This is a genomic window from Demequina ureilytica (assembly GCF_048553575.1).
Taxonomy (GTDB): Bacteria; Actinomycetota; Actinomycetes; order Actinomycetales; family Demequinaceae; genus Demequina.
In genome coordinates this window covers 1,032,448-1,090,118 of the sequence record NZ_JBLZIE010000001.1, presented here as the reverse complement: position 1 = coordinate 1,090,118, position 57,671 = coordinate 1,032,448, and the positions used below count along the sequence as shown (strand labels likewise).

Annotated in this window: 48 protein-coding genes and 1 tRNA gene (2 of these 49 only partly in view); 23 read left to right on the top strand and 26 right to left on the bottom strand. The window is 70.4% G+C overall.

The genetic code is table 11. The features are described 5' to 3' along the window. The 3 genes from ACNI3K_RS04985 to ACNI3K_RS04975 all read right to left on the bottom strand — a co-directional run. Positions 1–809, bottom strand: partial view of a glycosyltransferase family 2 protein gene (locus tag ACNI3K_RS04985; RefSeq protein WP_419390743.1) — the beginning only. 2,305 nt of this gene lie to the left of the window's left edge; only the first 809 of its 3,114 coding nucleotides appear in the window; it begins with the start codon at positions 807–809; the stop codon falls past the left edge of the window. Between the two features lie 24 nt (positions 810–833). Then, the gene (locus tag ACNI3K_RS04980; protein ID WP_419390742.1) at positions 834–1,154 is read right to left on the bottom strand and encodes a WhiB family transcriptional regulator; all 321 of its coding nucleotides are present in this window, start codon (positions 1,152–1,154) and stop codon (positions 834–836) included. Positions 1,155–1,217: 63 nt separating this feature from the next. Then, positions 1,218–2,231 carry a glycosyltransferase family 2 protein gene (locus ACNI3K_RS04975; protein ID WP_419390741.1) on the bottom strand — a complete coding sequence of 338 codons (1,014 nt, stop codon included), beginning with the start codon at positions 2,229–2,231 and terminating at the stop codon, positions 1,218–1,220. Between the two features lie 151 nt (positions 2,232–2,382). Between ACNI3K_RS04975 and ACNI3K_RS04970 the strand changes: the two genes are divergently transcribed. Next, positions 2,383–3,507, top strand: coding sequence for an LCP family protein (locus ACNI3K_RS04970; RefSeq protein WP_419390740.1), 1,125 nt, complete (start codon positions 2,383–2,385; stop codon positions 3,505–3,507). A gap of 110 nt (positions 3,508–3,617) precedes the next feature. Continuing rightward, positions 3,618–4,865: an LCP family protein gene (locus ACNI3K_RS04965; protein ID WP_419390739.1), complete on the top strand. Its 1,248-nt coding sequence runs from the start codon at positions 3,618–3,620 to the stop codon at positions 4,863–4,865. A 76-nt stretch (positions 4,866–4,941) separates the two neighbouring features. On the opposite strand, the gene purE is transcribed toward ACNI3K_RS04965, so the two are convergent. Together purE and ACNI3K_RS04955 are read right to left on the bottom strand one after the other, a co-directional pair. After that, the gene (gene purE / locus ACNI3K_RS04960) at positions 4,942–5,451 is read right to left on the bottom strand and encodes a 5-(carboxyamino)imidazole ribonucleotide mutase (protein ID WP_419390738.1); all 510 of its coding nucleotides are present in this window, start codon (positions 5,449–5,451) and stop codon (positions 4,942–4,944) included. Beyond that, positions 5,448–6,593, bottom strand: coding sequence for a 5-(carboxyamino)imidazole ribonucleotide synthase (locus ACNI3K_RS04955; RefSeq protein ID WP_419390737.1), 1,146 nt, complete (start codon positions 6,591–6,593; stop codon positions 5,448–5,450). Before ACNI3K_RS04955 ends, purE begins: the two co-directional genes overlap by 4 nt. A gap of 33 nt (positions 6,594–6,626) precedes the next feature. Between ACNI3K_RS04955 and ACNI3K_RS04950 the strand changes: the two genes are divergently transcribed. After that, positions 6,627–7,130, top strand: a complete 504-nt coding sequence (locus tag ACNI3K_RS04950) for a GtrA family protein (protein WP_419390736.1) — start codon at positions 6,627–6,629, stop codon at positions 7,128–7,130. On the opposite strand, the gene ACNI3K_RS04945 is transcribed toward ACNI3K_RS04950, so the two are convergent. Both ACNI3K_RS04945 and ACNI3K_RS04940 read right to left on the bottom strand, forming a co-directional pair. Next, positions 7,108–8,415, bottom strand: a complete 1,308-nt coding sequence (locus ACNI3K_RS04945; protein WP_419390735.1) for a sensor histidine kinase — start codon at positions 8,413–8,415, stop codon at positions 7,108–7,110. The genes ACNI3K_RS04950 and ACNI3K_RS04945 overlap by 23 nt on opposite strands. A 9-nt stretch (positions 8,416–8,424) precedes the next feature. Continuing rightward, positions 8,425–9,102 carry a response regulator transcription factor gene (locus tag ACNI3K_RS04940; protein ID WP_419390734.1) on the bottom strand — a complete coding sequence of 226 codons (678 nt, stop codon included), beginning with the start codon at positions 9,100–9,102 and terminating at the stop codon, positions 8,425–8,427. Between the two features lie 103 nt (positions 9,103–9,205). On the opposite strand from ACNI3K_RS04940, the gene ACNI3K_RS04935 reads away from it, so the two are divergent. Further along, positions 9,206–11,326, top strand: coding sequence for a glycosyltransferase family protein (locus ACNI3K_RS04935; RefSeq protein ID WP_419390733.1), 2,121 nt, complete (start codon positions 9,206–9,208; stop codon positions 11,324–11,326). A gap of 107 nt (positions 11,327–11,433) precedes the next feature. Beyond that, a complete protein-coding gene (locus ACNI3K_RS04930; RefSeq protein ID WP_419390732.1) occupies positions 11,434–14,331 on the top strand; it encodes an FHA domain-containing protein in 2,898 nt (965 codons plus the stop codon). Here ACNI3K_RS04930 and ACNI3K_RS04925 read toward each other — a convergent pair. Further along, positions 14,323–14,748: a hypothetical protein gene (locus ACNI3K_RS04925; RefSeq protein ID WP_419390731.1), complete on the bottom strand. Its 426-nt coding sequence runs from the start codon at positions 14,746–14,748 to the stop codon at positions 14,323–14,325. The two genes, ACNI3K_RS04930 and ACNI3K_RS04925, sit on opposite strands and share 9 nt — an antisense overlap. Before the next feature lie 167 nt (positions 14,749–14,915). Between ACNI3K_RS04925 and ACNI3K_RS04920 the strand changes: the two genes are divergently transcribed. After that, a complete protein-coding gene (locus tag ACNI3K_RS04920) occupies positions 14,916–15,170 on the top strand; it encodes a WhiB family transcriptional regulator (RefSeq protein ID WP_419390730.1) in 255 nt (84 codons plus the stop codon). 78 nt (positions 15,171–15,248) lie between these two features. Here the strand turns inward: ACNI3K_RS04920 and ACNI3K_RS04915 are convergent, their stop codons facing one another. Beyond that, positions 15,249–16,697, bottom strand: a complete 1,449-nt coding sequence (locus tag ACNI3K_RS04915; RefSeq protein WP_419390729.1) for a sensor histidine kinase — start codon at positions 16,695–16,697, stop codon at positions 15,249–15,251. Positions 16,698–16,756: 59 nt separating this feature from the next. Here ACNI3K_RS04915 and ACNI3K_RS04910 point away from each other — a divergent pair, with 59 nt between their 5' ends. The 3 genes from ACNI3K_RS04910 to ACNI3K_RS04900 are packed head-to-tail and all read left to right on the top strand — an operon-like array spanning position 16,757 to position 18,026. Next, on the top strand, positions 16,757–17,251 hold the full coding sequence (locus ACNI3K_RS04910; protein WP_419390728.1) for a DUF2505 domain-containing protein: 495 nt from the start codon (positions 16,757–16,759) through the stop codon (positions 17,249–17,251). Beyond that, a complete protein-coding gene (locus ACNI3K_RS04905; protein WP_419390727.1) occupies positions 17,233–17,652 on the top strand; it encodes a fluoride efflux transporter FluC in 420 nt (139 codons plus the stop codon). Before ACNI3K_RS04910 ends, ACNI3K_RS04905 begins: the two co-directional genes overlap by 19 nt. After that, a complete protein-coding gene (locus ACNI3K_RS04900) occupies positions 17,649–18,026 on the top strand; it encodes a fluoride efflux transporter FluC (RefSeq protein WP_419390726.1) in 378 nt (125 codons plus the stop codon). Before ACNI3K_RS04905 ends, ACNI3K_RS04900 begins: the two co-directional genes overlap by 4 nt. 10 nt (positions 18,027–18,036) lie before the next feature. Here ACNI3K_RS04900 and ACNI3K_RS04895 read toward each other — a convergent pair whose 3' ends face one another. The 4 genes from ACNI3K_RS04895 to ACNI3K_RS04880 all read right to left on the bottom strand — a co-directional run bounded on the left by ACNI3K_RS04895 (position 18,037) and on the right by ACNI3K_RS04880 (position 23,867). Beyond that, complete coding sequence (locus ACNI3K_RS04895) at positions 18,037–19,314, bottom strand: APC family permease (protein ID WP_419391102.1); 1,278 nt, start codon at positions 19,312–19,314, stop codon at positions 18,037–18,039. A gap of 152 nt (positions 19,315–19,466) precedes the next feature. After that, positions 19,467–19,540: transfer RNA gene (locus ACNI3K_RS04890), tRNA-Met, on the bottom strand. Between the two features lie 113 nt (positions 19,541–19,653). Next, the gene (locus tag ACNI3K_RS04885; RefSeq protein WP_419390725.1) at positions 19,654–22,695 is read right to left on the bottom strand and encodes a UPF0182 family membrane protein; all 3,042 of its coding nucleotides are present in this window, start codon (positions 22,693–22,695) and stop codon (positions 19,654–19,656) included. Between the two features lie 47 nt (positions 22,696–22,742). Beyond that, positions 22,743–23,867 (bottom strand): YlbL family protein, encoded by a 1,125-nt coding sequence (locus tag ACNI3K_RS04880; RefSeq protein ID WP_419390724.1) that lies wholly within the window; start codon positions 23,865–23,867, stop codon positions 22,743–22,745. Positions 23,868–23,974: 107 nt separating this feature from the next. Between ACNI3K_RS04880 and ACNI3K_RS04875 the strand changes: the two genes are divergently transcribed. The 3 genes from ACNI3K_RS04875 (at position 23,975) to ACNI3K_RS04865 (ending at position 26,751) form a co-directional block, all read left to right on the top strand. Beyond that, positions 23,975–25,402: a zinc-dependent metalloprotease gene (locus ACNI3K_RS04875; protein ID WP_419390723.1), complete on the top strand. Its 1,428-nt coding sequence runs from the start codon at positions 23,975–23,977 to the stop codon at positions 25,400–25,402. 130 nt (positions 25,403–25,532) lie between these two features. After that, positions 25,533–25,694, top strand: coding sequence for a DUF5679 domain-containing protein (locus ACNI3K_RS04870; protein WP_419390722.1), 162 nt, complete (start codon positions 25,533–25,535; stop codon positions 25,692–25,694). A 166-nt stretch (positions 25,695–25,860) separates the two neighbouring features. After that, positions 25,861–26,751 carry a hypothetical protein gene (locus ACNI3K_RS04865; RefSeq protein WP_419390721.1) on the top strand — a complete coding sequence of 297 codons (891 nt, stop codon included), beginning with the start codon at positions 25,861–25,863 and terminating at the stop codon, positions 26,749–26,751. A gap of 6 nt (positions 26,752–26,757) precedes the next feature. Here the strand turns inward: ACNI3K_RS04865 and ACNI3K_RS04860 are convergent, their stop codons facing one another. Together ACNI3K_RS04860 and nudC are read right to left on the bottom strand one after the other, a co-directional pair. Beyond that, entirely contained in the window at positions 26,758–28,740 is a 1,983-nt protein-coding gene (locus ACNI3K_RS04860) for an ATP-dependent helicase (RefSeq protein WP_419390720.1), read from the bottom strand. Positions 28,741–28,807: 67 nt separating this feature from the next. Then, positions 28,808–29,689 carry an NAD(+) diphosphatase gene (gene nudC, locus ACNI3K_RS04855; protein WP_419390719.1) on the bottom strand — a complete coding sequence of 294 codons (882 nt, stop codon included), beginning with the start codon at positions 29,687–29,689 and terminating at the stop codon, positions 28,808–28,810. A gap of 165 nt (positions 29,690–29,854) precedes the next feature. Here nudC and ACNI3K_RS04850 point away from each other — a divergent pair, with 165 nt between their 5' ends. Continuing rightward, entirely contained in the window at positions 29,855–30,808 is a 954-nt protein-coding gene (locus tag ACNI3K_RS04850) for a macrolide 2'-phosphotransferase (RefSeq protein ID WP_419390718.1), read from the top strand. Positions 30,809–30,853: 45 nt separating this feature from the next. On the opposite strand, the gene ACNI3K_RS04845 is transcribed toward ACNI3K_RS04850, so the two are convergent. From ACNI3K_RS04845 to ACNI3K_RS04830, 4 genes are read right to left on the bottom strand one after another with little or no spacing between them, the layout of a single operon-like run. Continuing rightward, entirely contained in the window at positions 30,854–34,144 is a 3,291-nt protein-coding gene (locus tag ACNI3K_RS04845; RefSeq protein WP_419390717.1) for an ATP-dependent helicase, read from the bottom strand. Next, positions 34,141–37,323 carry a PD-(D/E)XK nuclease family protein gene (locus tag ACNI3K_RS04840; protein ID WP_419390716.1) on the bottom strand — a complete coding sequence of 1,061 codons (3,183 nt, stop codon included), beginning with the start codon at positions 37,321–37,323 and terminating at the stop codon, positions 34,141–34,143. Before ACNI3K_RS04840 ends, ACNI3K_RS04845 begins: the two co-directional genes overlap by 4 nt. A gap of 48 nt (positions 37,324–37,371) precedes the next feature. Further along, positions 37,372–38,346: a DUF368 domain-containing protein gene (locus tag ACNI3K_RS04835; RefSeq protein WP_419390715.1), complete on the bottom strand. Its 975-nt coding sequence runs from the start codon at positions 38,344–38,346 to the stop codon at positions 37,372–37,374. A 43-nt stretch (positions 38,347–38,389) separates the two neighbouring features. Further along, positions 38,390–39,346: a DUF3152 domain-containing protein gene (locus tag ACNI3K_RS04830; protein WP_419390714.1), complete on the bottom strand. Its 957-nt coding sequence runs from the start codon at positions 39,344–39,346 to the stop codon at positions 38,390–38,392. Between the two features lie 50 nt (positions 39,347–39,396). Between ACNI3K_RS04830 and ACNI3K_RS04825 the strand changes: the two genes are divergently transcribed. Beyond that, positions 39,397–39,615 carry a DUF3107 domain-containing protein gene (locus tag ACNI3K_RS04825; RefSeq protein ID WP_419390713.1) on the top strand — a complete coding sequence of 73 codons (219 nt, stop codon included), beginning with the start codon at positions 39,397–39,399 and terminating at the stop codon, positions 39,613–39,615. A gap of 13 nt (positions 39,616–39,628) precedes the next feature. On the opposite strand, the gene ACNI3K_RS04820 is transcribed toward ACNI3K_RS04825, so the two are convergent. After that, complete coding sequence (locus tag ACNI3K_RS04820) at positions 39,629–40,135, bottom strand: gluconokinase (RefSeq protein ID WP_419390712.1); 507 nt, start codon at positions 40,133–40,135, stop codon at positions 39,629–39,631. Between the two features lie 201 nt (positions 40,136–40,336). Between ACNI3K_RS04820 and ACNI3K_RS04815 the strand changes: the two genes are divergently transcribed. Further along, complete coding sequence (locus tag ACNI3K_RS04815; protein ID WP_419390711.1) at positions 40,337–42,010, top strand: DEAD/DEAH box helicase; 1,674 nt, start codon at positions 40,337–40,339, stop codon at positions 42,008–42,010. Between the two features lie 65 nt (positions 42,011–42,075). On the opposite strand, the gene ACNI3K_RS04810 is transcribed toward ACNI3K_RS04815, so the two are convergent. Beyond that, positions 42,076–42,924, bottom strand: a complete 849-nt coding sequence (locus tag ACNI3K_RS04810; protein ID WP_419390710.1) for a PHP domain-containing protein — start codon at positions 42,922–42,924, stop codon at positions 42,076–42,078. 61 nt (positions 42,925–42,985) lie between these two features. Here ACNI3K_RS04810 and ACNI3K_RS04805 point away from each other — a divergent pair, with 61 nt between their 5' ends. From ACNI3K_RS04805 to ACNI3K_RS04795, 3 genes are all read left to right on the top strand, one after another. Beyond that, positions 42,986–44,359, top strand: a complete 1,374-nt coding sequence (locus ACNI3K_RS04805; RefSeq protein WP_419390709.1) for an aminopeptidase P family protein — start codon at positions 42,986–42,988, stop codon at positions 44,357–44,359. A 196-nt stretch (positions 44,360–44,555) separates the two neighbouring features. Beyond that, positions 44,556–46,052 carry a hypothetical protein gene (locus ACNI3K_RS04800; protein ID WP_419390708.1) on the top strand — a complete coding sequence of 499 codons (1,497 nt, stop codon included), beginning with the start codon at positions 44,556–44,558 and terminating at the stop codon, positions 46,050–46,052. Positions 46,053–46,190: 138 nt separating this feature from the next. Next, positions 46,191–47,168, top strand: coding sequence for an LLM class flavin-dependent oxidoreductase (locus ACNI3K_RS04795; RefSeq protein ID WP_419390707.1), 978 nt, complete (start codon positions 46,191–46,193; stop codon positions 47,166–47,168). 31 nt (positions 47,169–47,199) lie between these two features. Here the strand turns inward: ACNI3K_RS04795 and ACNI3K_RS04790 are convergent, their stop codons facing one another. After that, positions 47,200–47,733, bottom strand: a complete 534-nt coding sequence (locus ACNI3K_RS04790) for a hypothetical protein (protein ID WP_419390706.1) — start codon at positions 47,731–47,733, stop codon at positions 47,200–47,202. 67 nt (positions 47,734–47,800) lie between these two features. Then, positions 47,801–49,201: an aminotransferase-like domain-containing protein gene (locus ACNI3K_RS04785; RefSeq protein WP_419390705.1), complete on the bottom strand. Its 1,401-nt coding sequence runs from the start codon at positions 49,199–49,201 to the stop codon at positions 47,801–47,803. 96 nt (positions 49,202–49,297) lie between these two features. Here ACNI3K_RS04785 and ACNI3K_RS04780 point away from each other — a divergent pair, with 96 nt between their 5' ends. The 4 genes from ACNI3K_RS04780 to ACNI3K_RS04765 all read left to right on the top strand — a co-directional run bounded on the left by ACNI3K_RS04780 (position 49,298) and on the right by ACNI3K_RS04765 (position 54,101). Beyond that, the gene (locus tag ACNI3K_RS04780) at positions 49,298–50,716 is read left to right on the top strand and encodes a pyridoxal phosphate-dependent decarboxylase family protein (RefSeq protein ID WP_419390704.1); all 1,419 of its coding nucleotides are present in this window, start codon (positions 49,298–49,300) and stop codon (positions 50,714–50,716) included. Between the two features lie 59 nt (positions 50,717–50,775). Beyond that, positions 50,776–52,062: a magnesium transporter MgtE N-terminal domain-containing protein gene (locus ACNI3K_RS04775; RefSeq protein ID WP_419390703.1), complete on the top strand. Its 1,287-nt coding sequence runs from the start codon at positions 50,776–50,778 to the stop codon at positions 52,060–52,062. After that, complete coding sequence (locus tag ACNI3K_RS04770) at positions 52,063–52,566, top strand: DUF1003 domain-containing protein (RefSeq protein WP_419390702.1); 504 nt, start codon at positions 52,063–52,065, stop codon at positions 52,564–52,566. Positions 52,567–52,976: 410 nt separating this feature from the next. Next, positions 52,977–54,101 carry an Mrp/NBP35 family ATP-binding protein gene (locus ACNI3K_RS04765; RefSeq protein ID WP_419390701.1) on the top strand — a complete coding sequence of 375 codons (1,125 nt, stop codon included), beginning with the start codon at positions 52,977–52,979 and terminating at the stop codon, positions 54,099–54,101. Between the two features lie 76 nt (positions 54,102–54,177). Here the strand turns inward: ACNI3K_RS04765 and ACNI3K_RS04760 are convergent, their stop codons facing one another. After that, the gene (locus ACNI3K_RS04760) at positions 54,178–54,825 is read right to left on the bottom strand and encodes a hypothetical protein (protein ID WP_419390700.1); all 648 of its coding nucleotides are present in this window, start codon (positions 54,823–54,825) and stop codon (positions 54,178–54,180) included. A gap of 78 nt (positions 54,826–54,903) precedes the next feature. Between ACNI3K_RS04760 and ACNI3K_RS04755 the strand changes: the two genes are divergently transcribed. Further along, on the top strand, positions 54,904–56,136 hold the full coding sequence (locus ACNI3K_RS04755; RefSeq protein ID WP_419390699.1) for a galactokinase: 1,233 nt from the start codon (positions 54,904–54,906) through the stop codon (positions 56,134–56,136). 8 nt (positions 56,137–56,144) lie between these two features. Here the strand turns inward: ACNI3K_RS04755 and ACNI3K_RS04750 are convergent, their stop codons facing one another. Both ACNI3K_RS04750 and ACNI3K_RS04745 read right to left on the bottom strand, forming a co-directional pair. After that, positions 56,145–56,945: an exodeoxyribonuclease III gene (locus tag ACNI3K_RS04750; protein WP_419390698.1), complete on the bottom strand. Its 801-nt coding sequence runs from the start codon at positions 56,943–56,945 to the stop codon at positions 56,145–56,147. Further along, a protein-coding gene (locus ACNI3K_RS04745; RefSeq protein ID WP_419391101.1) for a bifunctional methylenetetrahydrofolate dehydrogenase/methenyltetrahydrofolate cyclohydrolase crosses the window boundary here: on the bottom strand, positions 56,945–57,671 show its 3' portion. The gene runs 161 nt beyond the window's last position; the window shows 727 of its 888 coding nt (coding positions 162–888); its start codon lies beyond the right edge, outside the window; its stop codon occupies positions 56,945–56,947. Before ACNI3K_RS04745 ends, ACNI3K_RS04750 begins: the two co-directional genes overlap by 1 nt.

Genomic DNA, 57,671 nt, shown 5'->3' with positions numbered 1-57,671 from the left:
AGCGCGGACAGGACTGTCCACACCAAGAGCAGTGGCACGGCCCACGCAGGGGCGAAGGCGAGCGCGTGATACCACTCCGAGGCACGGCGCAGCGTGTAGGTCGAGCGCCTGCCGCCGCCCGAACCGCCGCGTCTTCCATACAGCCGCTCCTGGCTGTGTCGCACCTTGGCGGCTGGCACGACGACGACGTCCCAGCCGGATCGCCAGGCACGGCGGCAGAGGTCGAGGCTCTCCGACCAGCCGTCGCACCCCGGATCCGTACCGCCGAGCAGATCCCACGCCTCGCGCCTAACGAGCGAGCCTCCCAAAGACACCGCCAGGACGTCGTCGCGGTCGTCGTACTGGCCCTGGTTGACGTCCTCCTCTTCGACGAGCGCGAGTCGGCGCGCACCGACGCGCGAGGTGGTAGTGCCGAGGCCGACCAGCCGTGAAGGATCATCCCAGCGCACCTGGGCCGCGCCGATGACGCCGGCTCGCGTGCGCTTGCGTGCCGTGGACGTCAGCTCGGCAAGAGCGCCGGGCAGCGGCAGCATGTCGTCATGGAGGAGCCACAACAGCTCGTGAGGCGTCGCAGGGACGTCTGCCACGAGCAGCGCGACGGCCTCGCCCCACGACTGCGCAGCGACCCGCCGCACGTCGATGCGCGGGTCCCAGCCCTGAGTGGGTGTGTCGACGTCAGAGGTGAGGAGGAGGTGCACCTGGTCGGGTGCGGGGTCCTGGGCGACGATCGCGTCGAGCGCGGCTGGGAGTTGAGGCGCGCGGCCGTCACTCACCACCACAGCGCGCACCGTCAGGCGCGCGGGACTCATGCGATGCCCACGCAGGCCGACCGGCTAGACAGCGCGACGCTTGAGCTTGCGCCGCTCGCGCTCCGACAGTCCGCCCCAGATGCCGAACCGCTCGTCATTCTCCAGCGCGTAGTCGAGGCACTCGGAACGGACGTCGCACGAGGCGCAGACCTTCTTGGCCTCGCGGGTGGAGCCGCCCTTCTCGGGAAAGAAGGCCTCCGGGTCCGTCTGAGCGCACAGCGCGCGTTCTTGCCAGCCAAGGGGTCCGTCGTCATCTGCCCCGTCGAAGATGTCCACGACCGATGCGAGGGTCGGGGCGGGCACCCCTGCGTCTGAGGGCACTGCGCCTTCGTAGATATTCCACATAGGCCGTCCTCCGATTCGCCGCTGCAGGAGTTCCTGCATGTAGGAATTACACCGTTGTCATCCCTATGCGTCAAGTCGAGAGTAGCGCACACCACACAGATATCCGACGCCCCAGGCAACATGCATGGTAATGAGCACGACGGGCATCACTGCCGTGGCAAGCACGCCCGCCCTCGGAAGCAGCCACACACTGCCCACCAGCGTGCCAAGAATGTACCCGGCCGGTGCCGCGAGCGCCCAGGCCAGCGCCGGCGTTCCCGTCGCGAGCCCCGCCGCCGCCACGGCGATGGCGCACCCGTTCACCGCCACCATGGTCGGCGCCGCCAGATATCTCAACGTGCGACTCTCAGGGTGCGTGCGGGTCACCTCCCGCCGCCACTGGCCAGACGCGAAGAACTGCCGACGAAGCGCGGACCAGCCCGACCGCGGCGTGTACGGCACCGCCATCTCGGGCACGAACCACACCACGTATCCGGCCTCGCGAAGTCGATGGTTCAGCTCCCAGTCCTGGGCGCGCACGAACCGGCTGTCATAGCCGCCGACGTCCGCGAGCGCCTCGCGCCGGAATGCGCCCAAGTACACGGAGGCGACTGCCTGCTCGCGGCCCCCCTGGCGGTGGCTCGCACCACCGAGTCCCCAGCGCGATCCCATCGCCACGGCGACCGCCCTTCCGAAGACGGTGGGCGAGACGGGCACCATCCGACCGCCCACATTGGCGGCGCCGGTGAGACGCAGCGCCTCGACGGCAAGGTCGATGTATCCGACCGGCATGCGCGCGTGCCCGTCCATGCGCACGATGACGTCGTGGTGAGCTGCGGCGATGGCAGCGTTCAGACCGTCGGGCGTCAGCCCGCTCGCATTCTGGACGACGGTGATGTCGCCCGCTCTCTCGAGGGAGGCCGCGATCTCGGCCGTGGCATCATCCGACGGCCCGACGGCGACGATGACCTCGATCGCTCCTTGGTATCCCGCCGCGCGCACCGCCGCCACCGAGGTCGCCAGAGCGGCCTCCTCGTTGCGCACCGACATCACCACCGAGACTCCCGGTAGCGGGGCAAGAGCGGTCAACGCAGGCACGACACGTAGGCTATCTGAGAACCTTTCATGCTGAGGGAGACTGGCTTCACACTCGCCGGTCTCCCGAAACCACGAGGAGGTACGCATGCCGAGGCCACCGCGTTCGATGAAACACGCTCGCCGTGGCCGATCGCACGCCCTTGGCCGCACTGTGGCCGTCGCGTTGGCCGCCGTCGCGGGATTCGGGCTCGTCTGGCTCCAGACGCTCGCCGCTCAGTTCGGCGGTGCCATCGACCCACGGGACCTCACCCAACTCGTGACCGCGACCCCTGATGCGCCCACGGACGTGCGCGAGACGCGCCCGCGCAACATCCTGCTGATCGGCTCGGACTCACGAACGGGCGCCAACAGTGAGATCGGTGGCGCCGGGGCGGAAGGCATGCGCAGCGACGCGACCGTCCTCGCGCACGTCTCGGGCGACCGACAACGCGTCGACCTCATGTCGATCCCCCGCGACCTGCAGGTGGAGATACCCGACTGCACCCTCTTCGACGGCACTGAGGTTCCGGGAGGCCACGGCAAGTTCAACGCGGCCTTCAGCCACGGCGCGCGCCAAGGAGACCCAGCAGAGGCCGCTGCATGCACCATCAACACCGTGCACGACATCACGGGCATCCGCATCGACCACTGGGCCGTCCTCGACTTCGAGGGCTTCACTCGCATGGTCGACGCTCTCGACGGCATACCGATGTGCATCCCCGAGCCGATCGTGTCGGCAAAGGCCGGACTCGACCTCGAGGCGGGACCGCAGGTGCTGTCGGGAGCGGAGGCCCTCGGGTGGGCACGGCTCCGTACCGCAGAGGTGGGCGAAGTCTCCGGCTCCGATCTCCAGCGCATCAATCGCCAGCAGGAGCTGCTCGAGCAGACCTTGCGTACAGCGCGCGCGAAGAGCCTCTTCACAGACGCCGCCGAGCTCACGAGCTTCCTGCGCGCAGGCGCGGAATCTCTCACCACCGACCAGGAGCTCGGGAGCCTGGACTTCATGATCCGGCTCGCGTACAGCCTGCGCGGGCTGTCTGCGGACGACCTCACCGTCACCACCGTGCCGTGGGAGTACACGGACGATCGTCTGAGCGTGGTGCTCGCGGAGAACGCGCCGCAGATGTTCGACGACATCCGCGAGGATCGTCCCCTTTCCGTGACCGACGAGGACGACGCGACGAGCGCGTGGGATGATGGATCGGACGGCGACGACGCCCTGTCGGGCTCGCCTTCGATCACGCCAGGAGCGGGGTCCGATGCCATCGACGACATCCTGGCCGCGTGCGAGCCGTGACCGGTGCACGGGGCAGTGCGCTATCGTGCGGGAACCGACGCACGCACCGGTGCGTTACCTGCCCAGCAGCCGCCTGCTTCTGAGATCTCGCCGCCCTAATGGAGGAGCCCATGCCGGCACCGACCCGGCCCGTGCGCCCACGCCACGCGTCCCGCGCCGTCCACCGGCGCGTGCTCGGCACCCTCGCGGCGGCCTCCGCAGCCATCCTGGGGTTCGCCGCAGTCGGCGGTGCGACGTACATGCAGCTTGCCGTGGGAGCCTTCGAGACTCACGACGTGTCCTCGCTCCTGGTCAGCGAAGCCGACTCGACGAAGGACCCCGAGAGCACCGGGCCCAACGACTTCGCTGCCGGAGAAGCGCTCAACATCGCGCTCATCGGCACCGACGAGCGCGATGGCGAGAATGCGGAGATCGGTGGCCTCGCAGAACTGGAAGGAATGCGCGGCGACACCACCATGGTCCTGCACATCTCCGCGGACCGCTCTCGCGTCGAGGTCGTGTCGATCCCGCGCGACTCGCGAGTCCGCATCTCCGACTGCCAGATGTTCGACGGCACGACCGTCACCGGCTGGACCGGCAAGTTCAACATCGCGCTCGCCAACGGCGGCCAGAACGGCAATCGTGGTGAGGGCGCCGCATGCGTGATGCGCACCATCACCGACCTCACCGGAGTCGACTTCAACGGCCACTTCATGATGGTCGACTTCTCCGGCTTCCAAAAAATGGTCGATTCGCTCGGCGGAATCCCGATGTGCATCCCGCAAGACATGTATGCCCCCAAGGCGAATCTCGACCTCACGGCCGGGCCGCAGGTGCTCGACGGCGAGACCGCGCTCGCGTTCGCCCGCGCACGCACCGGCAGCGGGCTCGGCGACGGCACCGATCTGATGCGCATCGAGCGCCAGCAGGAACTGCTCACCAACACCGTCCGCAAGGTCCTTGGGGCCAACCTCCTCACGGACGTCCCGGAGCTGACTCAGTTCACCCGGTCTGCGGCCGAATCCCTGACGGTGGACACGGAGCTGGCGCGCGTCAACAACATCGTGGGCCTGGCCTATTCGCTACGGAACTTCGACACCCAGAACCTCGTGTTCGCCACGGTCCCGTGGGAGTACGCAGGAGACGGCAGCGGAGACGTGCTGTGGAAAGAGGCGGAGGCCGCCGCGATGTGGGAGAGCATCGCGAACGACACGCCAATCGTGCTCGACGAGCCCGACGCCGGCCCGACCACCGAGCCCTCGACCTCCGCGACACCAAGCCCGACGACCTCGGCGAGCGCGACTCCGGGGCCGAGCACGACACCCGAGCCCAAGCGCGAGACTGAGCAAGAGATCCTCGACAGTTGCGTGATGCCCTAGCCCGGGCAGCCGGGTTGCGGCCGGTCGTGACCGTCGCCGCGACGCTTCGGCGTCACTCGGTCACTCGGTCACTCGGTCACTCGGTCGAGCGGAGCGCCTCGCCCTTGGCGTGCGCAGCCTGCCGGAGTTCTTCTCTGAACTCGGTCATGCGCGAACGGATGCGCGCCGCCTCATCTGACTCCCCGGCCCCCAGGATGCGGGCCGCGAGCAGGCCCGCGTTGCGTGCGCCCCCGATCGACACCGTGGCGACCGGCACTCCTGCCGGCATCTGGACGATCGACAGCAGCGAGTCCATCCCATCGAGCCGCGACAGCGGAACCGGCACACCGATCACGGGGAGATTCGTCACGGCAGCGAGCATGCCGGGCAGATGCGCGGCACCACCGGCACCAGCAATGATCACCCGCAGCCCGCGCTCCTCCGCGTCGCGTCCGTAGGCGATCATCTCGTCGGGCATGCGGTGCGCCGACACCACATCCTTCTCGTAGGGGATGCCGAACTCGCGCAACGCATCGCCTGCGGCCTGCATGACCGGCCAGTCCGAGTCGGAGCCCATCACGAGCCCGACGGTGGGGTTCTCACTCATGCCGCACCTCCGTCCCTCACGATAGCGGCCGCCTCGACGGCCCTGCGGTAGGTGTCGTCGCAGTCGGCGCCGGTCACGGTGACGTGTCCAACCTTGCGCCCCCGCCGGACACCCTTGCCGTACAGATGCACCTTGGCCCCCGGGTCGCCCACCTCGACCAGCGCGTCGCCCAGATCCTGGCGCTCTCCGCCGAGCACGTTCGCCATGACGGTCCACGGCGAATGCGCAGCGGTGTCGCCCAATGGCAGGTCGAGGACCGCCCTGAGGTGCTGCTCGAACTGACTGGTGACGGCACCGTCGATGCTCCAGTGGCCGGAGTTGTGCGGACGCATGGCGAGCTCGTTGATGATCAGGGCGCCCTCGACCTCGAACAACTCGACGGCGAGCACGCCGGTCACGTCGAGCGACTCGGCGATGGTGATCGCCATCGCCCGTGCCTGTTCGGCGAGCTCGGGAGCGAGGTCAGGAGCGGGGGCGGTCACCTCGGAGCAGACCCCGTCGCGCTGGATGGACTCCACTACCGGCCACACCGCGCAGTCGCCGCTGGGCCGACGGGCCACCTGCACTGCAAGCTCGCGTCGGAAGCCGACCTTCGCCTCGATCAGCAGGCGCGGCCCGCCTGCGGCGGCCGACGCGATCCAGTCGTGCGCATCGGCCACCTCACGGATCACCCGCACGCCCTTGCCGTCGTACCCGCCGCGAGCTGTCTTGAGCACGCCCTGGCCCCCATGGGCGTCGAGGAACGCCGCGACGTCGGCATCTGTCTCCACCACCCGCCATGCCGGGTTGGGCAGCCGGAGCTCATCCATGCGCGCGCGCATCTCGATCTTGTCCTGCGCAAAGCGGAGAGCCTGGGCACCCGGCCTGGCGGGCACCCTGGCCGCGGCACACTGGTCGAACACCTCGGCGGGAATGTGCTCGTGCTCCCAGGTGACGACATCTGGGCGGGGCGCCCCGAGCAGGCGGCGCACGGCGTCGGGGTCGGTGGGCAGACCCACCACGGTCTCGTGGGCGGCGCCGGCTGCCGAGGCCTGCTCGGACTCGACGAGGACTCTGAGGGTGATGCCGAGGGCCGTCGCCGCGGGCGCCATCATCCGCGCGAGCTGGCCCCCGCCGACGACGGCGACGATGGGTGAGTTCATGGGCCCAACCTACCGGCGGCTAGGCTCCCCCTCGTGAACGTCACAGCCTGGGTCCGGGAGCGTGGGAGCCAACTCGCGCGCTTCGCCGCCGTGGGTGCGACCGGCGTCGTGGTGAACCTTGGCGTGTTCAATCTGCTGCGGCTCGGACCGCTCTCGCCCAACGCGGAGGTGGCGGGTGACGAGGACAGAGTGGTCACCGCCAAGGTGATCGCGACGGTGGTGTCGATCGCCTTCGCGTGGTGGGCGCACCGGGGCTGGACTTTCCGCGGCGGGCGCCGCCACGGGGCGTCGCGCGAGATCCTCCTATTCGTGGCAGTCAACGGCGTCGCCCTGGTGCTCGAGGCGGCGGTGGTGGCGACGAGCCACCACGGTCTCGGCTACACCTCGTTGCTCGCGGACAATGTCGCGTCGGTGATCGGCATCGGCCTGGCGACCATCGCGAGGTACGCGGGGTACTCGCTCTTCGTGTTCCACGCGGCGACGCCTGCACAGCGCCCCACCGGGGAGCCGCCCGCTAGCGGTGGCGACGCGGCCTGACGGCGAGCCCGTGTGGCACCACGGTGTCCAGGTCGACCATCTGCGGGACTCCCTGCAGGAACACCGCGAAGGCCGCCGGCACGCGCTGCGCGAGCTCCAAGCGGCCGCCGTCGGCGGTCACGAGGTCGCGCGCCAGCGCCAGGCCCAGCCCGGTGCCACGGCCACCCGTCACCTCGCGTTCGAAGATGCGAGGCGCGAGGTCCTCGGGAACGCCCTCGCCCTCGTCCCGCACCTCGATCACGATCGCGTGGCTCGCGCCGGAGGCACGCACGGCGACGGTGGTCGTGCCGCCGCCGTGATGCAGGGAGTTCTCGATGAGAGTCGCAAGCACCTGCGCGAGCCCGCCAGGGGTCGCGAACGCGGTGGCGTCGGAATCGCGGATGTCCAGCCGTCGTCCCGCAGAGCGGAACGGTTGCGACCATTCCTCGCGCTGTTGATCGAGCACGTCTTGGAGCACCACGAGCTCGGTTCCGGACCCGAGCGCGCGGCGGGAACGTCCCAGCAGGTCGTCGACGACTCCCACGAGCCGTTCGACCTGCTCGAGCGACTTCTCGGCCTCCTCGCGCACATCGTCCTGCGAGGTCGTGGCCGCGATCTCCTCCAGGCGCATGGTGAGCGCGGTGAGCGGCGTGCGCAGCTGGTGGGAAGCGTCGGAGGCGAACTGCCGCTCCACGGCAAGCCGCGCCGCCATCCGGTCCGCGCTGCGCGACAGCTCCTCCGCGACCTGATCGATCTCCTCGACGCCGGTGTGCTCGAGACGCGGTCGGACCTGGCCGGAACCGAGCTGCTCGGCGCTCGCTGCCAGGTACAGCAACGGCGCGACCAGCCGGTTCGCCAGCCAGATCGCGATCGCCATGCCAGCGGTGACCGCGATCACCCCCAGCACCAGCACGAGACCGACGTAGCGGGCGGCCTGCCAGAAGACGTCCCACCAGTCGACCGACATCACCACGACGATCCCGGTCTCCGTCACGTAGGACTCGGCGAACGCGGATGACGGCTCGGTGCCGGACGTCAGCTCGTCGCCGTCAGGAAGCTGCACATAGATGTAGGACCCAGCCCCGGGGGCACTCGAGACGTAGGAGGACAGATTGTCCTCGGTGATGGTCTCGCCCGCGCGCAGGCGCACGTCGAGCGCCCTCGCGGCCGTCACGGTCCTGAGCTCCAGGTCGCGCAGCGCATCGTCGCGCACCAACTGCGCGGAGAAGAATCCCAACGGGATTCCCAGCAGGATCACCGCGACGGCGAGAGCCGACAGGGTGGCCTGCAGCACGCGGCGCCGCACGGGGACCGCCTACTCGTCGTTCTCGAACCGGAAGCCCATCCCACGCACGGTGGTGATGTACGAGGGGTCCGAGGCGTCGTCGCCGAGCTTGCGCCGCAGCCACGACACGTGCATGTCGAGCGTCTTGGACGGAGCACCGGGGTCGGCCTCCCATACCTCGCGCATCAGCGTGTCCCGCGATACGACGGAACCGGCGTTCGCGACTAGCAGGTGGAGCAGGTCGAACTCCTTGCCGCTCAACTGCAGCTCGCGGTCGTCGAGGAACGCTCGGTGACCCGCGACATCGACACGCACGCCGCGCACAGCGAGGTCCTGCGCGTCATCGGCGGTGAGGCGACGTCGCAGCAGCGCGCGCACGCGCGCGAGCAGCTCCGCCAGCCGGAACGGCTTGGTCACGTAGTCGTCGGCGCCGGCGTCGAGCCCGACCACCAGGTCCACCTCATCGGCGCGAGCGGTCAGCATGAGGATGGGCACCTGCAGCCCCTTGTCCCGGATTCTGCGGGCCACGTCCACACCGTCGATGTCGGGGAGGCCGAGGTCGAGGATGACCAGATCCGCCTCGTCGGCGGCTCCGACCCCTCCCATTCCATTGCCGTGCCAGGCGACGTCGTAGCCTTCTCTACTCAAAGCACGAGTCAAGGGTTCTGAAATGGTCGGGTCATCTTCGACCAAGACTATTCGCGTCATGGGGCAACACTACCCGCGTGCGGGGCGTTTGCAACGCCCAAGAATTCGCGTCGCCGTGCGGCCCGATCACGCGGGTGACCGCCCGCGACTAGCCTGGTGCCTCGTGACCGCCACCGCCCAGGACGCCACGCCGGCGCCCGTCCAATCCCCCGCGCTGCGCGCGCTCGCGTCCGCGCCTGAGCGACTCGTGCTCATCGGCATCGCGCTCGCGCTCGGAGCGGGTGGCGCAGTCTCTGTGGGCGCGCACCACTGGTGGACCGTGCTGCCCGCCGCGGCGGTCGTCGTGGCGATGGCGTGGCGGCCGCTCAGTCCACGGGGCGTCCCGACAACGGCCGATGCGCGCGCTGGGGCGATCGCCGTGGGCGGAGCGATCGCGTGGTCGGTCGTGAACATCGCGCTCGCGGCGGAGTACGTCATCGTGGTCCGCGACCCCGGGTTCCTCACCCTGTCGGGACTGTGGCTCGTCGACCATCCCCACACCGACATCCCCGCCGCCGGTGCCGTGGAAGCCGCCGCCGCCCACGCATCGGCCGTCCCGGACGCGAACGAGGCCTGGAACCTGGCAGGCGACGTGATCCAGCCGCAGGGCGCCAAGATGCTGCCTGCCACGATCGCCATCGGCGGATGGGTCGCCGGCGACACCGGGGTGCTCGCCGCGAATGTCGTGATCGGCGCGCTCGGCATCCTGGCGGTCTTCGCCGTCGCACGAAGGTTCCTGAGTCCCCTCGCAGCCCTCGCCCCCGCCGGAGCGCTTGCGCTCACGGTCTCTCACATCGGCCTGTCCCGCCCCGCATACACCGAGCCGCTCACGCTGCTGCTCATCATCGGCGGCATCTTGTGGGCGTGGCGCGGCGTCGAGCAGCGCTCGATACCCCTGCTCGCGGCGGGCGCGATCGCCTCCGGTGCCACGACCTTCATCCGCATCGACGGCGCGGCCTCGGCGGTCGGCGCGCTCGCCGGGGTGGGCGTCGCGCTCGCGCTGGCCGATGCGGACCGGCAATGGCGCAGGCGCGCCGCACTTGCGTTCATCGGGCTGCAGGCAACGACGCTCGGACTCGGTTACGCAGCGCTCGATCGGTGGAGCGCGGAGTACCTCGAACGCCTGGCGGACGAGGCGTATGCGCTGCTCGCCGCCTACGGCGTCGTCGCCGTCGCGGGGGCAGTGTGGGCGCTGCTATGGACACGTCGCGCGCGCGCGGACAGGTGGCTGTCCGCGACGGCCGATGCGGTGGGACGCCGGGGCGCGCTCGCCGCGGGTGGTCTCGTCGTCGCGGGCATGGCCATCCTCGCCTCCAGGCCGCTGTGGACGACCGTCCACCGCGGCACCGAGGACGCCAGGGATCAGTTCACGAACGGTGTGGTCGAGGGCTTTCAGTCCTCTCAGGGGCTGCCGATCGAGCCCACGCGCACGTATGCCGAATCGACGGTCACGTGGCTGTCCTACTACCTGACGTGGCCGCTCGTGGTGCTCGCCTTCCTCGGGTTGGGGCTGGCAACGTACCGGATGGTGCGGCGCGACGGAGGCTGGGCGGTCTTCCTCGGCGCCGTGATGGCGCCTACTCTCATCTACCTGTGGCGGCCCTCGATCGTTCCCGACCAGTTGTGGGCGATCCGACGTTTCGAGCCCGCGACCATGCCGGGTTTCGTGCTCGCGGCCGCAGCTGCGGCGTGGGCGCTCACCGGGCTCGCGCGGACGCCCGCCGCCCGTGCGCTGTGGCGTCGTGGCGCCGCGGGGCTCATGGTGGCCCTGCCGCTCACCACGTGGGTGTCGATCGTGCCCGGCGACGAGTACCCCGTGTCCGGTGCGGTGAACGTCACCTCCCGCGAGATGAGCGGCGCGCGTGCGCAACTGGATGAGCTGTGCGGCATCGACCCTGGCAGGCCCATCGTGCTCGTCGGCACGAGCTCCCACTACGGGTCGCTGCGGGTGATGTGCGACGTTCCTGTGGTGCTCGCGCTCTCGCCGCCGGGCACCGACGCGCTTGCCGAGATGGCCGCCGCGTGGGGAACGCCACCACTGGTCCTCACCCGGCAGATGGACGACGTGCCGTGGACCACCGATCCCGACGTCGTGGTGGAGTCCCACGTGACCCATTCGGGGTACTCGCTGCAGCGCATTCCGCGCACCTACATTGATCGCTCTTACCGCTGGTACGCCGGTATCGTCACGGGCACGGGCGAGGTCGAGCCAGTGCCCGCCACCGGCGATAGCGCGACTCGCTAGGCCCCACTGCCCCCCGCCCCCCGACGGCGTACACAGGTGTCACTGCGTGTCCACAGGCAGGGCCGATCTGCCCGCGCAAGCGGGCCGGGACGCGTCACGATGGCGTCATGCTCATCACAGGGCCCGGTGACGTGGACCTCGAGGTCAGGGCGGGCACGCGCGCCGCAGAAGTCATCGCCGCCGCAGGGCTCGACCGCGCCTGGTGCGGACCGGTCGAGCTCGACCCTGATCACCCAGCGGGCGTCACGCCGCTCATCCACGGAGCACGGCTGACGGCGCACCCCGCGCCTGCCTGTGTCGCGGAGCCGGGCCCGCATCTGCGTGTGACGGAAGGGCCCGATGCGGGCCACACGGTCGCCCTAGACCGACCGGTCCTCGTGGGCCGGGGTGGAGTGGCCGACCTGCGTCTCGACGATCCCGCCGTGAGCGCCGCGCACGCTCTCGTCACCGGCGGCCGTTCACCACGCGTGCGCGACGTGGGCTCAGTCAATGGGACGAGCGCTCCGCGGTTGCGACGGCTGCATCCGGGCCAGGGGTTCACTGTCGGGCGATCGCGCATCGTCCTCGTGGACCCCACCACGTCGGCACCCCCTCCGCTCCCTGCCGCTCACGCACCTGCCAGCACCGGTTCGCACCGATGGGCGGCGCTCGTCGGAGGCCTCGCATCGGGCGCGACCCTCGCCGCCCTCACCGGCCGATGGCAGCTCGCTGTGGTGGGCATCCTGCCGGCTGTCGCCCCGTGGTTGGCACCGCTGCTGAAGAGGCGTAGCCGGACCACGGAGGAGCCTCCTGCCCCGGGCGGCGCGATCGCGGTGCGTGGCCAGACGCCCGCCGTGCGCGGCTACGTGCGGGCGGTGCTGCTCGAGCGGGGGAGGCGTCTCGCCGGCGACGAGTGGAACGAGCCATGGATGCGGTGGCTCGCGCCGGAGCGCGGCGTCGAGCCCCTGGTGGCGGTCTCACCCGGTGGCGCATGGCCGTCCTGGTGCTCGGTGCGCGTCGACGTCGGACCTGACCGCCGGATCGAGGACCACGGTTCCGGACCGCGCACGCTGCTCCCGCTGTCAGTCTCGGAGACGGCGGCCGAGCTGGCGGCGAGACGCCGAGCCTCTCTACGCGCCGACGATGCCCTGCCGCGAGCGCTGAGGTGGGGCGACCTCAGCCTCCGGCAAGAGGCCGGGGACGGCGCCGCGGCCACCGGTCGCAGGATGCGCATCTTGATCGGCATCGCACGCGACGGACCGGTGGCCCTCGACCTCGACGCCGACGGTCCACACGTCCTGGTCGCCGGAACCACCGGCTCGGGCAAGTCCGTGGCTCTCGACACCATCGTGAGCGCCCTCGCGCATGCTCACTCCCCGCAGGACCTCACCCTCGCACTCGTCGACTTCAAAGGCGGGGCCGGGCTGCGCGCCTGCATGGGGCTGCCGCACGTGGCCGCCACGCTCACGGATCTCGACGGAGCACTTGCCCGTCGCGCCCTCGCGGGACTGTCTCACGAGCTCGCGGCGCGCAAGGCCGCACTGTATGAGCGCGGGCTGGGATCGCTGGCGGAGTGGGAGCAGCTCGAAGGAGCACCACCGCGCCTGGTGGTGCTGATCGACGAGTATCAGGAGATCGTGGCCAGCCACCCGGCCTTCCTGCCGGATCTGGCGCGGCTCGCGGCTCAGGGGCGTTCCCTCGGCCTCCACCTCGTGCTCGCAACCCAACGGCCGGCGGGAGCGGTGACACCAGAGGTGCGCGCGAATGTGTCCACCACGATCGCGCTCCGCGTCGCCTCCGCCGCTGAGTCGAGGGACCTGCTCGGCACGGCGGACGCCGCTGTGATCCCCTCCTCCACACCCGGGCGGGCCGTCCTCGCTCGCGGCACCCTGCACACCGAGCTGCAGTTGGCGGCGCCGAGCGCCGAGCGCTCCCCGGGTGTGGCACGGGTGGGCGAGGCGGTGCCTCATGGCGCTCCGCTGGCGCAGGCCGCCGCCGCGCGGTGGCGGGGCCACGCTCATGCTCAACCGCTGTGGCGCGAGCCGCTCCCGTCTCGTTGGGAGGCGCCGTCAGTGGACAGCGCCACGATCCCGGCGGCGTTGGTCGACATCCCCGAGGAGCGTCGACAGGAGATCGCCTCATGGGACCCGCGAGAGGGGCCGGCCGTCATCGTCGGCCCCGCGCGTTCGGGGCGCTCGGCGGCGCTACGGTCCTTCGCCGCTCACGCGCACCGCGCCCGACTCGCGCCCGTATGGCTACCGGCGGATGCGCGCCTCGCTTCGCGCACGCTCGTGCTCGCCGCCGTGCGCCCCGACGTGCTGCTGCTCATCGACGATCTGGACGCGGCGCTCACGCGACTGGCCGCCGTCGACGATGGGGCCGGTCTCGAGGACCTCGCGCACCGGGCGCCGCTCGGATTACCGACTGCTGCGGCCGGAAGCCTGTCGGTCCCGCAGCGGCTCACGTCCGCCGCCGCTATGCTCGCCGTCCTCGGCGGCGCAGACCCAGGTGTCGCGTCGCAGTGGGGGGTGCCGCGCGCGCTGATCGAGAATGCCGGGGCGCCGGCTGCTGGACGTGCGCACGTCCGCCACAGAGGCGAATGGGACCTCGCTCAACTGCCCTCGTGCGAGTCGGTGGAGTCCACGACGCTCGTCAGGGCACTGCCGTTCGCACAGGAGATCACTGTCCCGGAAGGGGCGCTCGGCATCGGTGGTGACGACGCCAGGATCATCCATGCGCCGCGCGGCCCCGTCGCCGTGGTGGGACCGGACGGGCCCGCGCGGGACGGGCTGTTGGGCCGTCTGCAAGGCGTGGAGGTCCACACGGTCGAACTGCCCACCCTGGTTCCGGCGACGGCGACGACCGTGGTGATGGTCCAGCCCAGCCCACGCGGGGTCCGTCAGCTGTGCCCGCACGACTGGCGCGGGCTCACCGATCCGGTGCCGGTTGCCGGCCGTGCAGTGATGGTCCGGGGCGGCCGCGCCCTTGCCCTGCAACTCCCGCTGAGTCCCGACGGTTTAGAGTGATCCGTCCTCCGCACCCGGTGCGTCAGCGCCGCCACCCGAGGCCGACGGGGCGTCGCGACGTGCATCGCCGATGAGCAGCGCGGCTGCGGTGAGCGCCGAGACGATGATCACCACTCCCGCTGGGGCGGACCACTCGAGCACGGTGACGCCGACCGCGCACTGCAGCACCTGCCACGTCAGCCCCAGACCACGCGGAGACGTCGATCCGCGCCACAGCGCGATGCTCACCCAGCCCAGCGCAGCGCCCCCCGCTGCCGCGAGGACGGCGATGCCAATGGACATGGCACCCGCGTCATCACGCGTGAGGGCGCTCGTGACGAACCACACGCCCACCGCCACCAGCGCCGCGGCCTCGACTCCCACGATGACCCCGGCCGCGGCCCGCAACGGCGGCCCGATCCCAGTCGTTGTGCTCATGGACGACACGCTAGCCGTTGAGTGCGCTGTGTCAGATGACACACCGTCAACCCCTTGTCATCTGTTGTTAACAATGAGAAACTTGGTGCAGTGATTTCCGCGATGGCAGCGGCATCCCCACACCACCTAATGTGGGCTTTGCTGTGCCTCCAAACCCAGGAGGAACCATGGATTGGCGTAACAACGCAGCATGCCTCGACGTCGACGACCCCGAGCTCTTCTTCCCGGTGGGCAACACCGGCCCTGCCCTGGTGCAGATCGAGAAGGCGAAGGCTGTGTGCAACACCTGCGAGGTGCGCGAGATGTGCCTGCAGTGGGCGATGGAGCACAACCAGGACTCCGGCGTCTGGGGCGGACTGTCCGAGGACGAGCGTCGCTCCCTCAAGCGCCGCGCCGCTCGCGCGCGCCGCGCAGCGAAGTAGCGCGAACTTCCGTCACGGCTCGCGGGGCGCACTGCGTCCCGCGAGCCTGAGGTCCCGGCGAGCCTGAGGGCGACCGGTTCAGCGATCGTCCCCCACGAGGGCGTCGAGTTCCACCACCGACCCTCCCTCAAGCCTTCTCCACGTGATCGAGCCCGACAGTTCGTTCTCGATGAGCGTGCGGACGATCTGCGACCCGAGGCCCGAGGGCTCGCCCGCAAGCCCAACCCCGTTGTCCTCGATGGAGACGTGCAATCGGTCGCTCTCGCGCGAAGCCGTCACGGTGATTGTGCCGATCTCGCGCCCTTCGAAGCCGTGCTCGACCGCGTTCGTCACCAACTCGGTGATCACGAGCGCCAGTGACGACGCGAACTGGGCCGGGACCAGACCGAAGTCCCCGTCGCGAACGATCTTCACCTGCACGCCGGGGGACGCGACATCGGCCGCCATGCGCATCGACCGCTGAGCGAGATCGTCGAAGTTGACGAGCTCGTCGAGGGTGCCGGATAGCGTCTCGTGAACCAGCGCGATCGTCGACACCCGGCGCATCGCCTCTGCGAGGGCCTCCTTTGCCTCCGGCGCCGCGACCCGGCGCGACTGAAGCCGCAGCAGCGCCGCAACCGTCTGCAGGTTGTTCTTCACGCGATGATGAATCTCGCGGATGGTCGCGTCCTTGGTGATGAGCTCACGCTCGCGCCGCCGGAGCTCGCTGACGTCCCTGCACAGCAGCACGGCTCCGGTCCGTTCACCCTCCTCGGTCACGGGGATCGCGCGCAGCGACAAGCACGCGCCGTTGGCCTCGAGGTCGGTCCTCCACGCCGCGCGACCCATCACGACCATCGCCAGCGTCTCGTCGATGTGGCCCTTGTCGAGCACGACCTCGCTTGTGACGCGCGGGAGCGAGCGATTCATCAGCGAGCCCGTCACGCCCAGGCGATGGAAGCACGACAGCGCGTTCGGACTCGCGTACGTCACGTGCCCCGCCGCATCCAGCCGTAGCACACCGTCTCCCACGCGCGGCGCCCCTCGACGGGGTCCCGTCACCGAGGTCTGGACGGGGAACTCCCCGCGGGTGATCATGTGCAGCAGGTCGTCGGCCGCACCCTTGTAGTTGAGCTCGAGGCGACTCGAGGAGCGAGACACTGCCTGGGACACCTCGCGGGTGAGGACCGCGATGGTGCGGCCATTCATCACCACCGGGAGGGCGTCCTCCCGAACCGCATACGTCTCGTCCCACCGCGGCTCTCGCGAGGCGATGATGCCGCCCTCGTCGATCGCCCGCTGCAGGTGGGCGACACGGCCCGCCGCGGCCCTCGTCCCCACGACATCGTCCTGGTGCACGGTGGGCCCGGTCGATGGCCGGCACTGTGCGATCGCGACGAATCCGTCGGGCACCTGCCTCCACATCACCAGGTCTGCGAAGGACAGGTCGGCGATGATCTGCCAATCGCCCGCAAGGAGCGCGAGCCTGTCCGCCTCCGCATCCGTCACGGGGCCGAATCGCTCTGCTGTCTCTCGAAGTGCTGCCACGGGGTCCAGCCTAGGCACCGGCGAGCGCGATACGCTGATGACACCTCGTAAGGAACACTATGGACATCTCGCACAGCCACGACTTCCACGCCTCGCCCGACGACATCTCGGCCCTGTTCGCGGACGAATCCTTCGCGCGTGCCCGCAGCGACGCCTCCGGCGCCGCACACTCCGACGCGATCGTGGACGGCACTCCCGCCACCGGCTTCTCGGTCTCGATTCGCCAGTCTGTTCCCGCCTCATCCATCCCTTCCGAGGTCCGCCCGTTTGTCGGGTCGGAACTGAATGTGCGCTTCACGGAGGTCTGGGACCCCGCCACCGCCGGTGCGCGCACGGGCACCTTCGCAGTGGAGATCGTCGGCACTCCTGGGCACGCCTCTGGGTCTCTGAGGCTCGACCCACACGGCGACATCACCCAGTTCACGGTCGACGGCGCGGTCTCAGTGCGGGTCCCGCTCGTCGGGCCCATGATCGAGAAAGCCGTGGCCACCGCCGTCATCAAAGCGCTCCGCGAGGAGCTCGTGACAGCAGACGAGTGGCTCGCCCGTCGATGAACCCGCGGGTGGCGCCGCTGGTGGTGTTCGTGGGGGGCTGCATGGGGGGCGGGCTTCGACTGGTCATTGACGAGCTGGTCCCCGCGACCGCCGCCGGCCTTCCGGTCGACATCGTCGTCATCAACATCATTGGCGCTTTCGCGATGGGCGTGCTCGTGGCATGGGTGATGATCCAGGGCGCGCGCTGGTGGGTGCCGATGCTCGGGACGGGCGCGCTCGGTGCGTTCACCACGTTCTCCGCGCTGGCAGCACTGCCGTGGCTCGCTAGCACCAGCGGACTCGCCGCCGTCTCAGTGCTCGCGGCCACCATCGTCGGGTCGGTTGCAGCCGCCGCGGCAGGCTGGAAGGGCGGCGCCTCGCTAGCACTGGCGCAAGAGCGCCGTGCCGAGAGCTCTCCGTGACGCCGGCGCTGTTCATCGCCGCGATGATCGGGTGCGGTGCCGGGGCGACGCTGCGCTACGCCATCAGCCGATTGGACCGGCGCGGCGCGTTCCCGTGGCCCACCATCGTGTCCAACGTGATCGGCTCCGCGCTGCTGGGAGCGGTCGCGGCCGCCGTGATCGACGCGGGCGCGGACACCGGTTGGCTGCTCGTGCTCGGCGGTGGAGTCGCCGGGGGTCTGAGCACCTTCTCGACCCTCGCTGTCGACGCCGTCGTGCTGTGGCGCGAGAGACGCCCGAGGGCCGTGATCGCGTACCTTGCGGTCACGCTCGTCGTCGGCGTCGCGGCAGCCGCAACCGGATGGTGGACCTGGACCGCGTTCGTCCTGCAGTGACGCCCCGCGGTCAGCCTTGACGTGCGCGTGACACCACGGTGGTCGCCGTGGGCCACCCGACCATGACCACGAGCACGGCGACCGCGGGCCACGGGGTGGCGGAGGCTCCCCATAGCGCCACCGACCCGAGCACGAGCGAACCGAGCAGGCCTGCGGCCGAGACGATGACGGGCACCCGCAGGGCTGCTGTTCGGCCCGCCCTTCGCTGCGCCATCGCGGCGATGTTCGCGACCGCGTAGTAAGCGAGAATCGTCGCCACAGACACGAGGATCAGATCCACCCCTGGCGACCACACCAGCGCGACGGCGGCGATGGCGATCACCGCCTCGGCGCGCACGGGGGCGCCTGACCCCGCCTGATGCGCCAGGGAGCGCGGCAGGTCCCCCTGCCGCGCCATCGCCATGGCGGTGCGGCCGGCCCCCGCCATCACCGCGAGCATCGCTCCGCCGACCGCAAGCGCCGCCGTGACCGTCACCACTGCGGTGTTGATCCCTAGGGTGCTGGCGAGCGCTGCGAGGGGCGCGTCGCCGAGCGCCGACGGATCGCCCGCCAGTCCGAAGTCGAGCGCCCCGCGCAGCACGATTGCCAGACCCACGTAGAGCGCCAGCACCCACGCCAGGGCGATGCCAATTGCCCGGGGGATGGTGCGTTCCGGGGCACCCACCTCCTCCCCGAGTGTCGCGATGCGCGCGTAGCCGGCGAAGGCGAAGAACGCGGCCGATGCCCCCGTCAGCACCGCTGCCAGGTCCACCCCCGCATCGGCTGGCGGGGCGACGAGCGGCGCATACGCGAACCAGCCGAATGAGCGAGGGGCGAAGGCCCCCAGCAGGATGAGCACCACCAGCACCACGCTGACGATGATGGCGATGACGGTCGCCCCGGCCGCCGTGCGAGTGATGCCGCGCGCGTTGAGCGCCCAGCACAGCGCGATCGCCACGGTGGCAACGGCCTGGGAGTGGTCAGGGACCAGGTATGTGCCGAGCACGACAGCGCCCACACCTACCGACGCGGTCTTGCCGATGACGAACGCCGCACCCGCGAGCCGGCCCGCGAACTCCCCGAGCTCGAGCCGGCCGTACGAGTACGCACCCCCCGCGACCGGATGCCGGGCGGCGAGTTGAGCCGTCGACAGCGCATTGGCGGTCGCGACCAGGGCGGCAACGGCGAGGGCCGCGAGATACCAGGATCCGGCGGCCATCACGTCGGCCCACATCCCGGAGAACACGCCGGCCCCGAGCATGGATCCGACTCCGATGCCGGTGGCACCGGCCAGGCCCACTCGGCGCATCGAAGTCACGGCCACAGCCTAGGACCCAGGTGCGCGGCGTCCCGGCCGCGGGTGGCCGCTGCCACGCGATGTTCACCTCGGGGAGGGCTCGTGCACAAGGCCTGAACGCACGAAAGCCCGGACCACTTGGTCCGGGCTTTCGTTCGCTGTAGTAGCGGGGACAGGATTTGAACCTGCGACCTCCGGGTTATGAGCCCGGCGAGCTACCGAACTGCTCCACCCCGCGTCGGCAAACACTGACTCTACCGGACGCATGCCGTGCGACCAAATCGCGGCCGCCGCGGACCGTGATCGGGCGGGCCGCTGTGCAAGCGGCCCGCCCAATCACGGGTACACGCGCTACTCGGCCGGCTCGGTCGTGGGCTCGGGGCTCGCAGCCGCGTCGGGCTCCGCCACCTCGCCAGTGGCGACGCCCTGGATGGCGGCGATCCTCTCGTCCGCTTCGATCGCGTCCTGCAGGGCCGCGGCGAGCGCGTCCTGCGATGTGCCGTAGGCGGTGAAGTCGCCGTCGGCGAGCGCCGTCTGGCCGTCCGCGATCGCCTGCTGCGCACGCTCGAGAGCGTCCCGCAGCTCGGCCTGGGCAGCCTCGAGGTCGGTCAGGGTCCCGGGATCGATGGGCGTCTCGTCGCCTTCTGCGGGCTCCTCACCCTCGACGGGCTCGTCGCCAGCCTCGCCTGGAGCCACGGCCTCGCCGTCCTCTGCGGGCGGGCGCGGGTCCTCGACGGCGCCATCTGCGGCACCCTCGCCGAACACCTGGTCCAGCGCCTCCTGGAGGGTGTCTGCGAAGCCCACCTCATCGCCGAAGGCCACGAACACCTTCCGCAACAACGGCACTCGCGTGCCCTCGCTCGACTGCACGTACACCGGCTGGACGTACAGCAGACCGCCGCCCACCGGGAGCGTGAGCAGGTTGCCGTTAACCACATCGGTCTCGCCCTGGCGGAGCAGGTTCAGCGTGGTCTGCGCGTTCGAGTTCGAGTTGAAGTTGTTCTGAACCTGACCGGGTCCGGGAATGGTCGTGTCACGCGGCAGCTCGAGCAGCCGCAGGGTGCCGAAGCTGTCCGCGACCTCTCCTGGCGTGTCCCCGGTCTCCGAGTCCGCAGCCAGATAGCCCGTCAGGATGTTGCGGTCCGTGTTACCACCCGGGATGAAGTTGCTGGTCAGCGAGAACGACGGCTCGTCCTGACCGGGCATCTGCAGCGACAGGTAGTAGGGCGGCTGCAGGCCCTCGCCCGCCTGGACGGGGTCAGAGGGGGTCGCCCAGATGTCCTGACCTGAGTAGAAGGCCGAGGCATCGGTCACGTGATAGCGCTGGAGCTGGTGACGCTGGATCGAGAACAGGTCCTCGGGGTAGCGAAGGTGGCTCATCAGGTCGCCGCTGATCTCGGACATGGGCTGGATCGCCGTGGGGAAGATGTTCTGCCACGTCTTGAGGATCGGGTCCTCGTCGTCCCACGCATACATCGTCACCGAGCCGTCGTACGCGTCGACGGTCGCCTTGACCGAGTTGCGCACGTAGTTGAGCGACGCGGGGAACGCAGCGGCCTCGGATCCCGCGAAGATCCCCGTCGCCTCGACGGGCGCGGAGTACGGGAACGAACCAGTCGTCGTGTATCCGTCGACGACCCACACCACGCGCTCGTCGACGACCGCGGGGTACGTGGTCTGGTCGAGCTCGAGGTAAGGAGCCACCTTGGCGACGCGGTCCAGCGGGTCACGAGTGTGGAGGATCTGTGACTCGCTCGTGACGCGGTCGGAGAAGAAGATCTGCTCCTCACCGAACTTGATCGCGTACAGCACCTTCTCGAGGAAACTGCCGATGGTCGGCCCGCCGTCACCCTCGTAGGTGGTGTTGACCTGGCCGTTGGGGGAATCGTCATCCGGGTAGTCGAGCTCCCAGGGGCTGGTGCCCTCTGGCGCACCGACGATCGAGTAGTCGGGCAACGTCTGACCGAAGTAGATGCGCGGCTCGTAGTTTCCGAGCCCTCCGTTGGACGGGATGTTGCCCTCGTAGAACGCGGGCTGCCCGTCGACCGTGGTCCGGTTGCCGTATGCGGCCACCACCCCGAAGCCGTGCGTGAACACGGTGTGATCGTTGACCCAGCTGCGGTTCTCGTTCGACAGGCCGTCGAGGTCGAGCTCACGGACCGCGATCACAGTGTCGCGCGACTCCCCATCGATCGTGTAGCGGTCTACCGCGAGCTCGTCGCCGAAGTTGTAGTACTGCTTGTTCTGCTGCAGCTGCTGGAACGCAGGGCCCACGATCGTCGGATCGAGCAGGCGAATCTGCGCCGTCGTGTCGGCGTCGGCTCGGAGCGCATCGGCCTCCGCCTCGGTCGCCGCGTCGTACTGCATCTCCTCGATGTCGTCGATGCCGTAGGCATACAACGTCGCGTCGATGTTGCGCTGGATGTAGGGCTCCTGGAGCGACTGCGCGTTGGGCTCCACCTGGAAGCGCTGCACCACGGCGGGGTAGATGCCGCCGATCACGAGCGCGGACAGCACCATCAGCGAGACGCCAACGGCCGGGATGCGCCAGTCGCCGCGCCAGATGACGGCCAGGAACAGCAGGCCCACCAGGACGGCGATGCCCACCAGCACCGTGCGGCCGGGCAGGATCGCGTTCACGTCCGTGTACGAGGCGCCGTAGAAGCGCTCCTCCGCGGAGTTCAGCAGCGCGAACCGGTCGAACCAGTAGTTCGCGGCGATGCCCAGCATGACGATGAGTCCGGAGATCGCCAGCTGGATGCGTGCGCCACCCGCCGCCACGAACCCGCGGCCTCCCCCGATGCCCCCATACAGGAGGTGGACGAAGGCGGCGAGGATCGTGCACAGGATCGCGATGGTGAGCACGAAGCCCACCAGCGTCTGCAGCACCGGCAGCGTGAAGACGTAATAGGACGCGTCGAGGCCGAACTCGGGGTCCGCGACTCCGAACTCCTCGTGGTTGAGCCAGGCGAGGAAGTCCACCCAGCGAGCCGACATCGCAAGCCCCGCGATCAGTCCGACGAAGGCGGGCAACGCCACCATGACGATCTTCTCGAGCGGCTGGATCTGCTCGCGGTACTGGTCGAGCGTCGTGCGCTTGCCGGTCACGGCGGGCCGGACGCGCCGGGCCACCCAGAGCGTGACCCACACGGCCAAGGCAGCGATCAGGCCGAACCCGACGAACAGCACGCCTCGCGTGATCCACTGCGTGGTCAGCACGTCAGCGAAGCCCAGCTGGCGGTACCACGCAACCTCGGTCCAAATCTGTGCCGTGATCACCGTGATCACCACCAGCGCAGCGATGACCACTCCGGTGATGAACAGCGGGGAGCGTCGGCGCGGCGCCTGCACGGGGCGCGGCGGGGTTGGACGGCGGTCGTCGTCGAACGTCACAGGTGATTCCTTCTTCGCAGTTGAGTCAACTCAAGGGTAGTTCAGTGTCAGCTGCACGACTGCAGCTGGGCGGTATCGCCGCTTCCGATCCCCACCACGGCTTCGTAAGCGTCGTCGAGAGTGTCCACTGAATAGACGTCGAGACCCTCGGGTACGTTCCCCACGACCTCGCCGCAGTTCTCGACGGGCGCCAGGAAGTACTCCGCTCCCGCCTCCACGGCGCCGTGCATCTTCATCGTGATGCCGCCGATGGACCCCACGTCGCCTGACGCGTTGATCGTCCCCGTGCCGGCCACGCGCGCATCGTCGAGCTCATCGGCCTCCGTGAGCATGTCCATGATCGCCAGCGAGAACATCAGACCCGCGCTGGGGCCACCGACCGAGTCGATCTGCACGGTGACGTCGATGGGGAGCTCGAACTGTGGATCGATCCCCAGCCCCATCAACGCTCCGCCGCTGCCGTCGTCGAGAGTCGCGAAGCTTGCCTCGCCGCGCGCGCCGTCGCGTTCGTACTCCACCGTCACCTCGTCGCCGGGAGCGGTCTCAGCCAACTGGTCCGACAGCGCAGAGAACGTCGGCACCTCGACACCGTTCAGGGCGACGATGACGTCACCAGGTTCTAGCAAGCCCGTCGCGTTCGAGGTTTCGATGACCTCGGCGACCTCCAACTCGGCGGGCACCGGGCGGTCAAGCGCCTCGAGCGCGGCCACCGTGGCCGATTCCTGCGAGGTGATCCACGCCTGCGCGGACCGCTCCTCGAAGACCTCTTCCTGGTCGGGGGTGCCGAACACCTCCTCCTCAGGCACGACGTAGCTCGCTTCCTCGGCCCAGCCGCGCAGCACCTGGCCGAGCGTGAAGGCGGAGGAGCTGCCTCGAGCCACGGAAACAGTGGTGAGGCGAAGCTCTCCGGACGCGGGATAGGTGTCGGCCCCCTCGATCTCGACCAGCGGCACGCCGTCGACCTCGGAGAGGGTGTCGAAAGTAGGCCCGGGCCCACCGATGGCGAAGGGGGCCGGCAGGACGGACAGCACCGCGATCAGCACGGCAGCGCCCAGGCCGGTGGCGGCGAGGACCATCGAACGATGATCGCCAGGGTCGCGGTGGTCATCGGAGAGGGGGCGGCCGTCGACACCGAGGGCGTCGAGCGGCGGCGGAGGGGGAACGGCGCTCACCTGCCCATCATTGCTCATAGCGAACGGCGTGCCCAAACGGCCGGTGCGTTCGTTACTTTGGAAGAACGTGCGCGCCGGGCGCCCGTCACCACCTCCAGGAGCCTTCAGTGACCGACGACCAGACCCCGTGGATGCGCCTGCTGCGCGAACTGTTCGGTGACGACGCCGAGTCCGCGCTCGAGGAGCTCGAGCGGATGGGCATGGACCCCGCCGCTCTGGCCCAGGCCAGCGGCATGTTGTCCAACCCCGCGATGATGGACCACGTCCTCGGCCAGATCCGTTCTCTCGTCGCGCAGTCCCAGGGCGAGGACGTGAACTGGCAGCTCGCGCACGACGTCGCGCGCGGCGTCGCGGCACAGGGCGGCGACCCAACGGTGACCGCGCATGTCGCCGCCGAGCACCGTGCCGCCGTGTCCCGGGCCGAGCTGTGGCTGGACGCCGCGACGGACTTCGACCCGTCCGGCCGCGAGCCGCGGGTGTGGAGCCGGGCAGAGTGGATCGAGGCGACCCTGCCCACCTGGCGGGTGTTGGCCGGACCAGTCGCGACGAGCGTGTCGCAGGCGCTCAGCGGAGTCTTGAGGTCCGAGGACGGCGGCCCGGGGCTCGGGGCCGAGTCGTCCGCTCTCGTCGGGTCCGTGAGCCCCACGGTCTGCGGGATGCACGTGGGGCAGGCGGCTGGCGAGATGGCGAGGGACGCGTTCGGCGCAACCGACCTCGGCTTCCCGCTGCTCGCCGAGCCGCGTGTGGTGCTCGTGCCGAGCGCGATCGACGCGTTCGCCGAGGGGCTCGGCATACCGGAGGACGAGGTCCGTGCCTACATCGCCCTGCGTGAGGCCGCCCATGTGCGGCTGTTCTCGGCCGTGCAGTGGCTGCCCGGCCACCTCCACACGCTCATCGAGAAGTACGCGGCCGGGATCAGCATCGACGTGGAGGCCCTCGACGACGCCGTACGAGACGTCGGCTTCGAGGAGCCGACCAAGCTGCAGGAGGCTCTCACCCGCGGGATCTTCGCGTCACACCACAGCGAAGAGCAGCGCGAGACGCTCGAGTCGATCGAGACGCTGCTCGCCCTCATCGAGGGCTGGGTGCAGGAGATCACCGTGCGCGCCGCCGCCCCGCATCTGCCATCGATCGGCGCGCTGCGAGAGATGATGCAGCGCCGGCGTGCGACCGGGGGGCCCGCCGAGGATGCGTTCGCGACGCTGCTCGGTCTCGAGCTGCGGCCGCGCCGCATGCGCGATGCGGCGGCACTGTGGTCACGGCTCACCCTCGAGGCCGGACCCGAGGGGCGCGACCGCGTGTGGTCCCACCCGGACGTGCTGCCCGGATCTGAGGCCTTGGACGACCCACAGGCCTGGGTGGCCCGGTGGCTCGGTGGTGCCGAGGAGGACGACGTCGATCGCGCGCTCGAGGCCCTGCTCGCCGGAGGCCTCGGGGACGAGCAGACGACGTCGACGGGCGAGGACGGCGACGCAGACCGCGGGCCGTCGAGCGCATCGGACGAGGGCTCGGACGGTGACACCCCGCGCGAGTGACGCGACACGGCACGCGCGCGCTTGTCCGGCTTTGTCGCCCCGTCCGTCTACGCTTGTGGTGATCGGCCCGCAGGGGCCACCGGAACCCAGCGCGCATTGCGCTGGGCGAGCCAACTGAAGGAGATGCCTCATGGCGGACGAAACATACAAGGGCGAGTTCTACTGCGTGAAGTGCAAGGAGAAGCGCGAGACCGAGGGCAACGTGGTTGTCTCCGAGAACGGCCGCCGCATGGCGAAGGCCACGTGCCCCGTCTGCAGCACCAAGCTCAACCGCATCCTCGGCAAGGCGTAGTACCCGCCGCACCCGAACGCTTCAGACGCGGGGCGCCCTCACGGGCGGTCCGCGTCTTGCGTTCCCGGCACCACCGGACGCGGTGCCACGCGATTGCCGGACACCGACATCGCATTGCGCCTGTGGACAAAGGCCGCAGCTCCCCCACGCCTGGCACGCTGTCAGCATGCACCTGAACCCCGCCGCCCCCGTTCTCGCGCTGCCGGGCGAGGGCGTTCAGGTGGGATGGGACTCGCCGCTCGTGATCGAGGATGTGACAGCCTCCCAGGCACGGTTCCTGCGCTCCCTCGAGGGCGGCAGGCGCGTGGGTGCTGCTGAACGCCGGCGGCACGGCGATCTCCTCGCGCAGCTGGACGAGCGCGGCCTGCTGATCGCCGACGACTCCCACGCCGCGCACCATCCCGCCGACCGTGACCGCTGTGTGCGAATCCATGGGGCGGGTGCCTTGGGCACCGAGGCCGCGGTCGCTCTCGCGCGAGCGGAAGTCCCCCTCACCGTGGTGGATGGCGCGCGCGCACGAGCAGGGAGCGCGCCCCATCTTCCCGATGCGGACTGCGGTGCCGTCGCTCTCGCCCGGGTCCGGGAGGCCGTGCCCACCGCGCAGCTGCGCGGCGCCCACGCCGACGCCGCACTCGATGTGCTGATCTCGTCGGGGCCTGCGGTGGCCCGCGCCCGGGTGCTGCTTTCCGCCAATCAGCCGCACCTGCTGGTGGAGTGCGGAGAGTCGACGGTGCGCGTGGGCCCGCTGGTCGTGCCAGGGATGACTCGTTGCGCGACCTGCATCGGACTCAGCGAGGCCGACGCCCGGGCCGATTGGCCAGTGCTCGCTCTGCAGGGCGATTCGAGACGGCCGCGCGTGGACCCGGTGACCGCCACGGTCGCGGGGGCGCTGATCGCGCGTGCGGCGATCTCGTTCTTGCGGGGAGGAGCGGCCAGCGCCTGGCGAGTCGGGCCGCACGGGGTCATCCCCGTGGCCCAGGCGCCTCCCCACCCCGATTGCCGATGCACCGATGACCATCTCGCCGTGCACGCGGCACGTGCGATGAACGATGCATGAGCGCGATCAGTTGTCCGCGACGACCCTGAGGATCTGGGCACCGAACAGATCGAGTTTCGAGGCCCCCACGCCGCGGACCGACGCCAGCGCGCCGATCGTCGCCGGCCGTTGCTGGGCGATCTCCACGAGCGACGCGTCGGTAAGGACCGTGTAGGCCGGCTTCGATGACTCCTGCGCGAGCTCGAGCCGCCAGGCTCTCAGCGCCTCGAACAGGTGCGCCTGGTCCGCATCCAGGTCCGCAATCTTTCCCGCTGCCTTGGCACGGCGCTGCGGAGGACGGCCGGCCTCGGGCCACCACCGCTCGAGGAACCGGGTGCGCTTGCGGGTGGCACGTCCACCCGCCTTGCGCGAACGCGCGAAGCTCAGCAGGAGGTGCTCGCGTGCCCGGGTGACGGCGACGTACAGCAGGCGGCGCTCCTCCTCGATCGCCTCGGGCGTCTCCGCCAGTGAGATGGGCATCAGTCCCTCGGAGCAGCCGATGATGAACACGGCGTCCCACTCGAGCCCCTTCGCGGCGTGCATGGTGGTGAGGGTCACGCCCTCCACGGAGGGTGCGTGCTGTGCCTGCGCGCGCTCCGCGAGGTGCTCCACGAACTCCCGCATCGTCGCATTCCCACCGCCATCGGCGTCGAAGTCGTCCGCCAGTTGAACGAGCGCCTGGAGCGACTCCCAGCGCTCGCGGACTGCCCCGCGCGCCTCGGGTGCCTGCTCGGTCCACCCGGCATCGGCGATGGCGTCGCGTACCTGCTCGCCGATGGGCGAGTCCGTCGCGCCCACCGCTGCCCCGCGCAGCAGCACCATCGCCTTGCGCACCTCGTCGCGGTCGAAGAACCTCCGGCCGCCGCGGATCAGGTAGCCGATGCCGCGGCTGGCGAGTGCGTCCTCGAGCTCCTCGGACTGGCTGTTGGTGCGATACAGCACGGCGATCTCCGACGCCGTCAGACCCGAGGAGATCAGCCGCTCGATGCGCTCGGCGACGGCCGCAGCCTCCGACCCGTCATCGTCGTACGCGGTGAACACCGGGTCCGGGCCCGACGGCCGCTGTGCGACGAGCTCCACACCGGTGCGCGCGACACCGCGGGCGGACATCAGCCCATTCGCGAGGTTCACTACCTGCGGCGTCGACCGATAGTCACGCACGAGCCGGACCACGGTTGCGTCCGGATGAGTGCGCCCGAAGTCGAGCAGGTGGCGCGGCGACGCGCCCGCGAACGAGTAGATGGTCTGCGCGGGGTCGCCCACGACGCACAGCTCCTCCCGACCGCCGAGCCACTGGTCGAGGAGGAACTGCTGCAGCGGCGACACGTCCTGGTACTCGTCGACGACGAAGTGGCGGTACTGACGGCGGATCTGCTCCCCCACCTCGCCGTGCCGGCCGATCATGTCCGCGAGGAGCAGCAGAATGTCCTCGAAGTCGAGCACGACAGCCTCGGTCTTGGCATCCTCGTAGGCGCGCATGACGTCGACCACTTGGCCGCGCTGGACGCCGGCTGGCGCGGGGCGTCCGGAGTCGGTCGTCGTCTGCACGTAGTCCTCGGCACCGACCAGCGACACCTTCGCCCACTCGATCTCGCTCGCGAGGTCGCGCACGGTGAGCCGGTCAGGGCTGAGCCCGACCTGGCGCGCGGCACGACCGACGAGGGATGCCTTCTGCTCGACGAGCCGCGGGATCTGCCCACCCACGACCTGGGGCCAGAAGTAGCTGAGCTGGCGCAGTGCGGCGGCGTGAAACGTGCGCGCCTGGACGCCCTGAGCGCCGAGGGCGCGCAGCCGTTCGCGCATCTCCCCCGCCGCGCGCGCCGTGAACGTGACCGCGAGCACCGATTGTGGCGCATAGGCGCTGACGCGCACCCCGTACGCGATCCGGTGCGTGATGGCCCGGGTCTTGCCCGTGCCGGCGCCCGCGAGCACGCACACCGGTCCGTGCAGGGCGGTGGCGACGTCGCGCTGCTCGGGATCGAGCGCATCGAGGATCTGATCGGCTGACATCTGATGGCATTGTGCCAGGCGGCGGTGACACGCGACCACCGTCACCGGTCGGCGATGGGGGCGGAACCTACGGCAGGGGCGCGCCGTACCACTCCTCCAGCATCCGCCGCGCGATCGACCCAGCGGGCGCGAGCACGAGCGTGCCATCGGCCACCCGCGCGTCGAGCTCGGCACGCGTCACCCACATCGCAGCGGAGATCTCGTCGTCGTCGAGGATAAAGGCAGGGTCGTCGACCCGTGCGCGGAAGCCGACCATGACCGAGGCGGGGAAGGGCCACGGCTGCGAGCCCGCATACGTCAGATCTCGCAGCACGAGCCCGGCCTCCTCGCCGACCTCCCGATGGGCTGCCTGCTCAAGGCTCTCGCCCGGCTCGACATAGCCCGCGAGGTGCGAGTAGCGGTTCTCGGACCAATGGCTTGCGTGAGCCATGAGCAGGCGGTCCTCCGGGTCGGTGATTGCGACGATGACGGCGGGGTCCGTGCGCGGGTAATGGTCTCGGCTGTCCGCGTCGCAGCGGCGCACCCAGCCACCCATGCGGGGCTCCGTCGCACCGCCGCAGCGAGCGCAGCGCTCGTGGGCCGCGTGCCACAGCGAGATGGCCACTGCCGTGGTGGCAAGCTCGCGGTCGCGGGCCCCGTCCTGGCCCCGAGCAGCGAACAGACCGAGAAGCTCCCGGAGCGGCGTCATGCGGGCGCCTGGCACGTGCACGTCGTCAGGCGACTCGGGCACGATCGCGACCAGATCACGCTCGCCTTCACGGCCCAAGTAGATCTGCAGACCATGCGCGGGCCGCTGCCCGGCCGGGAGCTCGACCAGGTCGCCGTCGATCGCCAGCACCTCGCCGTCTCGCACCACCACCGCATCGGCCGTCGCCATATCCACCAGCTCGCGACGCTCGCTCGCGCGGTCGATGATCAGGGGGTCGTCCAGCAGCAGGTCATGTTTCACGCTTTCACGCTACGCCACCGCGCTCTTCAGGAGCGCGAACGGAGTGCACGGGGCCGATGCGCGCCCGGCCTGGTCGTGCCACGCCGGTGGTCGCCTGGGGTCGGGCCGCGAGCACGGGCGGCGTGGACTGTGGCATACGGTCGAGCGAGGTCCTATCGTGAGGTCGTGCCACGTTCACCGCTCGCCCTCGCCGCTCTCGCGTCCGTCGCTGTCCCCGGCCTCGATGTGTACGACGTGCTGCGCAGCCCCCACACGGACGCCGACTTCGATGTCGTCGTGGTCAAGGACGCCACGGGTACCCGGTGGATCGTGCGAGCCCCCAAGCGCCCTGCGGCCGGTGCGGCGCTCGAGGCCGAACGCGGCCTGCTGAACGCCTTGGCTCGTGCCCACGACACGGGGCTGCTGTCCTTCGACGTGCCGCGGCCGCGCGGCACGGCCACCATGGCCGAGGCCGAAGGGGGACGTGCGGTGGTGTACTCCGAGGTCAGCGGCAGCGCCCTCGTGCTGTCACGGCTGGAGCCCGGTCCGGGACTGGCCGCCGGGCTCGGTCGCGCGATCGCACAGATCCACGAGTTGTCGCCGTCCCTGGTCGAGGACGAGGGCCTTCCCGCCTACACCGCGGAGGAGTACCGCTCGCGGCGCATGGCGGAGCTCGATGCGGGCATCCAGACGGGCCGGGTGCCGCCACGTCTGGCTGACCGCTGGGAGCATCAGCTCGAGAACGTGGCCTGGTGGCGCTTCGAGCCGACCGTCGTCCACGGCGACCTCGGCGAGCACCAGATCATGGTGTCTGGCGACCGCGTGTCGGGCGTCGTCGACTGGATGGATGCCCGCGTCGCGGATCCTGCGGACGATCTCGCGTGGCTCGTCGCGGCCGCGCCCGACGACGCCCTCGAATCCGTGATTGAGTCCTATCGCATGGCACGGCGTGAGTCCCGCGACCCGCACCTGCTCGACCGCGCCCGCTTGTCCTCGGAGCTCGCGCTGCTGCAGTGGATGATGTTCGGTGTGCGGACGGACAACGAAGATGTCATCGGGGATGGTGCCGGCATGCTCGCAGATCTTGAGGCGCTGCTGTTCGACGACGAGCCATCCGGCGAAGACCGCACAGAAGACTAGGCCGGGAGCCTCAGTCCCGCACCGGGCATCGCAGCGGGGACACCGTCAGTCGTCGCCCGCGATGAGCGCGACTATCTCGTCCCTCGTCAGCAGCGTGTTCGGTGTCACGGTCGCACCCTCGGCCACGTAGTAGAAGGCCGCGTCGACGTCGGCGAGCGGCAGCCCCTTCCACTCCGCCCATGCCAGGCGGTAGACCGCGAGCTGGACCTCTCGCGCCGCGCGCTCTGCAGGGTCTCGCGGGGGGCGACCCGACTTCCAGTCAACCACGGTCACACGGTCCAGGCCGGCACCCGCCGGGAACACCGCGTCGATACGGGAGCGGATCGTCACGCCCGCGATCGGCACCTCCACGTCAACCTCGACGTCTGTGGGTTGGCGTCCCGCCCACTCGGAGGCCGCGAAGGTCTCCTTCAGCGCCGTGAGGTCTTCCGAGGCGCCGTCGTCGGGGTCCAGATCGTCGGGGTCCAGCAGCGGCACACGCCCATATTGGGTCTCGATCCACGCGTGGAGGGCGGATCCACGCTGCGCCGCGAGCGAGGGCTCTTGAGGAACGGGCCGGCGCAGTTGCACCGCGAAGGCGTCGCGGTCGCGCCGCATCGACACCAAGGCGGAGGCGGACAGGTGCGCGGGCAGCGACACCTCGGGTGTGCCGCTGGTGCGCCGCTCGCGCTCGTCGAGCATCGCGTCGACCTCGACGGACAGAGGCAGGGTGGAGGGGTCCGTGCCGAGCGCGCCACCGCGGCGGACCGCCGATGCGAGCGCGCGGCGGCGGCGGCGTGCTCGCGAGTCCGGGCGCGGCCAGATGCCTGTGTGCACGACGGGCTCGGGTGGATCGGCGTCGTCCTCCGGCTCGGGGGCCCACCCTGATGAGCCCACCAGGCCCGTCTTCACCAGTTCGGTGACGAAGGGCGACGGTTGGCGCACGGTCCGGCCGCCCGCGTACCACGAGCCGGATACCAGCACGTGGCTGCGAGCGCGGGTGAGCGCGACGTAGAACAGTCGCCGCTCCTCGTCCACGCGGTGCGCCCCGGCCGCGATGCGAAAGTCCGCGATGGTGTCGCTCAGGCTCGCATGGTCGACGGCGCCGTGCAGATGCCACGAGGGCAGGCGGTCAGCATCCATTCGCAGCGGCCATGGCACCTCGGGATCGCTGCTCAACCACGCGCCGTCCTCGTGCTTTCCGTGGAAGCTCATGAACATGGGGAACCGACCATCGGTGGCACCGGGCACCGCCACCACGTCCCACTCCAGTCCCTTCGCGGAGTGCACCGTGAGCACCTGGACGGCTCCCGGTTCCGGGTCCTTGACCGGGGCGTCGAGACCGCGTTCCTCGCTGCGAGCCGCGTCGAGCCAATGCAGGAAGGCGCCGAGCGTCGCGTGCTCCGCGCCCTGGGCGAAGGTACGGGCTGAGTCGAGGAACGCGTCGACGTTGCGGCGCAGCCGACCGTCGGGCCGCGCGACCTGTGCCTCGATGTCCAAGCACCACACCCGTTCGGCGAACGCGATGAGCTCGGTCAGGGGCAGGTACGTGTGCTCACGAAGATGGCGCACCGAGCGCCGAAGACGCTCGAGCCGCGCACGCGCCTCGGCGGAGAGCGACCGCCCATCGGGCGAGGTCCATCCCGGCGGCGGCAGCTCCTCAAGAGCGTCGACAATGCTCGCCGGGGCCTCTCGCTGTGCACGGCTGCCGGCGAGTGCCTCCGCCCGGTCCTTCAGCGCCATCAGGTCGCGCGGACCCAGATTGACGCGCTCGGACGTGAGCAGGCGCATCAGCGCGTCGCCGCGCGCCGGATCGTGCGCCACCTCGAGCAGCGCGACCAGGTCGGCCACGTCGGGAGTGTCCAGCAGTCCCCCCAGGCCCACCACCTCGTAGTCCACTCCCCTGCGCTCGAGCTCGTCGACGACGAGGGGGATCGTGGCGCGCCGGCGGCACAGCACTGCGGCCTCGATGCTGCGCGGCAACGCACGGCCGGCACCGTCCGTGACGAACGCGCCGTCGTCCCCCCGCCATGGCCGGCCGTGCCCCAGCTCCCCGCGACGCTCGATTAGGTAGTTGACTACATATGCGGCTTCGTCCTCGGCCGTGGCAGCCATGTGCGCCGCGACTCCGGGCGCCTCGCGGTCCGGCTCGGACTTGCCCATCAGCGCCGCACGGGACACGAGCCGCGTGACGGGGACGCTCGAGGCCTCGCGCAGCGGCTCCGCCGAGGCGTTCGCGGCCTCCAGGATCGCGCCCTCGTTGCGCCACGACACCGACAGGCTTGCCTGCCGCACACGATCGGGGCCGCCGAAGCGGGTGACGAAGTCCTCGAGCGCGGCCGCGGACGCACCGCGGAATCCGTAGATGGCCTGGTTCGGATCGCCGACCGCCATGACGGGGTGGTCTGCGCCGAACATGTCGGCGAACAGCTGCAGTTGGGCCGGCGAGGTGTCCTGGAACTCGTCGAGGAGCACGGCCCGGTAGCGCGATTGCTCGACCTGCTGCACCGCCGAAAGGCTGGCGAGCTCGACCGCGACGGCCACCTGGTCGGAGAAGTCGAGCAGTGCACCCTCGTGCTTGCGCGCCTGGAAGTCCTCGACCAGATCGGCCATCGCCAACAGTGTGCGCAGCTTGCCGATGCGGCCCGCGAGAGCGGCGGTCATCCTTCCGGGCGTCCCGTCGCCGGCCTTCTTGGGCAAGCCGTCGAGGAAGGCCAGCGTGTCGGTCAACCAACGTCGCAACGACGCCGGAGTTACGGAGTGCTCGCGCATCTGCGCGGCCAGCCGGGGCAACGAGCCCCGCACGGTGCCGGGTGCCGAGTCGGTCTCCAGGGCGGCCGTCCACTCCTCCAGCGAGCGCGCCGCGAGCTGCCAAAGAGCCGCATCGGTCACGACCGTCGAGTCCGGGTCAACGCCGACCCGCAGTCCGTGCTCGGCGGCCAGTGCGGCCGCATAGGCGTTGTACGTGGCGACGGTGGGCGCGGCCCGTTCGGGGTCCCGGCGGCGGCGCTGACGGCCGTCGGGCCCGGTCTCGACGGCATCCCAGACGCGCGAGATCCTCTCGTCCGCGCGCTCCGCGATCTCCGCGGCTGCCTTGCGCGTGAACGTCAAGCACAGGATCTCGTCAGGCGTGATGTCCTCGCCGAACAGCTCGCGTGCGTGGTCCAGCAGGTACACGATCCGCATGGACAGCGTCTCGGTCTTGCCCGAGCCGGCACCCGCGACGACGAGCATCGGCTCGGTGCCCGCCCCGATGATCCGGGCCTGCTCGGCTGTGGGAGGCCGGCCAGGCGCGATCAGCTCAGCGAGCTCCGCTACCGATCGCGCACCTCCAGGGACGGTCCCGTCAGCGCTCACGAGTCGCTCACCTGCCCACCTGCGGCATGGGCCGGGCACGACCGGCGGATCGGGCAGTGGGGGCACATCGCGTTGGGCGTCGCCATGAAGGCGGGAGCGCGCATGGTGTCGACGGCGGCGTCCAACTCAGCCCGCGCATCGGCCTCATCGATGGCCGGCTGCGGAACGACGGTGCCCTTGCGTGCTGCACCCTTGCCCACGAACACCAGTGCAGCGTCGCTCGCGCGCTCGACACCGTCGAAGGCCCCGTGGTTCGCCACCAGCTGGTACAGCATCAGCTGGCCGTTGTCGGCACCCTCGGCGCGAGTGATCGTCGCGCCGGTCTTGAGGTCCACGATGCGTGCGACGTCGCCGGAGATCTCCACCCGATCCGCGATGCCGGACACTCGCGCCTTGCCGAACACGACGCCGAAGCCCTGCTCGACCACCACTCGATCGGCAGTCACGCCCTCGAGATAGCGGGCCAGTCGGCGCACCATCTCGCGGGCATTGTCGAACTGCAGCCGCTCGAGCCACGTGCCCGTGCCGCCGATCTCCCCCCAACGGCGCTCCAGCTCCGTCAACATCGCCTCTTCATCACCATCAGGCAGCGCAGCGGCAATCTCGTGGACGAGGGAGCCCACATGCTGCGCGTCCGTGCTCTCGGTTGTTCCGCCGGCCGTCTCCAGAGCCCACTTGAGCGCGCATGCGCGCACCGCGTCGAGCCGCGAGGGCGACACCCGCACCTCGGCCTCGTCGCTCCAGAACCCTTCCCCGGTCGAGACCTCCGCGACCCCATGCCAGTCATCGGGATCCGCGCCAGGCACGCCGACCTCCACCAGACGTGCGAGCTGTCCAGCCGCCCCGTCCAGCGCCGCGGCTGCAGGCGCATCGGACGGATCCTCGTCAAGGACGGCCACGGCCTCGAGCCCGTCCGCCCGCAACCGCGCCACCGCACCGCGCAGATCCGCGACTCCGCGCGGCACCGACGCATCGGTCCTCACGACACCAGCAGCGTCCTCGATCAGCGCAAGATAGCGCGACGGCCGCGACTCTCCGTCATCCACCGCCGTGACGATGAGCCGCTCCCTGGCGCGCGAGACGGCCACGAGCAGCGCCCGGGTCTCGTCGTCGAGAACTGCGCGCCGAGCGCCGTGGAGGTCGCGGGGACCAGGCGCTCCTGCGATCAGCTCGTCGGTGACCGGACCTTCGGCCACCAGCTCCGCGAACGCCTGCGCCCCCAGCACCGAGTCCCGCAGTCGCAGGTCGGGCCACGCCCCCTCCTCCACGCCGGCGACCGCGACCACGTCCCACTCGCGCCCCGCCGCAGAGGCGGGAGTGCAGAACGACACCACATCCAAGGACTGCCCCCGGGCACCGAGCGAGTCTGCGGCGAACTCCTGGCCCTCGAGGTGCTCGAGGAACGCAGCGGCATCCGCCTCCGACAGCCGCTCTGAGAATGTCTGCGCTGCACGCATCAGCGCCATCACGGCGTCAAGGTCAGCGTCATCGCGCGCGGAGCCGGAAAGCGCCGCCTCGCGCCACCGATCCGTCACGCCGATCGCGTCCCAGGCCGCCCACAGCACGGCCCCGGGAGTCGCGGCCGGCGCCTCGATGCGCGCTCGGGCCGATGCCACCGCACGCGAGGCACGGGCGGCCGCGCGCGCCTCGACGGCGTCAAGGGAAGCCCATCTGGCCGGATCCGCCATCGCCTCCACGAGCAGTTCGGCGCTGGAACGGTGGCCCCCGCCGGATCGCTCCTCGCGGACCAGCGCCCGGCGCAGCCTCCGCAGCGCCACAGCGTCCAGACCGATCAGGCGCGAACCCAGCACGTCTACCGCCCGGTCCTCGTCCCACTCCTCACCGAGCGCGACTCTCACGATCTCGAGCAGCGGCGCGACGGCGGGCTCGCGATGCAAGGCGGTCCCGTCACCCAGTGCCTCGCACGGCACATCGGCACCCAGCAGGTCGGACCGCAGCGACCGCAGCTGGGCGCTCGACCGGGCGATGACGACCATCTCGCCCCATGGGATCGACGGCCCGTCAAGCCCGTGGCGCGCCCGCCGGAGCTCCGCCGCGATGGCGCGCGACTGCCCGAACGAATGCGCGGCTGTCAACACTGTGACGGGCGCGGCGGCATCGGCCAACCCCCGGTGGGCGGAGCGAGCCGAGCCCACGCCCTTGACGCCGATGCGCTGGGCCACTGCGGCCGCGACACGGGCCAGTCCTGCGGGCTGGCGGTGATCGACCGCGAGCTCGACATGGCTGGCTCTCCCGAGGTCGCCCCCCGCCGCACTGGCAAGACCGTGTGGCAGCGCCCCTCGATAGCCCTGGACGGCCTGGTCGGCATTGCCAAGCAGCATCAGTCGGGCCCCACGGCGTGCCATCGCATGGAGCAGCGCCGTGGTGGCGGCGGTGGAGTCCTGGTGGTCGTCGACGACCACGGTGTCCCACAACGGCGCTGGCCCCTCCGCCACCTCCTCCCACTGCTCGAGCACCCAGGCCGCCTGCGCGGCGACCGTAGCGGGGTCGTACCGCTCGCCTTGGTCGGAGGGCATCGAACGCAGTGCCGTCACCAGTTCGTACTCCGCCATCACGGCGGCAGCCGCGACCCACTCGGGCCGCCCCACGCGCTCGCCGAGCTCGCGCAGCTCGGCGGCGGTGTGGCCCGACTCCGCCGCGCGCATCAGCAGGTCGCGGAGCTCGCCACGGAATCCTGCCAACGCGGTGGCCTGAGGTGGCACCACACCCGTCCAGTCGACTCGCGCGCCCTCGCCCCGGGCGTGGCCCGCCAGCAGCTCGCGCAGGATCGAATCCTGCTCCGCTCCCGTGATCAGCGCCGGAGAGGGCCGGTCCAGTGTGGCCGCCTGGGCCGCGAGCACGTGGTGGGCCGCGGAGGCCGACGTGCGAACCATGGGTGCACCGCTCGGCCGGTCCATCGCGAGGCTGACCTGGTCCCTCAGGTCCGCGGCGGCACGCCGTGTGGGAGCGAGCACGAGCACGCGCTCGGGCGGCGTGCCGGCGTCGACTGCGGCGACCGCGGCGGCCTTCGCCACCGTGGTCTTGCCGGTGCCCGGAGCGCCCGTCACCACCACATGCCCTGTACCGCGCACCAGGGCATCCACGGCTGCGCGCTGATCATCATCAAGCGCATCCGCGCGTGCGAGCGGCGAGGGCGAGACCACACGAATCCGCGTCATGGCGTCACCTCACCACACCGCTCTGACACGCCTGCGCCAGGGCCGCGCTCAGCGGCCTTCGGGCACGGGCGCCGCCTGCTCGTGCGCCGCGGCACGCCGTGTGGCGAGTGCCTCGACCACGAGCAGCGCGGTCACCGCGGCGACTCCGACGGCGAACAGTGCGAGGACCGGGCCAAGCGCGCCGGACGGCGCCTGCAGCGTGGCGTCCTCCGCTTGCCACGGCCACAGCGCGCGGAGCGAGCCGAGCATCAGCCCGGTCATCGCCGCCAGCGTCAGCGCACGCCGATGCTCAAGGAGCCATTCCAGGCCGGTGACGAACAGGGCCAAGCCGAGGACCGCGCCGGCGGCGAAGACCCCCAGGTATGCGAGGTCTCGGTCATTCACCGCGCCCAGCGTGGGCGCATACATGCCCAGCACGAGCAACAGGAACGAGCCGGACACCCCGGGCAGCACGAGCGCGCACACGGCGAAGGACGCCGCGATGGCGACGAGCCACAGCGATGGGTCCGATCGCTCGACCCCGGTCAGCCCCGTGAAGTAGAACGCCGCAACCGCCGCGACGAGCGCCACCAGCACCTCCCTCAAACCCCAACGACCGACCATCCGTGCGGGCACGATGAGCGAGGCGACGATGAGGCCCGCGAACAGTGCGCGCGTCTGGATCGGATGGGACTCGATGAGCGGTGCGAGCGTCGCTGACACCAGCACGATCGCAGTGAGCATGCCGACGCCCAACGGGATGAGCGTTCCCCACCGCACCCGTGCGAAGTGCTCGCGGGCCGGGGCGAGCTCAGTCCGGCGGAGTAGAGCGGCCACTGCGGCCACGAGGCCGCGCACGAGCTCTCCCGCCGAGGTGATGATCGTCTCGTAGACGCCCACGACGAGCGCGAGGGTCCCGCCCGACACTCCGGGCACGACCTCGACGGCGCCGATCACGGCGCCTCGCAGCACGTTGATCGCGGCGAGTCCCGCTTGCCGTGAACGAGCGGGCGTGCGCCGAACAGGGGCAGGGTCGACAGACATGCTGCGGAGTCTACCGACGCGTGCCGATGCGCCCGGCAACTAGCTACTCGTCTTGCTCGCGCGGGCTGGCGGTGGCGTCCGGCGACGGGTTAGGCGCCGGAACTGGTTCGTCCGGCCAGGTCCAAGGGTTGGGGTCGCAGTCGCCCGGCAGCTGCGACTGATCCGTGGTGACGAGCGCGCGGCCCGACGTGCACTGGGTCTCCGACTCGCCCAGCGCGTGACCAACGAAGTGGTTGACCAGGTATTGCCGCGCCCCGGTGCGGTTATCGCCATACGCGGCCAGTCCGGCGATCCACTCGTAGTGGTCGAGCATCACAAGGCCCTGATCGGCACAAGAGGGCGCCTCTGCCGAGGACTCCGGGTCGGACGTGGCTGCGGTGGTCGGATCGACCGCGGGGTCAGGGCTCGCCGAGGGGTCCATCAGGGCCCCCGCCGGGGCGGTCGCGTGCGGATCGGGACACGTTGCGGCCGCGGTCGCGGGGCTCGCGAGCACGATCCTGAGGTCTGGCGCCCCGCCTGTCGGCACGAACTCGAAGCGTCCACGTGCGCCCCACCCGCGCGGGTCGTTCAGGGTGTCGAGGACGAAGTCGCCCAGGGCCTGACCGCTCATGCCCAGGCCCTCTTCATACTCGACGCGCACCCAGCGCACCGAGGCTCCGCCACCAGATGGCTCTCCGTCGACGGTCACCGTCGCGAAGCTCCGCTCGCCCTCGGGGACGACGTCGAGCGACGCGACTCCTGCGAGACGGTCCGCGTCGTCGAGCGCACGCTCGATGGGCTCGAGAGGGGGCAGGCTCACCTCAGCAGTCGGGGTGGCAGACGCGCTCGGAGACGGGACAGGACTGGGCTCCGCGACGGCGAGGCGGTCGGCAACGAGACCCGTCCCCCATCCCACGCCGATGCCCGCCGCAAAGGCGACGATGACGACGAGGGCAATGGATCCGAGGCCGGGTAGGGAGATTCCCCTGCCCGCGAACACGCGTCTTTCGCCATCACTCACCCCCCTACGATAATCAATAGCCAGCAGTGAACAGACCTCGGGAGGTCAGCGTGGAAGTCAGGATCGGCGTTCAGAACGTGTCACGAGAGATCGTGATCGAGACCGACATGACGGCCGATGCGGTGGCGGAGGCGGTCGCGGGAGCGATGGCCGGTGCCACGCTCGACCTCACCGACGACAAGGGACGGCGCGTCGTTGTGCCGTCCGGCGCCGTCGGCTATGTGGAGACGGGCGAGGAGTCCAAGCGACGCGTCGGATTCGGCGCCTGACACCACCAGTGCATCAACGCGCGGCGGAGTCAACGATCGAGCGGGCTACCAGCGTCGCACCCTCTGGCGAGTGATCATGGACGGCCACAGTGCCGCCGATCTCGTCCGGTGCAAGTGGCTCGAGCGCCGCATACTGAGAGTCGAGCAGCCCCACCGGCGCGAAGTGTCCCTCGTGCTCGGCGCGCCGTCGCACCCGGGGCTCGAGGACGCTCTGTGGCGCGGCGAGGTGGATGAACACCACAGCGTCGCCCGCGACGTCCCGAATGCAGTCCCGGTACACGCGCTTGAGGGCCGAGCACGCGACGATGCCTCGATCCTGGCCCCCGAGCCACGTCGCCACTGCCTCAAGCCACGGCCAGCGATCCTCGTCGGTGAGAGCGATTCCGGCGGCCATCTTGGCGATCGCCTCCTCGGAGTGGAGGTCGTCGCCGTCGCAGAACTCCGCCTTGAGCTCGTGAGCCAGCCGCATCCCGACCGTCGTCTTGCCGCAACCCGTCACACCCATCACCACTACGCGCATGTGCGCCAGAGTAGACGGCGATCCTGGCCTCACGCACGGCGGGGGGGCTAGAATGGCCGTGACCCGGGGCTGACCGGTCGTCATGGAAGCGCGGCGCCGCTGGAGATAGCGAAGGCCGCAAGGACAATGATTCGCGATCGGCTGCCCGCCGATAGGACGCGACTCCTCGCGTCCGCGATTCACCCAAGGATTAACCCCACCATGACCGAAACGCACACGCACGCCAGCGTGCACACCGCGGATCAGACCTTCGCGGACTTCAAGATCAACCCCCTGATTGCCGAGGCCCTCGCAGAGGGCGGCATCGTGAGCCCCTTCCCGATCCAGGCGATGACCCTGCCGGTGGCACTCGGCGGCCACGACATCATCGGCCAGGCCAAGACCGGAACCGGCAAGACGCTGGGCTTCGGCGTGCCGCTGCTGCACCGCACCGCCTCGCCCGGCGAGCCCGGCTTCGACGAGCTCGACGAGCCCGGCAAGCCCCAGGCGCTCGTCGTGGCCCCTACCCGCGAGCTCGCGGTCCAGGTTGCCGGCGACCTTCAGAACGCCTCCAAGAAGCGCTCCACCAGGATTGCGCAGATCTACGGCGGCCGCGCGTACGAGCCGCAGATCGACATGCTGAACAAGGGCGTCGAGGTCGTGGTCGGCACGCCCGGCCGCATGATCGACCTGCTCAACCAGGGCCACCTAGACCTGCGCTACGTCCGCACGGTCGTGCTCGACGAGGCCGACGAGATGCTCGACCTCGGGTTCCTCCCGGACGTCGAGCGACTGCTCGCCGCCACTCCCGCGTCGCGCCACACCATGCTGTTCTCCGCGACCATGCCCGGTCCTGTCGTGCAGCTGGCGCGTCGCTACATGACGCAGCCCACGCACATCCGCGCCGCCGACCCGGACGACGACGGCGCCACGGTCAAGGCCACGACGCAGTTCCTTTTCCGTGCGCACGCCATGGACAAGGTCGAAGTTCTCGCACGGATCCTGCAGGCCGAGGGCCGCGGGCGCACCATCGTCTTCGCGCGCACCAAGCGCACCGCCGCGAAGGTGTCGGACGAACTGCGTGATCGCGGCTTCGCCGCCGGCGCGCTACACGGCGACCTGGGCCAGGGTGCCCGCGAGCAGGCGCTGCGCGCCTTCCGCCACACCAAGATCGACGTGTTAGTCGCGACCGACGTGGCCGCCCGTGGCATCGACGTTGACGACGTCACGCACGTCGTCAACTACCAGTGCCCCGAGGACGAGAAGACGTACCTGCACCGCATCGGCCGCACGGGCCGTGCCGGCAAGACGGGCGTCGCCGTGACGTTCGTGGACTGGGACGATCTTCCCCGGTGGTCGATGATCGACAAGTCGCTTGACCTGGGCTACCCGGACCCGGAAGAGACCTACTCGAACTCCCCGCACCTGTACGAGCAGTTGAACATCCCCGTCGGCACCAAGGGACGCCTGCCCCGCAGCGACCGCAAGCTCGAGGGACTTGAGGGCGAGACCCTTGAGGACCTCGGCGAGACCGGCAAGAAGCCCGGTGGCGACCGCGGTGGCCGTGACGGCGACCGTGGCGGACGCGGCCAAGGCGGTGGACGCGGTGACGGCCGGGGCCGTGGCGGTGAGGGCCGCGGCGAAGGCCGCGGTCGCGGCGGCGAAGGTCGTGGCGAAGGTCGTGGCGAAGGCCGCGGTCGCGGCGGCGAGGGCCGTGGCGAAGGTCGCGGTCGCAATGGTGGCGGCCGCGGGAACTCAGAACGCGCCCGCCCCGACAGCGAGGGATCGGCCCAGCCCAGCCGCGAGGGCGAAGGCGGTCAGCCGCGCAAGCGCAACCGTCGTCGTCGCCGTAGCGGCGGCCAGGACGGCCAGCAGGGGACCCAGACTCAGGACTGACCCCGGTGGGGTGGGGCCGCATCGGCCTCGCCCCGCCATTCAGGGCGCCCGAGCGCGCCAAGGACTCAGCGCGGGGCTGACGCCCGTCCCGTCGCACGCGCCTTTTCGAGCTCGAGGAAAGCCTTCGGATCCGTGAGGTTCTCCCCCAACTCGTTGCGCTTGCCCGTGCCGTGGTAGTCGCTGGAGCCCGTGCGCACCAGGCCCAGACGGGTCGCGATGCGCGCGAGCCGCTCGCGCTGACGCTCATCGTGATCGCGGTGGTCGATCTCAAGACCTACGAGCCCCGCGCGTGCCATCGACTCGATCACGGACGTGGTCACGATTCGCCCGCGCGCGTCGGCACCCGGGTGCGCGAAGACCGTCACCCCGCCGGCTGCGCTCATGGTGCGCACCGCATCGGTCACCTCCGGCGCGTAGTGCGGCACGTAGTAGCGGGAGTTACCAGCGAGAATGCGATCGAACGCCTCGTCCCTGGTGGGGACGACGCCTTGAGCGACGAGTGCATCGGCAATGTGCGGCCTGCCGACCGTAGCGGCACCCCCGGCGAGCTCGGCGACCGCGTCCCACGTGACGGGAAAATCCACGCCGACCTTCGCGACGATCTCTCGTGCCCGGTGCAACCTCGCCTCGCGCGTGGTGGCCAGCATGGCCGTCACCTCGGGATCATCCGCCTGGTGCCAGTAGCTGAGCAGGTGGATCGAGACTCCCGCATGGCGGCACGACACCTCGATACCGGGGACGAACCCGAGACCGGCATCCGCCGCCGTCGCCGCAGCGCTCTCCCACCCGTCGACACTGTCGTGGTCGGTGAGTGCGACGATGTGGAGCCCCGCGGCAGCGGCCTCGCGCATGACCTGCGCAGGCGCGCCCGTCCCATCGGAGACGGTCGAGTGGGTGTGGAGGTCAATCCGCATGTCGCCAGCGTACGCGGCAACATGACATCGGCGGCCGCGGGCACCGTGCGACGATAGTCGGGTGAGCGACGAGCAGCCGGACAAGACCAACAAGGCCAGGGCCCTCCGGCCCGACAACGACGAGTTCAAGGCGTGGATCGGCTCCGAGTGGGCCGAGCCAGAGGACCTCGAGACCACTGCGATGGCCTCCGCGACCTTCGCGGCCGAGCGCCGCCGACGCCTGTCCGAGCGCTTTCCCGGCCGCCGCATCGTCGCTCCTGCGGGCGACCTCAAGGTGCGCTCGAACGACACCGACTACCGCTTCTCCCCCGACCGCGACTTCGCATATCTCACGGGTCTCGGCACCGACCGCGAACCCGGTGCGGTGCTGGTCATGGAACCGGCCGATGCGGGGCACGAGTCCACGCTGTACCTGGTCCCGCCCGCGGGCAAGGAGGACGAGGGCTTCTACTCGGATCCGCGCTCGGGCGAGTTCTGGATCGGGCGCCGGCCCGGCCTCGAGGAGTTCGCCGCGATGACGGGCATCGCGACCGCGCCGCTGTCCGAGCTGCCGAGCGATATCCGACTGTCCTCGCACCCGCACAAGGCGGTCAAGCGCGCGCTGGCCGAGATGCGGCTCGTCAAGGACGCGTACGAGATCCAGCAGCTGCGCGACGCGGTGAACGCGACCATCGCGGGCTTCGAGCGCGTGGTGGGCGAACTGCCGCGCGCGATCGCTCACAAGCGCGGCGAGCGCGTGGTCGAGGCGACCTTCGACGGCCACGCTCGCGAGGAGGGCAACACCGTCGGCTACGAGACCATCGCCGCCTCCGGCCCGCACGCGACCACGCTGCACTGGATCACCAATCACGGCCAGGTGCGCGAAGGCGACCTGCTGCTGCTCGACGCCGGCGTGGAGGTCGAGAGCCTCTACACCGCCGATCTCACCCGCACGATGCCGGTCAGCGGCGAGTTCACGGACATCCAGCGCCGCGTCTACCAGGTGGTTCTCGAGGCGGCCGATGCGGCCTTCGGGGCCGCGCGGCCCGGCGTCAGTTTTCGCGACGTCCACGAGGCGGCCATGGACGTCATCGAGCGGCACCTCACCGAGTGGGGAATCGTGCCCGAGGCCGACAATCCCGAGTCGAAGCTGTTCCGGCGCTGGATGGTGCACTCCACGTCGCACCACTTGGGGCTAGACGTGCACGACTGCGCGGCCGCCAAGCGCGAGCTGTACATGGACGGGCCGCTGCTTCCCGGCATGGTGTTCACCATCGAGCCGGGGCTGTACTTCAAGGCCGACGACCTGGCGGTGCCCGCCGAGCTGCGCGGCATCGGGATCCGGATCGAGGACGACGTCCTGGTCACCGAGGACGGGGTCGAGAACCTCTCCGCGGCACTGCCGCGCACGCCCGATGCGGTGGTCGAGTGGATGCGGACCCACCGCCGGCCCTGAGTCATGCACAGCGGCCGGATGAACTGAGTCCGCGGTCGCGGCGCGGACAGGTCGTTCACTCCGCGGGCTCAGGCGATCCGTCCCGTCGGTCGGGCAGGCACACGGCGGGACCTAGGGCCCGTCAAGGCGTCCCGCAGCGCTCGTAGCCTGACGGCACCCGTCATCGAGCCACGGCATTCACGCACAAGGAGCACCGATGCCCGCCGTCCCCGCCACGCGCCCTCAGCGCATTGTCGCGATCGTCTGCGGCACGCTGCTCGCCCTCGCGCTCCTCGCACTTTCGGGCGGCAACGCGATCGCGGCGCTCCTGAGCACCGGCGAGGGTGCCGGCCCGGCCGTGACCGCATCGGGCCCAGGTGAACTCGTCGCCGCCCCCGCGACCGCACAGACCCAGCCCGCCCCCGCATCGGCCCTTGCTGTTGAGGCAGGCCCCGTTGCTGAGGTAGACCCGAATGCCGACCTGGTGCTGTTCTGGGGTGACGGCTGCCCCAACTGCAAGGCGGAGCGGGCGTGGCTCGAAGAGGTCGAGGTGCAGCACCCGGACTTGCGTGTCGCGCAATACGAGGTGTGGAACGACGAGGCCAACCAGGAGCTGTTCGCCCAGGAGGCCGAGCGGCTGGGATTCGAGGCCGGCTCCGTGCCAACGACGATCATCGGCGAGCGCGTGTGGATCGGCTGGACCGACCAGATCGAGCAGGACATGGCCGGCGCGATTGCCGCCGTCGAGAGCGGCCGGGAACCACAGCCAGGCGTGTTCGGCACCGCCGGAGCGGGCACCTGCTCCGAGGACGAGGGGCTGTGCAGCTCCGAACCCCCGTCGACGACGATCGACGTCCCGCTCGTCGGCGACGTCTCGATCGGCGCCGATTCGCTGCTGTTCTCCACGATCGTGATCGGCTTCGTGGACGGCATCAACCCGTGCTCGTTGTGGGTGCTGTCGATCCTGCTCGCGATCGTGCTCCGCACCCGCTCGCGCCGCCGCGTACTCGCGATCGGCACCACGTTCCTCACCGTCACGGCGATCATGTACGCGCTGTACATGGCGGCGTTCTACTCGGCCCTCGCGGTGGTCGGGTTCATGGGGTGGATCCAGATCGCGGTCGCGATCATCGCGGGCGTATTCGGCATCGTGTCCGTCAAGGACTACTTCGCGTTTGGCAAGGGCCTGTCCTTCACCATCCGCAAGGAGGACAAGCCGGGCCTCTACAAGCGCATGCGCGAGGTGGCCGGCACCAAGGCGCTGTTGCCCGCGCTTGGCGCCACCGTCGTGCTGGCCGTCGGGGTGTCGCTTCTCGAGACCCCCTGCACCGCCGGCTTCCCGGTGCTGTGGACGGGCATGCTGCAGGCGAACGGCGTAGGGATGGCCGAGACTGCCGGGCTGTTCGTCGCCTACATGGTGCCGTTCCTGCTCGACGAGCTGGTGATCTTCGCCATCGCCGTGTTCACGATGCGCGCCACCAAGCTCCAGGACAAGCACGGCGAGCTCCTCAAGCTGTTCGCGGGCGTCACCATGCTGGTGCTGGCCGCCGTCATGGTGGTCGACCCCACCCTCATGGAGAACCCGGTGATGGCGCTGTTGCTGTTCGCGGGGGCATTCGCTCTGGCCACGGCGATCCACCTGATCACGTCGCGGGTGGTGCGGGCGCGGGAGTCCGAGCCCGAACCCGAACCCGTGCGCCCTGGAGGGACGTGAGTGCTGGAAATCGGGGTTCGCTGACCCTCATGTCCCTCTAGCGCGCTTCACAGCAGCCGATGCACTCACTCACCCGGGCATACCCGGCTGGGTTCACGCGTTGGCACCACAGCAACCCCGCCGCACTGCAGGAGACTCATGTCCGTTCCGCTGTCCGTGCTCGACCTCGCGCCCGTGGCGCCCGGCGAGACTCCCGCCGACTCGTTCCGTCACTCCGTGGCGCTCGCCCAGGCCGCGGAGGGCGCCGGCTACGAACGTGTCTGGTACGCGGAGCACCACAACATGGAGCGCATCGCCTCATCCGCGACGAGCGTCCTCATCGCCCACATCGCGGCGCACACGGAGTCGATCCGCCTGGGCGCCGGCGGGGTGATGCTTCCCAACCACTCGCCGCTCGCCATCGCCGAGCAGTTCGGCACCCTCGCCGAGCTCCACCCGGGCCGGATCGACCTCGGGCTGGGCCGCGCGCCCGGAGGCGACCGCGCCGTGTTCGGGGCGCTGCGCCGCGACCCCAGCGCATCGGACTCCTTTCCGCAGGACGTCGTCGAGCTGCAGGGGTACCTCGGAGACGAGTCGCGCGTGCACGGCGTCGTTGCGACTCCCGGCAAGGGCACCCACGTGCCGCTGTACATCCTGGGCTCGTCGCTCTTCGGCGCCCATCTCGCGGCGCAGCTCGGCCTGCCGTACGCGTTCGCCTCTCACTTCGCTCCGGCGGCTCTGCAGGATGCCGTGGCGGCCTATCGCGCGGGCTTCCGGCCCTCCGAGCAGCTCGCGACGCCGTACGTCATCGCGGGCGCCAACGCCTTCGCCGCGGACAACGAGGCCGATGCGAGGGAACAGTTCGCACACGCGCGCCGGTGGCGGGTGCGCGGCATGATCCAGCGCGGACCGCAGGCTCGCGAGTACTCCGACGACGAGATCGACGCGTTCCTGGCCTCGCCTCAGGGCGCGCAGTTGGCGGACATGATGCGCTACACCGCCGTCGGCACGAGCGACCAGGTGCGCACCTGGCTCGACGAGTTTGCGAGCGAGGTGGGTGCCGACGAGGTGATCGTGGCGCACAGCGCCATGGCCGCCGATGCGCGCGTCGATTCAGTGCGGCTCACCGCCGCCTGATTTCGCTCGCCTGGGGTGGCGACCCGCAGTCCTACTCGGTCGCCATAGTGACGGTGTAGGAGACGGACACCATGCCGTCTTCGGAGCCACCCATGACGCCCAGCACGACGCCGCCCACCGAGCCAGCGCCCTCGAGCGTGGAGCTCTTCATCTCGTCCATGTCCACCTCGCCAGCGGAGGTGAAACCCGCTCCTTCGAGTTTCGCCAGCGCGTCTGCGTGGACGTCCTCGATGGTGCCGCCTACCTGCATCGTCACGGCGTAGCCGTCGGAGCCACCGTCGGACACCTTCGCGGTCTGGATGATCTCGCCGTCGACCAGCGGCACGTCGCCCTCGGGGAAGCCTTCGGGCAGCGATCCATCGCCGCCCACGGTGAACTCGCCCTCGTCGGTCTTGACGCTGAAGCCGTCCTCGCTGCCCTCGACGTCCGCACCGGTCGCGCCCTCGACGCCCTTCTCAACGGCTTCCTCCATGGCACCCTCGACCAGGTTCTCAGCAGCGCCGCAGCCTCCGAGAACCAGGGTCGCGGCGGCGATCGGGGCAAGCATCCTCAGCGTGGTATTCATGCCAAGCAAGGTAGCAGCGCGTCGGGTCGGTGTCACGGGGAGATCTCTTGGGGCGAGGCTCCCGTAGTTAAGCCGCGCGCTCCGCGAGCACCTTGACCCCGAGCCGCATCTCCTCGGGAGGCAGGTAGAACGGCAGACGGAAGTGGGCGCCAGCCACGCCGGGCACCACTTCGAACGCCGATGCGGGGGCCACGGGCACGCCAGCGTCCGCCGCGCGCGCCGCGAACCGCTCCGCGCCGCCATCTGGCAGCTCGACCCACAGGCATGGTCCGCCCTGCGGTTGGCGGAACCTCCACGCGAGCTTGTGCTCATCAATCGCCCCGACGGTCGCTGCCAGCGACTCACGCATCGACTCGATGCGCCACCGCACTGTCTCCTCGTAGTGCTCCGTGAGGAACCGGTAGGCAAGCCGTTGGAACAGCGCGGGGCTGCCCAAGTCCATCGCGGCCTTGCGGTGGCGCAATTGCGCCGCGAGCGTTGCATTGGTGTGCAGCCAGCCGATGCGCATGCCGCCCCAGAACACCTTGCTGAGGCCGCCGATGGTGATCACGTTCTCACCGCCTGGGTGCGTGGCCAGCGGCGGACGTACGCGCCCGTCGAGGGCCAGATCACCCGTGATGCGGTCGTCGATGACGGTGGTGCCCACGGCGGATGCTGCGGCCACGAAACGCGCGGCGTCCTCGTCGGACATCGCCGTGCCTGTGGGGTTGTGGAAGGTCGTCACGTAGGCGACATCCGGGCGCGCGGCGCGCAGCAGTTTTGCGGAGGCCGTCACGTCGAGCCCCTCCGGGGTCATCGGCAGCGCGAGGGGCCTGGAGCCCGCGGCGGAGATGGCGTCGAACACCCCCGGGTAGGTCACGGACTCGAGCGCCACCGGGCACTGAGGACCGGCGACCGCCGTGATCGCAAGCCAGACCGCCTGCTGCCCGCCTGCGGTGACGACCACCTCGTCAGGCTCGGCCGCGATGCCCCTACTGCGCAGGTGATCGACGATCGCAGCGGTCAGCTCGGGATCGCCGAGCGCCGCATAGCCCGTGCCGAGGGCCGGCACCCCGTCGAGCATGGCACCCGGATCCTGCAGTGCCTCGACGACGATGGGCGCGGGCGGCGGGCACGCCGAGCTGAGGCTCACCAGGGGCGCGCGGCCCGTGGGGAGAATCTTCGCGAACCTGTCCTCGTCGCTCATGGCGTCGAGACCGCGCGCCCGCGAGCCGAGCGTGGGGGCGGCTCCGGCCCGCACCTCGAGCCACTCCTCGTCCCGGAGGCGCTGGTACGCGGCCGTCACGGTGTTGCGCGACAGATGCAGGCTGGTGGCAAGCGCGCGCTCTGATGGAAGGCGGGTGCCGTAGTCCAGGGACCCCGCCTCCGCGAGGGACACGATGGCGTCCGCGAGCTGAGCGTAGAGCGGTCCCGTGCCGGACTGCCAGTGGTCGAGGACGTCGCGGAGCTGGTCTGCAGTGGTGCGCATGGGGCCATTCCACTCCAAACTGGCACCTCATGACAAGCGCCAGTCACGCGCGGACTGGCCCTTTCTCCCCGGGTCCAGTGCACCCAGGATGGAGTCATGACCACCACCGATCCCCTGATGCGGGTCCACACCAACCCACAGTCCCTCGGGCGCTCCCGCGAGCGCATGGGCCTCATCACCGAGGCCGCCAGGCGCGCCGGCTCGTACGTGGCCGGCGCCTCTCACCGTCCCGTGTACCCCGCCACCGAGGCCGTCGCAGCACTCGACGCGTTCCGGCGCCCGCTGCAGGACGAGCCGATCGCGGCGCGCGAGGTGCTCGCGGAACTCGACGCCTTCGGCTCGCCCGCCACGGTCGTCTCCACTCACGGCCGCTACTTCGGGTTCGTCAACGGCGGAACCGACCCCGCCGCCCACGCCGCCTCCATCCTGGCGGGAGCCTGGGACCAGAACGTGGGCGGCACGATCATGTCCCCCACCGCATCCGTCCTCGACGAGGTCGCACGCGGGTGGGTGATCGACGCGCTTGGCCTGCCCTCCACGGCTGCTGGCGCGTTCAACGCGGGAGCGACAGTCGCGAATCTCACCGGCATCATCGCCGCTCGCGACGCGCTCTACGCACGCCAGGGCTGGGACGTCGGCGCAGACGGTCTCGCCGGCGCCCCGGCTCTGCGCATCGTGGTCGGAGAGGAGGCCCACGCCTCCGCCCTGAAGGCGCTGCGGCTCGCAGGCATAGGCGAGTCACAGATCGAGCGCGTCCCGACCGACGGCACCGGCGCGATCGACGCTGCGGCGTTCCCCACAGACACGGACGCACACACGCTGGTGCTGCTGCAGGCAGGCAACGTCAATACCGGGGCCTCGGACCCGTTCACGCAGATCATCCCCGGGGTGCGCGAACGCGGCGGCTGGGTGCACGTCGACGGCGCGTTCGGGCTGTGGGCGGCGGCGGCGCCGTCGCTGCGCGCGCAGGTGCGCGGTGTCGAACTGGCGGATTCGTGGGCGACAGACGCGCACAAGTGGCTCAACGTGCCCTACGACTGCGGGTTCGTGGCGGTGCGCGACCCACGCGACCTCGAGCGCGCCATGGCCGGCACCGGTGCGTACCTGAGCGCCGCGCACGATGCGCCCATGCATCGCGGCATCCAGATGTCGCAGCGGGCACGCGCCGTCGAGACCTGGGCGATGCTCGCATCGCACGGCCGCACGGGGTTGGCCGAGCTCATCGAGCGCACGTGCGGGCACGCACGGCACTTCGCCGAGCTGCTCACGTCGGGAGGCGCGGAGCTGCTCGCGCCCGTAGCGCTCAATCAGGTGTTGGTGGCGTTCGGCGACGAGGCGCAGACGGCCGCGGTGATCGCCGCGCTCCAGGAGGACGGCACCGCCTGGGCCGGGGCCACTGTGTGGAAGGGCCGCGCTGCGATGCGCATCTCCGTCTCCGACGCGGCCACCACCCGGGACGACGTCCAGGCAAGCGCGGCGGCGATGTTGAGGTGCTGGCAGATGGTGCGCGGCTGACCTCGCCGGGCCCGGTCGGACTCGGTACCGGTGGCCCCCGGCGCGGTTAGGCTGTGGCCATGAGCACCTCAGCCGAGCGGGTCTACGTCGCGCGCCTCGCGGGCACGACCGTCTTCGACCCCATCGGCGACGCGGTGGGCCGGGTGCGTGACGTCGTGATCCTGCTGCGCCGCACCGCAGCGCCGGTGGCCGTCGGCCTCGTCGTGGAGGTGCCCGGCCGTCGCCGCGTGTTCCTTCCCCTCACCCGGGTCACGTCGATCGTGCCGGGCCAGGTGATCTGCACGGGAGTGCTCAACCTGCGCCGCTTCAAGGCGCGCGCCTCCGAGACCCTCGCGATCGCGGAGCTGCTCGAACGCTCCGTGACGGTCAAGAACGGCGGCGAGAGGGCCCTCATCGAGGATGTCGCGATCGAGCCGATGCGCGGCGGCAACTGGGCGGTCTCGAAGCTGTACGTGCGCAAGGCCGCGCGCCGCAAGGGCGTGCTGGGGTTCTCCCGGCGCGGCGAGGCCGTCGTCGTCGACATCGACGAGGTCACCGGCCTGATGCGGCGCGACGAGGTGCAGGGCGCGCACCTGGTGATCCAGACCTTCGCGGACCACAAGCCCGCCGACCTCGCTGCGGCCCTCATGGAGATGTCCCCGGAGCGCTCTGCAGAGATCGCTGCTGCGCTCGATGACGAGCGGCTGGCCGACGTGCTCGAGGAGCTTCCCGAGGACGAACAGATCGCCCTGCTGGGCACGCTTCAATCGGACCGCGCAGCAGATGTCCTCGAGGCCATGGACCGCGATGACGCAGCCGACCTCTTGGGAGACCTGCCGGCAGCACAGGCGCAGGCGCTGCTCCAACTGATGGAGCCGGAGGACGCTGAGCAGGTGCGCCAGCTGCTGGGCTACGAGGACGATACTGCCGGTGGCCTGATGACCACCGAGCCCGTGATCGTCGGGCCAGAGGCGTCGGTCGCGAGCTGTCTCTCCCTGGTCCGCAAGCAGGAGATGCCTCCCGCCCTGGCCTCCATGGTGTTCGTCGTGCGCCCGCCGCTCGAGACACCCACCGGGCGCTACATCGGGCTGGTGCACATTCAGCGTCTGCTGCGCGAGGCCCCCCACGAGCTGATCGGCTCGTTCGTCGATCCCGCCATCGAGCCCCTCGCGGCGCAGGACTCGCTCGCCGAGGTGTCGCGGCGCATGGCCGCCTACGACATCCTCGCCCTTCCCGTCGTGGACGACGAGCACCGCCTGCTCGGCGCGATCTCGATCGACGACGTGCTCGACCACCTCCTCCCGCGCGACTGGCGAGAGCACGTCGACGAGCACGTGGACGAGTCCGAGAAGCCGGAGGTGATGTAAGTGGCCGACCGCCTCGATCGCCCCAAGGCTGAGACGCGGCGCTTCGGGCTACGCCGGCCGCGCAAGTCCGACCGGTTCGGTGCGATCTCCGAGGGCATCGCCCGGTTCCTCGGCACGCCCCGGTTCCTTGTCTATCTCACGGTCTTCGTGATCGTATGGCTGATCTGGAACACCTGGGCACCCGAGGGCCTGCGGTTCGACAATGCCGCCAACGGCTACACGGCGCTCACGCTGATGCTGTCGCTCCAGGCCTCGTACGCCGCGCCGCTCATTCTGCTGGCGCAGAACCGTCAGGACGACCGCGACCGGGTCTCCGCCGAGCAGGACCGCCAGCGCGCGGAACGCTCGCTCGCGGATACCGAGTACCTGGCTCGCGAGGTCGCGTCGCTACGTCAGGCGATCAACGAGACCGCGACCCGCGACTTCGTGCGCTCCGAGCTGCGGTCGCTGCTCGAGGAGCTCCAGGACCTCGACCGCCCCGCCGAGGACGAGCGCAAGAGATAGCCGTCGGATGCCGGGGGGCTCGCTGCAGGCGGGCCATCGCACACGCGCGGGCGCTCACGCCCCATGCCGCCACGGCGCCCGCCACGAGCGCCACGACCCGTGGACGCGCGACTGCGGGCCCGGTACCGCCGGACGCTGCGTTTCCGGTGCACCGTGGTCGGAGTCACCTACGAGCTTCAGCCACTCGGGAGGGGCCGGACGCGGCGCCGCATCGGCGTCGTCAGCGCCTGACGTGCCTTCCGGGTAGTACGTCGAATGTTCTGCCACATGGGCCTCCCGTCGATGGCGCCACCGTCGACTCGCCAAGAGTGTCACGCAGACAAGGCGACCACAAGACCCGTGCACCGTGCGCGGTGTCCCGCGCGCATCGGCCGTGCGGGTCCCGCGCACACAGCGCCTACGATGGATGAATGCTTACCGAGACCCACGTCCGTGACGCCCTCGCGAAGGTCATCGACCCCGAGATCCGCCGTCCAATCACTGAGATCGGCATGGTGCGCTCGGTTGATCTGGACGGCAGCATCGCCTTGATCGGCATCGATCTGACGACTGCCGGGTGCCCCATGAAGGAGCGCATCACGGATGATGTCAAGGGTGCCGCCGCCTCGGTCGCCGGCGTCACCGAGGTGCGCATCGAGCTGGGCGTGATGAGCGAGGAGCAGCGCCTTGAGCTGCGCTCCAAGTTGCGCGGCGGAAAGCCCGAGCCCGTGATCCAGTTCACCAAGCCCGGCAACATGACGCGCATCTACGCGATCGCCTCGGGCAAGGGCGGCGTGGGCAAGTCGACTGTGACGGCGAACCTTGCTGCCGCCATGGCCGCGGATGGCCTCAAGGTCGGAGTGCTGGACGCGGACATCTTCGGCTTCTCGATCCCCGGCATGCTCGGCGTCGAGGGCCAGCCCACCCGTCTTGACGACATGCTGCTGCCGCCCATCGCGCACGAGGTGAAGGCCGTATCGATCGGCATGTTCGTGCCCGAGGGCCAGCCGGTCGTGTGGCGCGGCCCCATGCTCCACCGCGCCATCGAGCAGTTCCTCGCGGACGTGTACTGGGGCGACCTGGACGTGCTGCTGCTCGACCTGCCCCCGGGCACTGGCGACATCGCGATCTCCGTCGCCCAACTGCTCCCCCACGCCGAGCTGGTGGTCGTCACCACCCCGCAGGCCGCCGCGTCCGGCGTCGCCGAGCGCGCCGGCTCGATCGCGACACAGACCTCACAGAACGTGGTCGGTGTCATCGAGAACATGTCGTGGCTCGAGCAGCCCGATGGCTCGCGCCTGCACGTCTTCGGCGAGGGCGGCGGCCAGATCGTCGCCGACCGACTGTCGAAGACTCTCGGCACCTCCGTGCCACTGCTCGGGCAGATCCCGTTGGACGTGTCCGCTCGTGAGGCCGGCGACAACGGCACTCCCGTGGTCATCTCCGACCCCGAGTCCGTGGCCTCGCGGGCCCTCATCGAGATGTCGCGGACGCTGGGCGCGCGCAAGCGCGGCCTCGCGGGGAAGTCGCTTGGCGTCACGCCCGTCGCACGGTGAGAACGTCACGCCCTCAGTGGTGCACGGGCCCCTGAAGAGCCAGGACAGCCACGCGCGTCAGCGCAGATCGCTCCCGTCAGCTGACGGAGTGCTCCTCGTGGGTACGAGGGCGGCCCCAACCGACAATGATCACGGCGCTTAGTCCGGCCAGTAGCGCGCCGGTCGAGATGGCTGGGGTGGCGAATGCCACCAGCAGCGCCTCGTTGAAGCCGGGGCCACCGATTCCCAACTGTCCGAGCACGGGGATCTCGCCGCCCACCGCGCCGGTGACGGACATCAGGTGCACGCCCACGATGGTCGCGAGGAACGCCTCGATCTGGCGGCGCATGCCCCGTTCGACGGACAGGAAGCGCACCGCGAAGCCGACCGATGCGGACAGCAGGGTGCCGAGAATGGCCATGGCCAGCACGGAAGGCTGGCTGGGCACCAGCACCGACAGCAGCAGTCCTACCGCGATCGCCACCAGCAGTCCGGCCGCGAGCGGGCCCACGTGGTTGTCGCGCACGCCGTCAAGCACGGAGCGACCACGCCGAGGGTTGCGCCCCTCGGCGTCCGCTGTCGCGCTCGGGGCGGCCGATGCGGGGGCGGGCTCAGGGTCGGGCGTCGCCACTACCTCGGGAGAGGAGTCGGGGGCTGTTCCGGACACGCTCTTGCGTGCGGGTGCCTTCTTCGCCTTGCCCTTGCCCGCCGAGGAGGCGGGCGGATCGGGGGTGGTGTCTGACATGGCAAGTCCTCCTGCAGCGTCGTGTACGCCCATGCTACGCCGCGCAATGCGCGCATCTCGCCCTGGCACAATGGCGCCATGGGGAGCACGGAGACCTCGGTGACGCCGCCGCGGTGGATCGAACCGTGGACACGCGGTCAGGGCGACACGCGGGCCCGGGCGCTGATGAAGCGTACGTGGAATGCGGAGCCCGACGGTGTCTGGTCCGCTCCTGGCCGGGTCACCATCATCGGCGAGCACACCGACTACAACGGTGGCACGACGCTGCCCACGGTGACCCCGCATCGCACCTACGTGGCGGCCCGGCTACGCGACGACGATCGCGTGCGGGTCGTCTCCGAGGACGCAGCCCGCTTCGACGGCCCGGGCGTCACCTGGGAGGGGACGCTGGACGACATCGACCCCGGCACCGCTCGCGGGTGGCCCGCGTACGTAGCAGGAGTGCTGTGGGCGCTCCGGGAGCGCGGCTTCGACGGCCCGGGCCTCGATCTCGCGATCTGCTCCTGCGTTCCCTCTGACGCGGGGCTGGCGTCCTCGGCTGCCGTGTCGTGCGCGACGGCGCGCGCCGTGAACAGCCTGTGGGGCCTCGCGCTCGACTCAGACGAGTCGCAGTGGGAACTCGCCGAGGCGTGCATCCATGCCGAACAGGAGATCGCGGGAGTGCCTGCGGGCGGCCTCGACCAGCACACGCAGTTGCGCTGCCGCGAAGGCGAGGCCATCGAGCTCGACTTCTCGCGCTCGCCACCCCGCGTGCTGCGCCGCCCGCTCTACTTTCCGGAGTACGGACTAGGAATGCTCGTGATCGCGCTGCGATCCTCGCGCCCCGACCGCGCTGCGGGGCTGTCCGCCCGCGTCCGGCAGTGCCACGCAGCGGCAGGCGCCCTCGGCGTGGAACGCCTGGGGGACCTCACGGGCGCGCCGGACGCCATCAGCCGGGTAGATGCGCTCGAGGACGCGACGCTGGCCCGTCGCGCCCGGCATGTCCTGAGCGAGATCGACCGGGTACACGATGTCATGGCGGAGCTGGCCAACACCGGACCTGCCCACGAGCGGTTCGTTCACGTCGGCACGCAGCTGTTCCGCTCGCATGAGTCGCTCGAGATGGACTTCGAGGTGTCGACTCCCGAGCAGAACCTCGCCGTCGACACCGCGCGCGGATCGGGCGCTCTCGGCGCGCGACTCATCGGTGCCGGGTTCGGCGGCTGCGCGCTAGCCTTCATCCGGCGCGCCCAAGCCGACTCCATGGCACAACGGATCGACCACGCGTTTCTCGAGGCGGGCCGCGAGCGACCGCGGTTCCTCCTGCTGTAGCGCCCGGGCTAGAGCGTGTAGTCGACCACCAGCGGTGCATGGTCGGTCCAGCGCGAGTCCCAGGACGCCTGCCGGTCGACCCGAGCATCGGCCGCGGCGCTCGCGAGCGCGGGGGACGCGAACTGGTAGTCGATGCGCCAGCCGGCGTCGTTGTCGAAGGCCTTGCCGCGCATCGACCACCAGGTGTAGGGGCCCTCGCGGTCCCCCGCCAGGGTGCGGTGCACGTCCACCCATCCGGCCTCGACCCAGCGGTCGAGGTAGGCCCGCTCCTCCGGCAGGAAACCCGCAGACTTGAGGTTGCCCTTCCAATTCTTGATGTCGCGCTCGGTGTGAGCGATGTTGATGTCGCCCATGACGACCACACGCTCGTACTGCTCGCGCAGCGCCCGCATGCGCACGGTAGACGCGTCGAGCAGCGCGTACTTGTCGTCCATCGAGGGCGTGCCCGCAGTACCGGAGTGCTGGTATGTGGACACCACGCGGACGGGACCGGCGGCGGACTCCACCGTCGCCTCGATCCACCGGCCCGTGTGAACGGGCTCATCTACGGTGCCCCCGAGCGCGTCAACGCCCGCCAGCACGTCGGTAGGCGCGGTGCGCGATGCGATGGCCACGCCTGCGCGGCCCTTGATCTCGCATGCCTGCTCGACCACGTGCCACTCGTCGCCCACCAGAGGCGCTGTGATGTCGAGCGGCGCCCGTACCTCCTGCAGGCCCACGACGTCCGGCGCGCACTCGGCGAGCCAGTCGCCCATGCCCTTGCGTGCGGCGGCCCGGACGCCGTTGACATTGACGGACACGATGCGCATCAGCTGGACTCCAGCTCTCTCTCGGCGGACTCGACCACGTTCGCGAGCAGCATGGCACGCGTCATGGGCCCCACCCCGCCGGGATTGGGTGAGAACCACGACGACTTGGCGATCGCCTCGGGGGCGATGTCGCCCGCGACCTTGGACTTGCCGGTCTCCGGGTCGGTGACGCGCGAGACACCCACATCGATGAGGACGGCACCGTCCTTGACCATGTCGCCGTTGATGATGCCGGGAACGCCGGCGGCGGCCACGATGACATCCGCGCCGCGGGTGTGCGAGGCCAGGTCCGCAGTGCCCGTATGGCACAGCGTGACGGTCGAATTCACCGCCTTGCGGGTCAGCAGCAGGCCGATGCTCCGACCGACCGTGGTGCCCCTGCCCACCACGACCACGTGCTTGCCGTGCAGCGACACCCCGTGGCGCTCGATGAGCTCGATGATTCCCTTGGGCGTGCACGGCAGCGGCGAGTCGATGTCGCCGGCCACGCGCAGGACCAGGCGTCCCAGATTGGTGGGATGCAGACCGTCCGCGTCCTTGTTGGGGTCCACGATCTCGAGCACCCGGTTCGCGTCGATCCCGTCTGGCAGGGGCAGCTGGACGATGAATCCGGTGCACGAGGGGTCCTCGTTGAGGCGCGTCACCGCCGCCTCGATCTCCTCCTGCGTGGCGGTGGCGGGAAGGTCCTCGCGAATGGAAGCCAGGCCTACCTCGGCGCAATCCGCG

Bases quoted from the DNA above. Each gene is read 5' to 3' on its own strand.
- ACNI3K_RS04980 (WP_419390742.1), bottom strand. From the start codon at position 1,154: ATGTGGAATATCTACGAAGGCGCAGTGCCCTCAGACGCAGGGGTGCCC.
- ACNI3K_RS04965 (WP_419390739.1), top strand. From the start codon at position 3,618: ATGCCGGCACCGACCCGGCCCGTGCGCCCACGCCACGCGTCCCGCGCC.
- purE (WP_419390738.1), bottom strand. From the start codon at position 5,451: ATGAGTGAGAACCCCACCGTCGGGCTCGTGATGGGCTCCGACTCGGAC.
- ACNI3K_RS04955 (WP_419390737.1), bottom strand. From the start codon at position 6,593: ATGAACTCACCCATCGTCGCCGTCGTCGGCGGGGGCCAGCTCGCGCGG.
- ACNI3K_RS04940 (WP_419390734.1), bottom strand. From the start codon at position 9,102: ATGACGCGAATAGTCTTGGTCGAAGATGACCCGACCATTTCAGAACCC.
- ACNI3K_RS04930 (WP_419390732.1), top strand. From the start codon at position 11,434: ATGCTCATCACAGGGCCCGGTGACGTGGACCTCGAGGTCAGGGCGGGC.
- ACNI3K_RS04925 (WP_419390731.1), bottom strand. From the start codon at position 14,748: ATGAGCACAACGACTGGGATCGGGCCGCCGTTGCGGGCCGCGGCCGGG.
- ACNI3K_RS04920 (WP_419390730.1), top strand. From the start codon at position 14,916: ATGGATTGGCGTAACAACGCAGCATGCCTCGACGTCGACGACCCCGAG.
- ACNI3K_RS04910 (WP_419390728.1), top strand. From the start codon at position 16,757: ATGGACATCTCGCACAGCCACGACTTCCACGCCTCGCCCGACGACATC.
- ACNI3K_RS04895 (WP_419391102.1), bottom strand. From the start codon at position 19,314: ATGCGCCGAGTGGGCCTGGCCGGTGCCACCGGCATCGGAGTCGGATCC.
- ACNI3K_RS04870 (WP_419390722.1), top strand. From the start codon at position 25,533: ATGGCGGACGAAACATACAAGGGCGAGTTCTACTGCGTGAAGTGCAAG.
- ACNI3K_RS04865 (WP_419390721.1), top strand. From the start codon at position 25,861: ATGCACCTGAACCCCGCCGCCCCCGTTCTCGCGCTGCCGGGCGAGGGC.
- ACNI3K_RS04860 (WP_419390720.1), bottom strand. From the start codon at position 28,740: ATGTCAGCCGATCAGATCCTCGATGCGCTCGATCCCGAGCAGCGCGAC.
- ACNI3K_RS04840 (WP_419390716.1), bottom strand. From the start codon at position 37,323: ATGACGCGGATTCGTGTGGTCTCGCCCTCGCCGCTCGCACGCGCGGAT.
- ACNI3K_RS04835 (WP_419390715.1), bottom strand. From the start codon at position 38,346: ATGTCTGTCGACCCTGCCCCTGTTCGGCGCACGCCCGCTCGTTCACGG.
- ACNI3K_RS04820 (WP_419390712.1), bottom strand. From the start codon at position 40,135: ATGCGCGTAGTGGTGATGGGTGTGACGGGTTGCGGCAAGACGACGGTC.
- ACNI3K_RS04815 (WP_419390711.1), top strand. From the start codon at position 40,337: ATGACCGAAACGCACACGCACGCCAGCGTGCACACCGCGGATCAGACC.
- ACNI3K_RS04810 (WP_419390710.1), bottom strand. From the start codon at position 42,924: ATGCGGATTGACCTCCACACCCACTCGACCGTCTCCGATGGGACGGGC.
- ACNI3K_RS04800 (WP_419390708.1), top strand. From the start codon at position 44,556: ATGCCCGCCGTCCCCGCCACGCGCCCTCAGCGCATTGTCGCGATCGTC.
- ACNI3K_RS04795 (WP_419390707.1), top strand. From the start codon at position 46,191: ATGTCCGTTCCGCTGTCCGTGCTCGACCTCGCGCCCGTGGCGCCCGGC.
- ACNI3K_RS04790 (WP_419390706.1), bottom strand. From the start codon at position 47,733: ATGAATACCACGCTGAGGATGCTTGCCCCGATCGCCGCCGCGACCCTG.
- ACNI3K_RS04785 (WP_419390705.1), bottom strand. From the start codon at position 49,201: ATGCGCACCACTGCAGACCAGCTCCGCGACGTCCTCGACCACTGGCAG.
- ACNI3K_RS04780 (WP_419390704.1), top strand. From the start codon at position 49,298: ATGACCACCACCGATCCCCTGATGCGGGTCCACACCAACCCACAGTCC.
- ACNI3K_RS04775 (WP_419390703.1), top strand. From the start codon at position 50,776: ATGAGCACCTCAGCCGAGCGGGTCTACGTCGCGCGCCTCGCGGGCACG.
- ACNI3K_RS04765 (WP_419390701.1), top strand. From the start codon at position 52,977: ATGCTTACCGAGACCCACGTCCGTGACGCCCTCGCGAAGGTCATCGAC.
- ACNI3K_RS04760 (WP_419390700.1), bottom strand. From the start codon at position 54,825: ATGTCAGACACCACCCCCGATCCGCCCGCCTCCTCGGCGGGCAAGGGC.
- ACNI3K_RS04755 (WP_419390699.1), top strand. From the start codon at position 54,904: ATGGGGAGCACGGAGACCTCGGTGACGCCGCCGCGGTGGATCGAACCG.
- ACNI3K_RS04750 (WP_419390698.1), bottom strand. From the start codon at position 56,945: ATGCGCATCGTGTCCGTCAATGTCAACGGCGTCCGGGCCGCCGCACGC.